We start from the raw sequence: 55555 nt of genomic DNA on the forward strand, positions 1-55555 counted from the left end.
AGCAGGGGGCGGATATAGTGACACCGCAAATCAGCAGCCCCGGGTGCCCGCCGAACACCGGAACCGGGGTTGCGCCAGGAGTCCGGCACCACGGCGAGGCCAGCGAGCGGGGTCCGTGATCACCGGCGAGAGCGCGCACGGTCCCGGACCGACCCGTGCCAGCGGGAAGCGACGGACCAACCGCAGAGGGAGGTTCGGTGTCGCGTCGGCCGGCGCGGGCGGACGACGCCCAGCCAACCGGGGGCACCGCCGCCCGGTCCGAGGGTGCGGGTAGCCGGGTCCTCACGATTCCGAACCTGATCAGCTTCGCCCGGCTGCTCGGCGTACCGCTGTTCCTCTATCTTCTGCTGGGGCCCAGGGCGGACGTCGCCGCCCTGGTCGTGCTCGCCGTCGGCGGCACCACCGACTGGGTCGACGGTTACGTCGCCCGCCGGCTCAAGCAGGTCAGCCGGCTCGGGGAACTGCTCGACCCGACCGCCGACCGGCTCTACATCCTGGCCACCCTGGCCGGCTTCACCGCCCGCGAGATCGTGCCGTGGGAATTCACCGCCGCGCTGCTGGCCCGCGAGCTGCTGCTGCTCGGTTCGCTGCTGGTGCTGCGCCGGTACGGGTACGGTCCACCGCCGGTGCACTATCTCGGCAAGACCGCCACGTTCATCCTGTTGGCCGCGTTCCCGACGTTGCTGCTCGCCGACGCGGTGTCGGGTGCGGCGACGGTTGCCGGTGCGATCGGGTGGTCGCTGGCGTGGTGGGGGCTGGTTCTCTACTGGGTTGCCGGGGCGTTCTACCTGGTTCAGGCCGCTCGTCTGGTCGGTTCGAGGCGCCGGGAGGCGCGATGAGTGCCGATCGTCGGCCGGAGCGGGTGTACGCGCCGGACTTTCTCACCGAGCTGTTCCGTAATCCGCTGGATCCGGGTTATTCGGATGCGGCGGCGAGCCGGCGTGCGGGGCGTGGGCCGACGGGGTGGCGCCGGAGGTCGATCCGGGTGGTGACGGTGGTCACACTGGCGGCGCTCGGGTTTCTGCTGGCGGTGGCGTACCGGCAGACGATCGAGGGGGAGCCGGGTCGTAGTCAGGCGCGGGCCGGGTTGGTGGCGCAGATCAAGCAGCGGGAGAGCGAGACCGACGAGCTGACCCGCCGGGTGGACGAGTTGCGGGCGGAGGTCAACCGGCAGCGTGATGCGGCGTTGTCGGGTAGCGACGCGGCCAGGTTGCGGGATCTGGAGGCGGGTACGGGTCTGGGGCGGGTCCGTGGCGACGGTGTGCTGGTTCGGGTGGCCGATGGGCCGTCGGAGGCGGATGCGGTGACCGGGGTGGGCGGTACTAACCTCGGCAAGGTGCTGGACCGTGATCTGCAGGACGTCGCGAACGCCTTGTGGAGTGCGGGCGCGGAGGCGATCTCGATCAATGGTCAGCGGTTGACGGCGACGTCGACGATTCGGGCCGCCGGTGGTGCGATCCTGGTCGATTTCCGGCCGGTGACCGGCCCGTACGAGGTTTCCGCGATCGGTCCGGGTCAGTTGGAGCGCCGGTTCCGAAGCAGTGCGGCGGCGGCTCTGTTGCGTCAGGTGTCGGTTGAGCACGGCATGTCGTTCGACGTACGGAAGGTCGATGACCTGACCTTGCCGGCGGCGGGTGAGCCGCAGTTGCGGTATGCCGTGCCGTCGGTGTCGCCGTCCGTGTCGCCTGTGCCGTCGGGTGCGGGGCGGTCCAGTAGTCCGGCGTCGCCAGGCGCCGGGAAATCCCTCAGTCCCTCCGGAGGCGGCCGATGATCCCTGTACTCGCGTTGCTCGTCGGTGTTGTGCTCGGCGTGGTGTTGGACCCGACGGTGCCGGCGGCGTTGCAGCCGTACCTGCCGATCGCCGTGGTCGCGGCCCTTGACGCGGTGTTCGGTGGGGTCCGGGCGAAGCTTGACCGGATTTTCGACGACAAGCAGTTCGTGATCTCGTTTATCTCGAACGTGCTGGTGGCGGGTGTGATCGTTTATCTCGGTGACCAGTTGGGGGTGGGTGGTCAGTTGTCGACCGGGGTCGTGGTGGTGCTCGGGGTCCGGATCTTCGGGAATGTGGCGGCGATCCGTCGGCACCTGTTCCGGGCGTAGGTTTCTGACGATGAGCGACGAGCAGCGACAGGCCGGGTCGGGGGCTGAGGTGCCGGCGGCGGGGTCGGTGGACGGCCCGCCGGGGGATGCCGGTGGTTCCGGTCTCGGGTCGGACGGGCCGACGGTGGATCTGGCCGGGGTGGCCCGGTCGGCGGGTGTCGGTGGGTCGGCCGGTGGTGAGGTGTCGCCGCAGGCGACTGGTTCCGGTCCTGGGGTGGTGTCGGAGCCGCAGGAGCCGGGTGGTCCGGACTCGGAGGTCGCCGAGGGCGCGGAGGCTGGTGCGGGGCGGCCGGTGTCCGGGGCGGCGCGGTGGAGCAGCGCCAGTGTGATCATCGCGGTGTTGTTGGCGTTGCTGGGGTTCACGTTGGTGGTGCAGTTGAAGAACAATTCGGCGGATCCTGAGTTGGCGGCGACGCGGCAGGAGGACCTGGTGCGGATCCTGTCGGATCTGGAGTCGCAGGAGGAGCGGCTGCGTCAGGACATCGCGGGGCTGGAGGAGAGCAAGCGGCAGTTGGCGTCGGGTGCGCAGGGGCGGCAGGCGGTGTTGGACGAGGCGACTCGGCGGGCTGACGAGTTGGGCATCCTGGCGGGTACGTTGCCGGCGCGGGGTCCGGGGTTGACGGTGACGTTCTCGGCTGGGGCGAAGCCGGTGGGGGCGGCGACGTTGTTGGACGCGGTGCAGGAGTTGCGGGGTGCGGGTGCGGAGGCGATGCAGATTTCTGGTGGTGGGGGTGCGGTGCGGGTGGTGGCGAGCACGTTCTTCCTGGATGACGGTGGTGGTGTGGCGGTGAGTGGGCGCCGGTTGACCGGCCCGTACACGGTGACGGTGATTGGTGATCCATCGACGATGCGGACCGCGTTGAACATTCCGGGCGGGGTGGTCGCGTCGGTCAGTGGGGACGGCGGTAACGTTTCGGTGCAGGAGCGTGAGGTGGTCGACGTGTCGACCCTGAGTGCTCCGTTGGATCTGAAGCACGCGCGCCCGGTCTCCTGACCGGGCGCGGCCGTACCTTCCTGGGTGCGGGTATCGATCGATGCGATGACGAAGGACGCGGCTGGTGATTCCTGAGGACCTGCGTTACACGGCCGAGCACGAGTGGGTGTCGGGCGACGGTAGCGGACCGGTGCGGGTGGGCATCACCCATTTTGCGCAGGATGCGCTGGGTGACATCGTCTATGTGCAGCTTCCGGACGAGGGTGCCTCGGTCGAGGCGGGCGAGTCGTTGGGTGAGATCGAGTCGACGAAGAGTGTTTCGGAGATCTACGCCCCGGTCAGTGGCACGGTGGTGGGTCGTAACGCGGAGCTCGGCGACACCCCTGAGTTGATCAACACGGATCCGTACGGTGCGGGTTGGCTGGTGGAGATCGTTCCGGGTGGGCCGGCGGCGGTCGAGGGGTTGCTCTCGGCGGCGGCGTACCGGGAATTGACCGAGAGCTGAGTGTGGTTTCGCGCGGGCGGAAACCGGCCCGCGCGTCTGGTTGCCCTGTATTTCGGCGCTGGCTAGGCTCGCTCAGTCGACCGAGAATCCAATAGTTGTGCGTTGCGGAAATTGCCTTCCCAGGCACGGGAGAGCCAGCCGCTGGGCTTGACAGCCTGGCGGCCAGACCCGCCACACCCGACGCCGACCGAACTGATCCGTGAGGTGGTCCCATGACGCGCCCAGACGACGAGTTCCCCCCACTCGACGTCACATCGACGCTCAACCTCGGTGCGCTCGACGAAGTGCTTGAGGGACCGGATGCCGATGTTGTGCCGAGTCGCATGTCGGGTTCGTTGCCTCCGGGCATGGCGTTGCTCGTCGTCCGGCGGGGTCCGAACGCTGGCGCCCGGTTCTTGTTGGACCACGATGTGACCACCAGTGGCCGGCATCCCGACAGTGACATTTTCCTCGATGACGTGACCGTGTCTCGGCGGCACGCCGAGTTTCACCGGGACGGTGGCACGTTCACCGTCCGGGACGTGGGGAGCCTGAACGGGACCTACGTGAATCGGGAGCGGGTTGAGGCGGCCACCTTGAGCAATGGCGACGAGGTGCAGATCGGTAAGTTCCGGTTGGTCTTCATCGCCGGTCCGCGCCCGGAGGAGGAGGCCGGCCGGGGGTGAACGAGCGTGCGGCAGCGGCTGCGCCCACGGCTTCGGCCGGTCGGGCCCAGCCGCTGATGAGCATCGGTGAGGTCCTGGCTCAGCTGCGGGTGGAGTTTCCGGACACGACGATCTCGAAGTTGCGGTTTCTCGAGGCGGAGGGCCTGGTTGAGCCGCAACGTACGCCCGCTGGTTATCGGAAGTACAGCTGGGAGGATGTGGCCCGGCTGCGGTATGTGCTGACCGCGCAGCGGGATCAGTATCTGCCGTTGCGGGTGATCCGTGAGCAGTTGGAGGGTCTGGAGCGGGAGCCTGAGGTTCCGGGGCGGCAGCGGCCGGCGTTGGTCGCGGTGGGTCCGGCGGGTGAGGTTCCTGGTCGGGACGGGGTTGCGGCTGTTCCGGTGGAGTCTGCGGATTCGCGGGTGACGCGGGCGGATCTGGTTGGCCGTACGGGGATCGATGATGTGACGTTGACCGAGTTGGAGCGGCTTGGTCTGATCGTGTCGCGTCCGCCGGGGTGGTACGACTCGGATGCGGTGGTGATCGCGCAGGCGGTGGCGGGGTTGGCGGCGTACGGGTTGGAGCCGCGTCATCTGCGGGCTTTCCGGACGGCCGCTGATCGTGAGGTGGGTTTGTTCGAGCAGTTGATCGCCCCGTTGGCGCGGCAGAACGATCCGGCTGCGCGGGCTCGGGCGGCGGAGGCCGCGCGGGAGTTGGTGGGTTTGTCGCAGCGGTTGCACGCGGCTCTGGTGCGGGTGGGGTTGCGGTCGGTGTTGGGCCGCTGAGGCGGTTGTGGTGCGGTGGGAAAGATCTGGGGTCGCGGGCGTGCCGTAGGCTTCGCGGGGTAACCCGGTGGTGGGTGGTTTGGTACGGGCGGCGCGCGTGGGACGACCTACTCGTGGCGCGTGTACCGTGCAGGGAAGGGGCCGGTGTGGCGGTGGCCGAGGGTTCTTGGTCGCCGTGTGCCGGTGCTGGGGACGTACACAACGACACGGAGGCGGCGGTGCGCGAGCTGAGCGTGGTCGGGGTTCGGGTGGAGCTGCCCAGCAACCAGCCGATCGTCCTGCTCAGGGAGGTCGAGGGTGACCGTTACCTGCCGATTTGGATCGGTGCGGTGGAGGCGACCGCGATCGCGTACGAGCAGCAGGGGGTCAAGCCGAGTCGGCCGTTGACCCATGATCTGTTGCGGGACATCTTGGCGGCGCTGGAGGCGCCGTTGCGCGCGGTGGAGATCACCGAGTTGAAGGAGAATGTCTTTTACGCCGATTTGTTGATCGGGGATGGGCTGCGGGTGTCCGCGCGGCCGAGTGACTCGATCGCGTTGGCGTTGCGGGTGGGTGCGCCGATCCGGTGTGCGGAGCAGGTGCTGACCGAGGCCGGCATCGTTATTCCTGATGAGCAGGAGGACGAGGTCGAGAAGTTCCGGGAGTTCCTGGAGCAGGTGCAGCCGGAGGATTTTGCTGGTTGACGGTGTGGTCGCGTGGGTGGGCGCGGTCGGAGGGTGACGTGCCCGGTGCGGCGCGTGTCGCCCTCCGTGCGGCGTGTCGCGCTGATTCCTGCGGCTGATCCCTCGTGGGGCGCTATAGGGTTGCCTTTGTCGAGGGGTGCACGTCCCGGAAACGACGTGTCACCGCACTGGCGGGGAGGTTGTCCGGATGCACGAGCCACAGGACCCTGATCCGGGGACATCAGATCATCGCCACACCGACGGCGGCGCGCCGATGGACTTCTCGTTCGAGGAGGACGGGGCGGTCGGGTATCGCGGGGTGACGGCGTGTCACGCGGTCGGGATCAGCTACCGGCAGTTGGACTATTGGGCGCGTACGACGTTGGTGGTGCCGAGTATCCGGGATGCTTCCGGGTCGGGGACGCAGCGGTTGTACTCGTTCCGGGATCTGGTGGTGCTGAAGGTGGTCAAGCGGTTGCTTGACGCCGGGGTGTCGCTGCAGAACATCCGTAAGGCGATCGAGGTGTTGCGGTCGCGTGGGGTGGCGGATCTCGCGGGGATCACGTTGATCTCGGACGGTACGACGGTGTACGAGTGCCGGTCGCCGGAGGAGGTCGTGGACCTGCTCCAGGGTGGGCAGGGTGTGTTCGGGATCGCCATCGGTGGTGCGTTCAAGGAGATCCAGGGGTCGTTGTCGCACCTGCCGGCGGAGCCGGCCGGGGGTGTGCATCCGCTCGACGGTGGGGTGCGGCCGGGTGAGTCGGAGGCCGCTGGGGACGAGTTGGCGGCTCGTCGGGCCCGGCGTCGGGCTGGTTGATCGTTTGCCGGGTGTGCCGGTCACAATGTGACTATGTCGGCTGTCCCGGGTTCGTCTCGTTCGGTTGGTCCGCTGGTGTCGGGTTCGGCGCGGCGGGTTCGTTGGCGCCGTTGGCTGCGGCGGTTGTCGCTGGCGGTGGCGGTGTTGGCGGTGCTGGGGCCGGTGGTGGTGGTCGGCAGCGTGGTGTGGGTCGAGCGGTCGGCGCGGGCGCATGTGTTCGACGTGGCGGAGGTGCCGGCGGCACCGGTGGTGTTGGTGCTGGGGGCGAAGGTGGAGCCGGATGGTCGTCCGGCGCCGTTCCTGGCGGCGCGGCTGGGGTTGGCCAAGCGGTTGTACGACGCGGGTAAGGCTCGGGTGGTGTTGGTGTCGGGCGATCACGGCCGGTGGGAGTACGACGAGCCGGGGGCGATGCGGCGGTGGCTGGTGGATCGGGGTGTGCCGGCGGAGAGGGTGGTGCAGGACCACGCGGGTTTCGACACGTACGACTCGTGTTCGCGGGCGGCGAGGGTGTTCGGGGTTCGTCGGGTGATCGTGGTGACGCAGTCGTTCCATGTGGAGCGGGCGGTGACGTTGTGTCGGCGGGTGGGGTTGGACGCGGTGGGTGTGGGTGACGATTCGGTGAGTCGGTTCGAGCGGGCGTGGCGGTGGGGGAGTTTCCGGGAGCGGTTGGCCGCGGTGAAGGCGGTGTATGACGTGGTCAGTGGGCGTGATCCGGTGTTTCTGGGGCCGCGTGAGTCGGGTGTGGACGACGCGTTGCGGTGGTGAGGGTGGTTGTCGCGGTGGGTTGACCCGCGCGATTCGCTGCGTTTGGTGAGTGTGGCGTGACAGTTCGTGTTCGGTGGGCTATGGTCCGACTGCGTCGTTCCGTGGTGGTCTCCGGTACCACCGATCCCGCCGGGGGTGGGGCGGACGGCCGCCGAGTTGCCCACGGTGCGCCTGGTGCGTGGTTCGCGGGCACCATCCGGGAGGACAGGGGTGTGACGGAGACGCGAGCCGAGGCATTTTCCAGCGGGGACACCGGGGCGCCGGATCGTGACGTGCCTGTCCCCGGGTCTGGTGGGGAGTCGGCGTACGAGCGGATCGGTGGTGCGGAGGCGGTTCAGGCCGCGGTGCGGTTGTTCTACGAGCGGGTGCTGGCCGATCCGGATCTCGGTGGTTACTTCGAGACGGTGGAGATGGCGGGTCAGCGCCGGCATCTGGCGTTGATGTTGACGATGTTGCTCGGCGGGCCGGACACGTACTCGGGTCGGGGGTTGGCCGATGCGCATCGGGGGTTGAACATTCCCCGGGTGCATTACGCGAAGGTTGGTGGGCACCTGCTCGGCACGTTGGTCGAGTTGGATGTGCCGCCGGACGTGGTGCACCAGGTGCGGGTGCTGTTGGACCAGGTGGAGCCGCAGGTGGTGGCGGGGCGCGTCGACCCGGTCTGAGCCGGGGGTGCCGGTTCGCCCGCCGCGCTGGAGGGCGCGGCGGGCGGGGCGGTCATTCGGTGGCGTACCGTTCGATCTCGGCGAGTTCGTCGTCGCCGAGGTGGGTGTTGTCGAGGGCGGCGACGTTGTTCTCGAGCTGGCTGACGCTGCTGGCGCCGATGATCAGGCTGGTCATGCGGGGGTCGCGCAGGGCCCAGACGAGGGCGAGCTGGGCCAGGCTCTGGCCTCGGCGGGCGGCGATATCGTGCAGTGCCCGGACCTTGGTCATGGTGTCGTCGCTGAGGTGTTCCTCGCCGAGGAAGACGCTGGTGCGGACCCGGGAGTCGGCGGGGACACCGTTGAGGTAGCGGTCGGTGAGCAGGCCCTGGGCCAGGGGGCTGTAGGCGATGCAGCCGGCGCCGACCTTTTCCAGGGTGTCGAGCAGGTGGTCCCGCTCGATCCACCGGTTCACCATCGAGTACGACGGTTGGTGCAGCACCAGTGGGGTGCCGAGGTCGCGCAGGATCGCGGCGGCCTTGGCGGTCTGTGCGGCGTTGTAGTTGGAGATGGCGACGTAATGGGCCTTGCCGGCGCGGACGACGGCGTCGAGGGCGCCCATGGTCTCCTCGAGCGGGGTGTCCGGGTCGGGCCGGTGGTGGTAGAAGATGTCGACGTAGTCGAGGCCCATGCGGCGCAGTGACTGGTCGAGTGAGCCGATGACGTGTTTGCGGGAGCCCCATTCGCCGTAGGGGCCGGGGCCCATGTCGTAGCCGGCCTTGGTGGAGATGACGATCTCGTCGCGGTACGGGGCGAGGTCGGCGGCGAAGATGCGCCCGAAGTTCTCCTCGGCGGATCCGGGCGGCGGGCCGTAGTTGTTGGCCAGGTCGAAATGGATGATGCCGAGGTCGAACGCGCGGCGGACGATGTCGCGTTGGCGCTGCCAGGGGCGTTCGTGGCCGAAGTTGTGCCAGAGGCCGAGTGAGATCGGGGGCAGGCGCAGCCCGCTGCGGCCGGCGCGGTTGTAGGTCATCGAGTCGTATCGGCCGGTGGCGGCGTGGTAGAGGTCGGTCACCGTCTCAGCCTATTGATCTGTCGCGGCCCTGTTCGGGTGGGGCGGGCGTGTCGCTGCTCGCACCGGTGGATCGGCGGGGGTCAGTCGCTGGGTGGTTGCGGGCCGGGTTGGTGCTGTTCCCGGTCGTAGCGTTGGCGGGCGGCGGAGATCGTCGGCCGGTGCCGTTCGGCCCAGTGGGTGAGGGCGATCAGGGTGTCGTGCAGTTCCCGGGCCATCTCGGTGGCGGTGTATTCGACCTTGGGTGGGGCGGTCGGGTGAACGGTCCGTACGAGCAGCCCGTCGCGTTCGAGGTTGCGCAGGGTGAGGGTGAGCATGCGGCGGCTGATGCCTTCGATGCGGCGTTCGAGTTCGGTGAACCGTACCGGGCCGGGGGTGGCGGCGACGATGATCGCGATGCTCCATTTTCCGCCGACCCGGTCGAGGACGTGACGGACGGTGCAGTCGTCGGTGGGTGCCGGTGACTCGGGGTGGGGTCCGGAGGTCATCCGTGTCCTGCCTCCCGGTCGTGGTGGTGGCCCCCGTGGGGGTGCCCGGGTGGGTCGGGGACCGGTCGGCGGGCGGGCGGCGCGGCGTACGTGGGCGTTGTCACAAACAGTATCGTTCCGGGCGGGTCGATGGGTCGCCGGGCCGGCGCCGGAGCCGGTCACGTAACTGGTTTGTCCGTCTTCGCGCCGGTACGGGGCGCCTGGGGGTTATCCGCCGTCGGGTGCCGTCGACGACCCGGTGTTCTGGCCGGTCAGGGCCGATACCCGCCGGAAACACACCCGCTGGTAGCGTTGACCATGCCGGTAACACCCACGTGGGAGAGACCGCCCGGTGTGTTTCGCGGGGCGGCGCCGAAGGGGCAAATCCTCCCCGGAACCTCTCAGGCAAAAGGACCTCGTGGGCAGGCGACTGTGGAGTGCTTCGCCGTGCGCGGGCGCGACAGAGGGGGAGGCCGCATCGTCGACCTCGCCCCCCGGGAGCCGCCATGACCACAGAGCAGTTCGCTGACCGTCACATCGGACCGGATGCCGACGGTGAACGCCGCATGTTGGACGCCGTCGGTTACGACTCGATCGACGAGCTGATGAACGCGGCGATCCCCGAGGTGATCCGGTGGCACGGCACCCTCGACCTGCCGGCCCCGGCCACCGAGGCCGAGGTGATCGCGGAGCTGCGGGCGCTCGCCGCCCGTAACACGGTCGCGGTGTCGATGATCGGGCTCGGTTACTACGGCACCCACACCCCGGCGGTGATCCGCCGCAACGTGCTGGAGAGCCCGGCCTGGTACACCGCCTACACCCCGTACCAGCCGGAGATCAGCCAGGGGCGGCTGGAGGCGCTGCTCAACTTCCAGACCATGGTCACGGACCTGACCGGGCTGGCGACGGCGAACGCGTCGATGCTCGACGAGGGGACCGCGGCGGCCGAGGCGATGACCCTGGCCCGTCGGGCGTCGAAGAGCAAGAGCCCGGTGTACGTGGTCGACGCCGACACCCTGCCGCAGACGATCTCGGTGATCGCGACCCGGGCCGAGCCGCTCGGTATCGAGGTGCGGGTCGTCGACCTCGACGCCGGCGACCTGCCGGCGGAGTTCTTCGGTCTGCACCTGCAGTACCCGGGCGCGTCCGGGCTGGTCCGTGACCACGCCGGGGTGGTCGAGGCGGCGCACGCCGTCGGGGCGCTGGTCACCGTCGCCGCCGACCTGCTCGGCCTGACCCTGCTGCGCCCGCCGGGGGAGATCGGGGCGGACATCGCCGCCGGCACCACCCAGCGTTTCGGTGTGCCGATGGGCTTCGGTGGCCCGCACGCCGGTTACCTGGCGGTCCGGGCCGGGCTGGAGCGGATGCTGCCCGGACGGCTGGTCGGGGTGTCCCGGGACGCGGACGGCAACCCGGCCTACCGGTTGGCGTTGCAGACCCGGGAGCAGCACATCCGGCGGGAGAAGGCGACCAGCAACATCTGCACCGCGCAGGTGCTGCTGGCGGTGATGGCCAGCATGTACGCCGTCTACCACGGGCCGGACGGGCTGCGGGCGATCGCCGCCCGTACCCATGCCCGGGCCGCCCGGCTCGCGGCCGGGTTGCGCGCCGGCGGCGTGTCGACGGTCGGGCCGGCGTTCTTCGACACGGTCACCGCGGTGGTCCCGGGACGGGCCGCGGCGGTGGTCGCCGACGCGGCCGGGCGCGGGGTGAACCTGCGCCTGGTCGACGCCGACCGGGTGTCGGTGGCGTGCGACGAGACGACGACGGACGCGCACCTGGGCGCGGTCTGGGCGGCGTTCGGGGTGGCCGAGTTCACCGGCGAGGTCGCGGAGGTGCTGCCGGCCGGGTTGGCCCGCACCAGCGGCTACCTGACCCACCCGGTGTTCCACCGGCACCACTCGGAGACGGCGATGCTGCGTTACCTGCGCCGGCTGTCGGACTCCGACTACGCCCTGGACCGGGGCATGATCCCGCTCGGGTCGTGCACGATGAAGCTCAACGCCACCACCGAGATGGAGGCGGTGACGTGGCCGGAGTTCGCGAACATCCACCCGTACGCGCCGGTGGAGCAGACCGCCGGGTACCGGGAACTGGTCGCCTCGTTGGAGGGGTGGCTGGCGGAGGTGACCGGCTACGACGCGGTCAGTGTGCAGCCGAACGCCGGGTCGCAGGGTGAACTCGCCGGTCTGCTCGCCATCCGGGGTTACCACCGTGAGCGTGGTGAGGCGCACCGCGACGTGTGTCTGATCCCGTCGTCGGCGCACGGTACGAACGCGGCCAGTGCGGTGATGGCCGGTATGCGGGTGGTGGTGGTCGCCTGTGACGACAACGGTGACGTGGACCTGGTCGACCTCGACCGGAAGATCGAGGTGCACCGGGACGCCCTCGCGGCGATCATGGTGACGTACCCGTCGACGCACGGGGTGTACGAGACCGGGATCGCGTCGTTGTGCGCGAAGGTCCACGACGCCGGTGGCCAGGTGTACGTCGACGGGGCGAACCTGAACGCGTTGGTCGGGTTCGCCCGGCCGGGCAAGTTCGGCGCGGACGTGTCACACCTGAACCTGCACAAGACGTTCTGCATCCCGCACGGTGGCGGTGGCCCGGGGGTTGGTCCGGTGGCGGTCCGGTCGCATCTGGCGCCGTTCCTGCCCGGTGACCCGCTGGGCGGGTCGGTCGACGGGCAGCCGGTGATCTCGGCGGCCCGGCACGGGTCGGCGGGGATCCTGCCGATCCCGTGGGCGTACCTGCGGATGATGGGCGCCGAGGGGCTGACCCGGGCGACCGGGACGGCGGTCCTGGCGGCGAACTACGTGGCGGCGCGGCTGCGGGCGCACTACCCGGTGCTGTACGCCGGCAACAAGGGCCTGGTCGCGCACGAGTGCATCCTCGACCTGCGGCCGTTGACGAAGGCGACCGGGGTGAGTGTCGACGACGTCGCGAAGCGGTTGATCGACTACGGGTTCCACGCGCCGACGATGTCGTTCCCGGTGGCCGGCACCCTGATGGTCGAGCCGACCGAGAGCGAGGACCTGGCCGAGCTCGACCGGTTCTGCGCGGCGATGATCGCGATCCGGGAGGAGATCGACCTGGTCGGGTCGGGGCAGTGGCCGGCGGGGAACAACCCGTTGGTGAACGCCCCGCACCCGGCGTCGATGGTGACAGGTGACGACTGGGCGCACCCGTACCCTCGGTCGGTGGCGGCGTTCCCGGCCGGGGTCGACCGGGCGGCGAAGTACTGGCCGCCGGTGCGTCGGATCGACGGGGCGTTCGGTGACCGGAACCTGGTCTGCTCGTGCCCGTCGCCGGAGGCGTTCGAGGACTGAACGCCTCCGGGGGGCGGATCGCCCGGAAGGTGGTCCGGGTCCGGGTGGGACGGACCCGGGTCGATCAAGGTAGTCCGCGTCGATCACCGCGACGGTTCCTCGCCCCGGTTCACGCCGGGGCGGGGAGGTCGTTGATCGGCGGGGACAGCCTTGAGCGGTTTCGGCGGGGCGGGCCCGGGTCGGTGGGGAGTCGTCGTGGTGTGACGGCCTGGTCGGCGGGCCGCACGGTGCCCGCCGTGGTTACCGGTAGTGATCGTTCAGGCGACGAGTACGTGTCGGGCGGGGCCCCGGTGCGGCGCGATCACGCTGCCGTCGGGGAGCAGTTCGCCGGTGTCCTCGAAGACGATCACACCGTTGCAGAGCAGGCTCCAGCCCTGCTCACGGAAGCAGGCGATGACGCGGGCGGCCTCCCGATCGGTTGCCTCGGCGGAGGGACAGGTGGGTTGGTGCTGGCACATCGGGTTCTCCGGACTGTGGGGGTGCTGTGTCATGGTTCACATGACCAGTGACGCACGGTACCAAGCCGAACGGTGCTACATCGAGCAGGGATCGGACCCAACCGGGGAGAATCCACCCAACGGATGATGGAGAATGGGCCACTCGTCGTGGAAACGCTCCCATACAGGCCGGGGCCAGCCCCCGCGATGCCATCGACACATATCGACTCGCTGGCGGAACTCGACCGGCTCGAATGGCACGTCGGCCAACCCGGTGACCCGGCCGACCTCGTCGAACGGTTCCTCACCGGGCACCGGCTCGGCGCCGGGGCCCTGCACCCCACCCACCGTCCGCCCACCCCAGCGGGTGGGGCGGCGGTCGGCGCCACGCTGTTCGTCTCCGCCGCCGCCGGCGCCACGATGATCGGCGCACCACCCGGCCCACCGTCACCGGCCGCCGCCGTACCCGACGTGGTGGTCGTCGTCTACCGGCACCGCCCCGCACCACCACCGGCCGCCGGCACCCGCCCGGCCGACTGGTGGCTCGGCCCGTGGCAACCGAGCTGGACCCCGCGAGCCCACGCCGCCGCCGTCACCGCCGCCCGTACGGCGATCGGGCGCGGCGACATCTACCAGGTCAACGTCGTCGGCCACACCAGCGCCCGGTACACCGGCGACCCGGTCCCCGCCCTGACCCGCCTCGGCCGGCTACCCGGCGCCCGCTACGGCGGTGTCCTCACCGGCGACGGCTGGGCGATCGGCTGCGCCTCCCCGGAGACCCTGCTCGAGGCACGCGGCGGACGGCTGCTCACCCGCCCGATCAAGGGCACCCGCCCGGCCACCGACACCGGCCGGGCGCAGCTTCTCGCCTCGGCCAAGGAACGCGCCGAACACATCATGATCGTCGACCTGGAACGCAACGACCTGGCCCGGGTGGCGGCCACCGGCTCGGTCCGGGTCGACGAGCTGTACCGGATCCGCCGGTGGTGCGACCTGTGGCAGGCCGAGTCGACCGTCTCGGCCCACGCCGCCGACGGGCTCGGGCTGGCCGACCTGCTGCGGGCGATCTGCCCACCCGGTTCGGTGACCGGCACACCGAAGCTCTCCGCACTGCACCAGATCGCCGCCCACGAACCGGTCGGACGCGGCGCCGGCATGGGCGCGCTCGGCTGGGTCGGCCCCGACCACATCGACCTCGGCGTCACCATCCGCACCGCCGCCACCGACGGCGAACGGGTGCACGTCTGGGCCGGTGGCGGCATCACCTGGGACAGCGACCCGGACGCCGAGGTCGCCGAGGCGGCGGCCAAGTCCGGCCCGGTACGCGCCGCACTCGCCCCCACCACCGGCTGACCCGACCCGACGCCGGTACCTACTGGCCCCCGCCGACGGGAGCCGTACCGGATCGCCGGTATCGCCGTCGGGCCACGCGGTGCCCTACCGGTGGTGGGCGAGTATCGCGTGCGGGTCGTCACCGTGCCGGTGGTCCGGGTCGGCGTGGACCGACGCGGCGGTGAGCCTCGGCACGGCGTGGATCAACCGGTGTTCGGCCGCGACCGTGATCCGGTGCCCCTGCGCCACCGTCAGCCCACCGTCGACGGTGATCGCACACTCGGCGTGCAACCGGTGCCCGATCCACCGCAACCGCACCGCACCGACCCGGGTGACGCCCGGCGTGGCCAGCAGCGCCGCCTCGGCGGTGTCGACCAGAGCCGGGTCGACGGCGTCCATCAGCCGCCGGTACACCGAACGGGCAGCGTCGCCGAGGACCACCAGGATCGCCACCGTGATCAGCAGCCCGACCGCCGGGTCCGCCCACCACCAGCCCAACGCGGCACCCCCGGCACCGAGCAGCACCGCCAGCGACGTGAACCCGTCGGTACGGGCGTGCAGCCCGTCGGCGACCAGCGCGGCCGAACCGATCCGGCGACCGACGCCGATCCGGTACCGGGCCACGATCTCGTTGCCGACGAACCCGATCAGGCCGGCGGCGGCCACGTACGGCAGGTGGTCGACGCCACGCGGGTCCAGCAGCCGGGTCACCGCCTGGTAGCCGGCGAACACCGCCGACCCGGCGATCGTCGCCACGATCGCGACCCCGGCCAGGTCCTCGGCCCGACCGTAGCCGTACGTGTAACGGCGGGTCGCCGCGCGGCGACCGAGCAGGAACGCCACCCCGAGCGGTACGGCGGTCAGCGCGTCGGCGACGTTGTGCAGGGTGTCGCCGAGCAGCGCCACCGAACCGGACCAGAACACCACCACCGCCTGCCCGGCGGCGGTCACCCCGAGCACCAGCAGGGAGATCCACAGAGCCCGGATCCCGGCCCGGGAGGCGGTCAGCGCGCCGTCGACCCGGTCGGAGGTGTCGTGTGAGTGGGGGGTGAGCAGGTGCCGGACCCGCCGCGCCCACCCCGGCCCGTCGGGCCGGTGCGGGTGCCCGCCGCCCGACCGCCCGGTCCCGTGGTCCCGCCCGTGGTCGTGGTGGTCGTGGTGGTGGTCCATCGTGTCCTCCCGGTCGGCGAGTCAGCCCGGCGGCCGCCGGCCGGCAGGATAAGCGCCGGTACGGGTGTGCGACAACGCGGTAACCGCGAGTACTGGGCAACAACCGGCGACCTCCGCGACATTCTCTGACCTGAGTCAGAGAAAATTGGTTATGGTCGCCGGATGGACTCCACCACCGAACAGGTCGGCCTGGTCCGCGACTTCAACCGCTACTACACCCGCCGCATCGGCCTCCTCACCGACCACTACCTCGGCCAGAACCGCCCCCTCGGCGAAGCCCGGCTCCTGTTCGAAATCGGCGACCAGGCCGACGTACGCGACCTACGCACCCGCCTCGGCCTCGACTCCGGCTACCTCAGCCGGCTACTGCGCTCCCTGACCGCACAGAACCTCGTCCGGGTCCGACCACACCCACACGACCGCCGGGTCAGAGTGGTCGAACTGACCGACGCCGGAACCCGGGAACGCGCCGAACTCGACCGCCGCTCCGACACCGGCGTCACCGACCTACTGGCCCGACTCACCCCGACCCAACGACAACGGCTGATCACCGCCCAGGCACAGATCCACCGCCTCCTACGACTCGCCACCGTCTCGATCACCCCCACGCAACCGCACGGCACCCCGGCCCGGGACTGCCTGCGCGCGTACGCCGACGAACTCGCCCGCCGGTTCCCCGAGGGATACGACCCCACCACCCTGGTCACACCGGACGACCTCGACGGCGACAACGGGGCCCTGCTGCTCGCCCGGGAAGAGAACCGCCCGGTCGGCTGCGGGGCATGGCGGGCACTAGGCGACGGAGCCGCCGAGATCCGACACCTGTGGGTCGACCAGGCCGCCCGGGGACTCGGCATCGGCCGACTGCTGCTACGACACCTGGAAACCCACGCCGCCGAGCACGGCACCACCGTCGTACGGCTCGGCACCCACACCGCCCTGACCGAGGCGATCGCCCTCTACCAGTCCAGCGGCTACCACCCGATCCCGCCGTACGACAACTCGCCCTACAACCACCTCGGGTTCGAGAAACCCCTCACCTGACCACCCACGAGCACAACCGGCCGGTTGCGCAGCCCCACACCCACGGCGATAACCTTCCCCCATGACCATGCGGCCCATCAGGATCATCGGCGACGCCGTACTACGCACCCCGTGCGAACCCGTGACCAGCTTCGACGCCGAACTACGCGCCCTGGTCACCGACCTGATGGACACCCTGCTCGGCGCACCCGGACGCGCCGGCGTCGCCGCACCCCAGATCGGCATCAGCGCCCGCGTCTTCGTCTACGACGCCGACGGACACCGCGGCCACCTGATCAACCCCACCCTGGAACTGTCCACCGAACTCCAGGACGACGACGAGGGCTGCCTGTCCATCCCCGGGCTCTACTTCCCGACCCCCCGCGCCCTGCACGCCACCGCCCACGGCTTCGACCAACACGGCGAACCCACCACCATCACCGGCACCGGATTCCTCGCCCGCGCCCTCCAACACGAAACCGACCACCTCAACGGGCGCCTCTACGTCGACACCCTGCGCGGCGACACCCGCCGCCGGGCACTACGCGAGATCCGCGCCGGCCGGTTCGCCGCCCCCGGCACCACCACCTGACCCGCCCGGTCAGCCCGCCCACTGGTCGTAACCGAGCTTCGTCACCAACGCCAGCACCACCACCAGCAACACCACCCGGACAAACCCCGCACCACGCCGCAACGCCATCCGCGCCCCCACCGCCGCACCCACGACGTTGCACACCGCCATCGCCGCACCCAACGTCCACCACACCTGCCCGGCGGCCCCGAACACCACCAACGCCCCCAGATTCGTCCCCGCGTTGACCACCTTCGCCATCGCCGACCCGTGCAAAAAATCCGCACCCACCAGCGCCGTGAACGTCAACACCAGAAACGTCCCCGTCCCCGGACCAATCAACCCGTCGTACAAGGCGATCACCCCACCCGCCGCCACCACCGCCAGCACCACCCGCCCCCGGGTACGCCGCGACGGCAACGCCACCACCCCCAACCTCGGCCGCAACGTCACAAACACCACCACCAACACCAACACCACCAACACCACCGGCCGATACGCACCCGCCGGCACCACCCCCGCCAACAACGCACCCACCCCAGCCGTCAACACCGCCAACCCCGCCGCCGGCCCCGCCAACCACCAGTCAACCTTCGTACGCCGGGCATACGTCACCGCCGCCGTCGCCGTACCCGCGATCGCCGCCACCTTGTTCGTCCCCAACGCCACCGGCAACGGCACCCCCGGCGCGGCGATCAACAACGCCGGCAACAGCAACAAACCACCACCACCGACAACCGCGTCGACCCAACCCGCCACCCCGGCGGCCACCAACAACCCACCCACCGCACCCAGATCCATGGGCCGGGATTATTCCGCCGCCACCAGACCCGACGACGGCCCCTGTGAACAGCCTCACCCACCGGCACCACACACCCCGGCAACGAACCCCGAACCCCTACGACAGCACCCCGGACATCACCGCCGACGCACCCGCCGCAACGCGATACCCGCCGCCCCCAACACCACAAAGACCAACGCCGAACAGAGCAACAGCTTGAAGATCACCCAGAAACTGTCCCACACCACACCGTAAGGTGCAGAGGTGCGCCTGGTCACCTTCAACCTGCTCCACGGCCGCTCCCTGCACGACGGCATGGTCGACCAGACCCGACTCGCCGACACCGTCACCGCCCTCGACGCCGACATCCTCGCCCTCCAGGAAGTCGACCGCGACCAGTCCCGCAGCGGCCACCTCGACCTCACCGCCATCGCCGCCCGAGCCCTCGACGCACCCACCCACCGATTCGCCGCCGCCGTCGTCGGCACCCCCGGCGAAAAATTCCGCCCCCTCACCCACGAAGACGACGGCCACGGCGAACCCCTCTACGGCGTCGGCCTGATCAGCCGCTACCCAGCCCACTCCTGGCAGGTCACCCGCCTCACCCCGGCACCCGTACGCGCACCCATCTACATCAACGGACCCGGCGGCGGCTTCACCCTCCTGCACGACGAACCCCGAGTACTGCTCGCCGCCGTACTCGACACCCCCCACGGCCCCCTCACCGCCGCCGCCACCCACCTGTCCTTCGTACCCGGATGGAACCTGCGCCAACTCCGCCAGGTCGTCCGCGCCCTACGCACCCTGCCCGCCCCCCGCATACTCCTCGGCGACCTCAACCTCCCCGCCCGGCTCGCCACCCTCGTCTCCCGCTGGCACACCCTCGGCTGCGAACCCACCTACCCCTCCGCCGCCCCCAAGGTCCAACTCGACCACATCCTCGCCGACCCACGAGGACGCCAACACCTACCCGCCGTCACCGCCGTCACCACCCCCGCCGCCACCATCTCCGACCACCGCCCCCTCGTCGTCGACCTCGGCTGACCCCCGACACCCCACCCCGGGCGACCTCACCGCCGACCGCGAGCCCGGAAGCCCACGCCGACAACACCCACCCACCAGCGGCACCCCCACACACCGAAACCCGACAGCCGAGACCGATCCCACCCACCCACGCCCACCCGTCGCACCCACGCAGTAACATCGCCCCCCGGCGGCGACCCCCGCGCCCGCCGGAAGGTAGACAACGGTGAACACGACGGCCCGACTCGCCATCGACCTCGGCACCACCCACACCGTCGCGGTCATCCACCGCCCCGGCCAACCACCCCGCCCCCTCCTCTTCGACGGCACACCACTACTGCCCAGCGGCGTCTACCTCGACCCCACCGGCACCACCCACACCGGCCGCGACGCCCACCGACTCGCCAACGGCCAACCCGACCGCTTCGAACCACACCCCAAACGCCGCATCGACGAAGGCACCGTCCTGCTCGGCGACAACGAGATCACCGTCGACCGACTCCTCGCCGCCGGCCTACGACGCGCCGCCGACGAAGCCCGCCTCGCCGGCGCCAACCCCGCCACCGGCACCGTCCTCACCTGCCCCGCCGACTGGGGCCAACCACGCCGCCAACTCCTACGCACCGCCGCCCACCACGCCGGCCTCGGCGACGTCACCCTCGTCGACGAACCCATCGCCGCCGCCCACTACTGCCTCGACCTGCTCGGCCCACAACTACCACCCGGCGCCACCATCGCCATCTTCGACTTCGGCGGCGGCACCCTCGACGTCACCGTCGTACGCCGCGAAACCACCGGACCACGCGTCCTCGCCACCGGCGGACTCGACGACCTCGGCGGCGTCGACATCGACGCCGCCCTCGTCGCCCACCTCGGCCAACTCATCGCCCTACGCGACCCCGACCTGTGGCAACGACTCCACCACCCCCACACACCCGTCGACCGCCGCGACCGACAAACCCTCTGGGCCGAAATCCGCGCCGCCAAAGAAATGCTCTCCCGCACCACCACCGCACCCGTCACCGTCCCCGGCCGCACCGAACCCCTACACCTCACCCGCGAAGAACTCGACCGCATCGCCGCCCCACTCGTCGCCCGCGCCGTCGACGAAACCCGCCGCGTACTGCAACGCGCCGGCACCGAACCCACCACCCTCACCGCGCTCCTGCTCGTCGGCGGATCCAGCCGCATGCCCCTGGTCGCCAGCCGCCTACACGCCCGCCTCGGCATCGCCCCCGCCGTACCCGAACAACCCGAACTACCCGTCGCCTACGGCGCCCTACGCCACCCCACCACCCCCCGCCCACCAACCATCCCGCCACCGTCACCGCCAGCCGCTCCACCGGTAGCCGCCCCGACCCCACCGCCGCCGACCACCACCGCCGAAGCCCCACCCACACCAGCCGGCAAACCCACCCGACGCCGGGTCCGCCGCACCCTCGTCACCACCACCGCCCTCGTCGTCACCGCAGCCTGCATCGGCACCAGCATCACCAGCGGAGACTGGCTCGCCGAACGACTCGGCGGCCTCACCGAAAAAATCAACGACCTCCCGGGCCTGCCCGGCGCCAACACCACCGGCACGCTCACCCCCGGACAAACCCACCAGGCCACCGCCCCCGGCGCCGCCGCCATCACCACCAGCGGCCAAAGCGTCATCACCGCCGCCGTCGGCAAGGGCACCACCACCGTCACCGCCCTACCCGGCAGCGGGGGAGCGGCCCAATGGAACACCACCATCCCCATCGAACCCGCCGAACTCACCCTCACCACCATCAACCCACCCGCCGCCGGCAGCCCCGGGCTGATCATCGTCGACGGCGACGACTCCGCCACCGACGCCGGCAAACCCGTACGCGCCGTCCTCGACGCCAGCACCGGCAAACTCCTCTGGAAGAACACCTGGGTCAACCGGTACGACGTCGCCTACTACGGCACCAACGCCATCGTCGAAAGCCGAGGCTCGATCGACGGCAACGCCGTACTCAACGTCGACCTGCGTACCGGAAAACAACGCTGGCACCGCGCCGGCAACTCCGACCTGCTCATCATCGACCGCCACCGGATCGAAGCCATGCGCCAATGGCCCACCGGACCCGACCCCACCGCCGGCACCCTGCCCACCCCACAAGGCGCCCTCCGCGACGCCGTCACCACCACACCCACCGTCGTCGAACTCGACACCAGCACCGGCAAGGGCTACACCCTCGACGCCACCACCGGCAAGGTCAAGAGCAGCGGCAAACTACCCCTCGACGAAGAACGCTGGGTCGCCTACGACAACCTCGTCATCGGCAAACTCGCCAACGACGAGTCCGCCGGCCGAGACGTCCTCGCCGCCTACAACGCCACCGACCTCAAACAGAAATGGAAACAGGAACTCCCCGCCGGGGCCGACATCGAACACGTCAAACCCTGCGGACCCCACCTCGTCTGCGCCGCCATCGAAGAAGCCCGCAACAACCGCACCACCGCCATCGACACCCGCACCGGCAAGGAAGCCTGGTCCACCGCCACCGAAACACCCGCCGACGAGAACTGGTACGCCAACACCACCACCCTCATCTGCGGCGACGGCGACTTCAACCGCGTCTCCGACGCCCGCGTCCTCGGCCACGACGGCACCCAACAACGCCAACTCGACCAATTCACCACCATCAGCGCCACCGACGGCAACCGCATGCTCCTTCAGGAATACGACGGCATCACCTCCCAGTGGGAGATCTCCGCCCAGGACATCCCCACCGGCCGCACCACCCGCGGCGCCAGAATCGGCCCGGAACAACCCGAACAGGTCAGCATCGCCGGCGACCTCGTCGCCGTACTCACCGCCGACCGACGCACCCTCACCTTCACCGTCACCGACCTGGACCCACCCACCGCCAAATGAGCACGCCCCGCGCCGACGACACCCCAACCATCCTCACGAACCGCCACCGGCCAACCCACCCAACACCCGGTTCGTACGGTTGGCCCGCACCGCCGCCCGCTGCTGACCCGCGGTGACGTCGATGTAGTTCTGACTCGTCGTCAAACTCGCGTGCCCCAACAACCACATGATCTCCGAGGCGGTGGCACCGTCCTCGGCCAACCGGGTCGCGAACGTGTGCCGCAACGCGTGCAACCGCGCACCCCGAGGCACCCGGTCACCGATGCCCGCCCGCCGGTAACACGACTCGACCAGATACTGCAGCCCACCCCGACGCAACGGCTCACCATGCCGGTCCACCAGCAACACCGACCCCCCGCGTACGGTCCGGGCCCCGAACCGCCGCCGACGGCTGTCCAGGTAACGCGACACCACCGCGTCAAGCTCCGGCTCGACCGGAATCACCCTCGGCCGACCACCCTTACCGTCAACCTCAACTCGACGTTCACCCACCCGACCCGCCAGCGAACCAACCCGCAACGCCAGCAACTCCGACAGCCGCAGACCCGCGCAGAGCGCCAGGGCGAGCACCGCCAGGTCCCGCTCCGGCCACGGGTGACGCTGCCGCTTGTCCTCCCGGGCGACCGCCTCCAGCAACCGCTCCGGGGTATCCTCGCCCCGCAGCGGCTTGGGCAGGGGGATCGGGGCCGCCGGCTTGTCGACCGCCGGCATCGGGTTGCCGGCCACCACCCCGTCGGTGACCAGGAAGGTGAAGAAGCTGTTCCACGTCGACCAGGCCCGGTAGATCGAGGCGGCGGCTCGGGTGGCGGCGAAGGCCGCGAACGCCGAGCGCAGCGTACGGGCCGACATCGCGGACAGCGGCAGCTCGTCGAGGGGGAGGGGAGGGTCGTTCTCGTCGGCCACCAGCCGTCCGATCGCGACCAGGTCCCGGCGGTACGCCTGCAAGGTGTGCGGTGAGGGCTTACGGGTGGCCCGTGCGGTCAGAAAATCCTCCACCAGTAGCAGTAACGATATGTCACTTTTGTCGTGCATAAGGAATATTATGCATGTTTTACCGTTGGATCGGGAGGGGGAGCGACCCACCGATCCGTACGGCACCCGCCGGCCCGGCGTACCGCACACGCGGGGAGGGCGCATCCGACATCGGTCCCGGGCCGGCCGCCGGTGGGCTTGGATGGGCGTCATGGACGTCACCAAGGACGGACGCAACTGGCGGGTCGGCACGGCCGGCGACGTCGCCTGGCTCGCCAACCAGACCACGTACGGCTTGTCGGTCACCACGGCGATCCCGCCGGTGTTCGAGGCGTACGCCACCTGCCATCCACCCGACGGCGTCGACATCGCCATCCACGAACGGGCGGTGGTCGACGAACTCACCCGGCACACACCCGCGCAGCCCTGGTGGCTGGGTTACCTGGAGACCGGAGCGCACAACGTCGTCTTTCCCGCCGCGCCGAGGGTGTTCCTCTACGCCGGTTGGCCGTACGTGCTGGTCGAAGCCGGGCCCCTGGAGGCCCTCACCTGGCGGACGGGTCACATGCGCGGCGACGGGCCCCTGCCCGACCTGCTCTTTCCCGCTGATCATTCCTGGCTCGTCTCGGCCCTGTGGGACGACGCCTGGACCGATCTGGGCGGCACCGCCGAGCTGGTCACCGCGCTGCGGCGCAACCCGTTGGTCAACGCGCGCCCGGTCGGACCCGACGAGGACGCCCTGCCGCCGGGGCTGACGCGGGAGTGACCGTTTCGGCCTCCAGGGGAGGCGGAAACGCCTCCCCGCCCGCGCTAGTTGACATAATGTACATTATCGAACTTGCGCGCACGGTGCGGACGGACCTCTCACGTCAGAGCCGTTGACGAGTTCGGACCGCCCAGACCGGCTGCTGGGGCTCGTCGTTGTGCACGACGACGTCGGCGCGGTCGGTCGGGCCGACCGCCGCGAGGTAGAGCTGCTGGGCAGGGATGTAACGCTCGCGCCAGCGTCGTACGACGTCGGCCTGAGATGACACCTGGCGTTCTCGGATCACGGCGCGATCCACGGTTTTTTCGAGCGCGATCGACACGAAGATGCGCAGGTCCCACCGGTCGATGAGGTCTGGGCGCAGGAGGAAGACGCCGTCGAAGAGGAGGACGGCGTCGGCGGGCGCGGTGGCGACCGGCGGAGACAGCACAGTGTCCGCGGCGTGGTCGTAGACCGCGTGTTGGAAACGTCGGTCTCCGTCCGGGCCGAGCGGATCGAGCAGGACCCGGTTCAGCGCGTCGTAGTCGTGGGTGTCGAAGTAGCAGCCCTCGGCCGAGTATTCGCCGCGCGGATAGCGCTGTGCTCGGGGGAAGAGGAAGTCGTCGATCGTCGCGCGGATGACGTGACGGCCCTGGGCGCGCAGGATGGCGGCCAGTTCGTCGGCGAGGGTGGTCTTGCCGGCGGCGGGAGGTCCGTCGATGGCAACCCGCGTCGGGTGGGTGGCGGTGGCGGCCCCGACTGCCGCAGTCAGATGGCCGAGTAGCTGGTCGCGTGTGCCCTGGTCCATGTCCTGTCCTGGTCTCGCGAAGGTCGCCGGGTGGAGCCCGACTTCATGTCCGCCGGCTGTGGCCACGTCGTCCCTCGGACCGCCGGTCCCGTTCACGGTCTTGGCTCAACGTCTTCGAGTGCGGACAGCCGTACGGTGCGGGCGACCCGGAAGCCGACGTCGTCGATCCGCAGGGTCGGGTGGCTGCGGCGGCGTACCGACGCGCGGCAGCTCCAGTGCTCGTCGAACCACCCGCCGCCGCGCAGCACCCGGTAGGTGCCGTAGACCTCGGCGTCGTAGATGTCCCAGCACCACTCGAAGACGTTGCCGAGCATGTCGTGCAGGCCCCAGGTGTTGGGTCGCTTGCCGCCGACGTCGTGGATCCGTTCGTCGGAGTTGTCGCGGTACCAGGCGATCTCGTCGAGTGGTCCGTAGCGGGGGCCGGTGGTGCCGGCGCGGCAGGCGTGTTCCCATTCGGCCTCGGTCGGTAGCCGGTAGCCGTCGGCGGTGGTGTCCCACTCGACGTGCTCGGCGTCGACGCCGATCCGGTACGTCGGGGTCAGCCGCTCCCGTTCGGAGAGTGCGTTGCAGAACCGGACGGCGTCCCACCAGGAGACGCTCTCGACGGGCAGCCGGTCGCCGTGGGCGGCGCTGGGTCGTACGCCGGTGACGTGTGCGTACTGGGCTTGGGTGACCGGGTGGGTGGCGAGTTCGTACGGGGCGAGTTCGACCGGCCAGCGGCGTTGGGTGCGGCGGTCGGAGAGCGTGACCCGTCCCGCCTGGATCTTGATCATCTGGCTGTCGGTGCTGGTGTTCATCGACGGCCGATCGTAGCGGGCGTCGGTTGGTGACACCGGTGTGATTCGGTGTGGGTCTCCCCCGGGCCGATGCGTGGCCCGGGTGCGGGGTTCAGAGGCCGCCGGCGACCCGGAGGGTGGCGCCGGTGGTGTAGGAGGCGGCGTCGCTGAGCAGCCAGACGATGGCGGCGGCGATTTCGTCGGCTTCGCCGGCCCGGCCGAGGGGAACCTTTTCGGCGATTCGGGCGGGTCGGTCGGGTACGCCGGAGATGGTGTGGATGTCGGTCCAGATGGTGCCGGGCGAGACGGTGTTGACCCGGATCTGGCGGGGGCCGAGTTCTTTGGCGAGTCCGATGGTGAGGGTGTCGGTGGCGGCCTTGACGGCGGCGTAGTGGATGTATTCGCCGGGGCTGCCGAGGGTGGCGGCGGCGGAGGAGACGTTGACGATGGCGCCGCCGGTGGTCATGCGGCGGGCGGCCTGTTGAGCGCAGAGGATATAGCCGACGAGGTTGACGTCGATGACCCGGCGCAGGTCGGTGATGGTGAGGTTGACGAGGGGGCCGACCGGGCTGGTGGTTCCGGCGTTGTTGACCAGGCCGGTGATGTCGCCGAGTTGGGTGGTGGCGGCGGTGAAGAGGGCGTCGACCTGTTCGGGGTCGGTGGTGTCGGCCTGGACGGCGATCGCGCGTACTCCGGTGGGGTGGATGTCGCGCAGGACGGTGTCGGCGGCGGTGGTGTCGGTGCGGTAGCAGAAGGCGATGTGGTGGCCGGCGTGGGCGAGTTGGCGTACGGTCGCCGCGCCGATGCCTCGGCTGCCGCCGGTGACGACTGTTACCGGGCTCATCGTGTGCCTCCCCTGGGTTGGCGGTGACGTTACCGCTTGGGTACGGGGTGGTCGGTGTGGTGTGGGGCACGGCGTACGCTTCGGCGCGTTGTCGGCGGGGTGTTTTGCCGGTGGTGGGGTCGGTTCGACGTTGTCGGAGCGGGCTGGTAGGAAAGCAGGAAATCAAACAGGTGTACGGAAGAGGGATTTGAGCTGATGGCTGCCACCGATGTCCGAGGGTTGTCCACCGAGGAGTTGCAGAGCATTCGGGACACGTTGGCCGGTGGCCGGAAGCCGAAGGTGATGTTCACCGAGTCGGCGGGGCAGATCGCCGGGCAGATTGGTCAGGTGGTGGAGTTGACCGATCCGGCGACGTCGGACGAGTGGGTGGTGGTGCGGTTCGGGCGGGATGAGTTGCCCTTCTCCCCCACCGATCTGAGTATCCCGCCGCGCGGGGCGACGGGTCGGCGGGCCGAGCCGAAGGTGGAGCCGGAGCCGGTGGAGGTCGCGCCGGAGCCGGAGTTCATGGTTGTCAGGTCGCCGGTGCCGGCGCCGCGTGAGGAGGTTGTGGTGAGCACGGTGGACGCTGCTGAGGTTGCCTCGGTGGAGACGGATGCGAAGCCGGCGAAGCGGGCGGTGGCGAAGCCGGCCCGGCCGAAGGGTCCGGCGGGTTTGACGGTGACGTTGTCGTACGCCGATGGTGAGTGGACGTTGGGGGCGACGCAGGGCAGTAAGGCGTTGGCGAAGCCGTATGTGATCAAGCCGGTCGAGGCGTTGAAGATGGTGTCGTTGATCGACGTGCCGGGTGTGCACGAGGCGGTGGAGCAGATCATGTCGGTGGAGCGGAGTGAGGCGGAGCAGCAGGCGGAGAAGTTGCGGGCGGAGTTGGCCGAGATCGAGGCGCGGTTGGCGGAGTTGCGCGACGCGGGTTGAGTGGTGTTGGTGGTGGTGGTGCCCCCGGGATCGTGGATCCCGGGGGCACGTTGTTTTGTGGGGTCTCCCCCGGGTCTGGGTCAGTGGGGGATGTTGGCGACGCCGATGCGGCGGCGGAAGACCCAGTAGGTCCAGCTTTGGTAGGCGAGGACGACTGGGGTGAAGACGAGGGCGACCCAGCTCATGATTTTGAGGGTGTAGGGGCTGGATGCGGCGTTGAGGATGGTGAGGGTGCCGGTGGGGTCGGTGGTGGAGGGCAGGACGTTCGGGTAGAGGGTGGCGAAGAGGGTGGCGATGGTGAGGCCGATGGTGGCGGCGGTGCCGGTGAAGGCCCAGCCTTCGCGGCGTACCCGGGTCGCGGCGAGGGCGCCGGTGAGGGTGAGGGTCGCGGTGGCGGCGAGGGCGATGGCGGTGGTGTTGTGGTGGAGGGTGAGGGTCCAGGTGAGCCAGGCGGTGGTGAGGGCGAGGGTGGCGGGGGTGGTGCGGGCGGCGAGTTGGCCGGCGCGGGTGCGGATGTCGCCGTTGGTTTTGAGGGCGAGGAAGACGGCGCCGTGGGTGAGGAAGAGGGCGGCGGTGGTGGCTCCGCCGAGGAGGGCGTAGGGGTTGAGCAGGTCGGTGAGGCCGCCGGTGTAGTCGTGGTTGTTGTCGAGGGGTACGCCTCGGACGATGTTGGCGAAGACGATGCCCCAGCCGACGGCGGGGATGAGGGAGCCGATGGTGATGGCGGTGTCCCAGCGTTTTTTCCAGGTGGCGTCGGGGCGTTTGTGGCGGTATTCGAAGGCGACGCCTCGGGCGATGAGGGCGATGAGGATGAGGAGTAGGGGTAGGTAGAAGCCGGAGAAGAGGGTGGCGTACCACTCGGGGAAGGCGGCGAAGAGTGCTCCGGCGGCGGTGATGAGCCAGACTTCGTTGCCGTCCCAGACGGGGCCGATGGTGTTGATGAGGACGCGGCGTTCGCGGTCGTCGCGGCCGAGTACGGGTAGTAGTGCGCCGACGCCGAAGTCGAAGCCTTCGAGGATGAAGTAGCCGGTGAACAGGACGGCTATGAGCAGAAACCAGACGGTGGTGAGGTCCACTGTGGGCTCCGGGGTCAGTAGGCGAAGGCGAGGGGCCGGTCTTCGTCGGCGGTGTCGTCGTCGGGTTCGGGTGGTGGGGTGGTGTCGGGTAGTCCGGCGCGGGCGTAGCGGAGCAGGAGTCGGACTTCGATGACGGCGAGGGTGGCGTAGATGAGGGTGAAGGCGGTGAAGGAGGTGAGGACTTCGGTGAGGGAGACGCTGCGGGAGACGCCGTCGCGGGTGAGCATTTCGCCGAAGACGACCCAGGGTTGGCGGCCCATTTCGGTGAAGATCCAGCCGAAGCAGTTGGCGGCCAGGGGCAGGATGGGCATGACGATGGCGGCGCGTAGGAGCCAGCGTGAGGTGGGGGTGCGTTCTCGGCGGGTGGCCCAGAGGGCCCAGAGGGCGATGGCGGCGGCGGTCATCCCGAAGGCGATCATGAAGCGGAAGCTCCAGTAGGTGACCGGGATGATCGGGGTGTAGCTGCCGGGGCCGTATTCGGAGACGTACTGGGCTTGGAGGTCGTTGATGCCTTTGACTTCGCCGTGTGGGTCGCCGGTGCCGAGGAAGGAGAGCAGGTAGGGGATTTTGAGGGCGTAGAGTTCGCGGGTTCCGTCGAGGCTGCCGATGGTGAGTACGGAGAACGACGCGGGTTGTTCGGTGTGGTAGAGCCCTTCGGCGGCGGCCATTTTCATGGGCTGCACGTCGGTCATGATTTTGCCTTGGATGTCGCCGGTGATGAGGACGCCGACGGCTGCGACGAGGGTGACGACGGCGCCGAATTTGGCGGCGAACCGGAAGGCGCGGGTGTCGGTGTGGGTGCGTCCGGTGGTTGAGGTCGTGTCGGGCGTGGTGGGTTGGTCGGTGTCCGGTCGGTCTGCGGTCTGTTCGGCCGGCTGGTGGCGGTGGCGGATCAGGTGCCAGAGGGCGACCGAGACCATCAGGGAGCCGGCGACGAGGAAGCAGCCGGCGAGGGTGTGCGGGAAGGTGGCCAGGGTGACCTTGTTGGTGAGGACGGCGAAGATGTCGGTGAGTTCGGCGCGTCCGGTGTCGGGGTTGATTCGGTAGCCGACGGGGTGCTGCATCCAGGAGTTGGCGGCGAGGATGAAGTAGGCGCTGAGGGTGGAGCCGATCGCGGCGGCCCAGATGGTGGCGAGGTGGATGCGTCGGGGTAGTCGGTCCCAGCCGAAGATCCACAGGCCGAGGAAGGTGGATTCGAGGAAGAAGGCGAGCAGTGCCTCGATGGCCAGGGGGGCGCCGAAGACGTCGCCGACGAAGCGGGAGTAGTCGCTCCAGTTCATGCCGAACTGGAATTCCTGGACGATGCCGGTGACGACGCCCATGGCGAAGTTGATCAGGAAGAGTTTGCCGTAGAACTTGGTGAGTTTGAGGTAGCGCTCGTCGCCGGTGCGGTGCCAGAGGGTTTGCAGGATGGCGACGAGTAGTGAGAGTCCGATGGTGAGTGGTACGAAGAGGAAGTGGTAGACGGTGGTGACACCGAACTGCCAGCGGGCGACGTCCAAGGCGTCCACGGAAAACCCCCAGGTTCTACGACGGCCTGTAGTAAATACTACTGCTCGTCGTAGATGGGGGTCGGGTGGTGCCGGCGTGCGCTCGACCACACTCCCCCACCGCCTACCTGCGGCGGTACGGCACCGGCCGGACCCGTACGGCGCGGCGGCCCGGCCGGTCGACTGTGCAAAGATCGGCGGCTGATGGAAGAGACCGCTACCGACGCCCGCTGGCGGGTGCCCCGGCTCTGGCGCCTGCTGCAACTCGTCGGCCGTGGCCTGGTCGGGCCGCTCGCCCGACTGCGGGTCACCGGTGACGTGCCCGACGACCTGCGCCACGGGCCGCTGATCCTGGCCGCCAACCACATCAGCCCGTTCGACCCGGTCGTGCTGGTCGCCGCCTGCCAGGTACGCGGCATCGCGCCACGGATCATGGCCACCGGTGGCCTGTTCCGTGCCCCGCTCGTCGGTACGGTGATGCGGGCCAGCGGCCACATCCGGGTCGACCGGCGCGCCTCCGACGTCGCCCGGTCCCTGCGTACCGCCGTCGACGCGGTGGCGGACGGGTCGGTGGTGCTGCTCTACCCGGAGGGTCGGATCGGGCTCGACCCGGGCATGTGGCCCGAACGGGGCAAGACCGGGGCGGCCCGGCTCGCCCTGGCCAGCGGTGCCGTGGTGGTGCCGGTGGCGCAGTGGGGCGCGCACGAGGTCCTGCCGTACGCGGCGCCGAGGGGGCTCGGGCGGGCCGTGGGGCGGGCACTGGTCCGCCGGCCGGTGATCCGGGTGCATTTCGGCGCACCGGTCGACCTGTCCGGGCTCGACCCGGACGTACCCGGGGGTGCCCGGCGGGCCACCGCCCGGATCATCGACGCGCTCACCGCCAACCTGGCGCCGTTGCGGCCGGACGAACCGGACCTGCCGCGTTTCCGTGACCCGACCCGGCCGAGCGACCCGAGCCGGTCACACCGCCGTACCGACCCGGCCTGAGGGGTCCGCCGGCGCCTACTGCGGGCGGCGTTGGCGCAGGTAGGCCAGGACCGCCTCGCGGGTGGTCCGTACGCCGAGTGCCTCCCGGGCCTGGGCGATCCGCCGGTTCGCGGTCCGCAGCGACAGGAACTCGGCCGCCGCGGCGGCGGCGATCGTCTCGCCGTTGGCCAGCCGTTCCAGTAACGCCCGCTGCTCGGGGACGAGTTGCGGGGCCGCCGTGGCGCCGGACGGGTCCGGCCCGGTGCCCGGGTCGCGGTGGACCGGTCCCAGCCGGCCGAGGTCGGCCACGAGCGCCCGGCCGACGTGACCGGCCGGGTCGACGATCGCCACCACGCCGGCACCCCGGGCGGCGGCGAGCAGCACCAGCCGGACCGTTTCCAGGTCCGGCACCCGGCCGAAGAGCAGCAGCCGGGTCGAGGTGACGTCCCACCCGCCGTCGGGCAGCGCGAACCCGTCGCGGGTCGACCACCCCTGCCGGGCCAGCCGGCGCAGGATGACGGTGGCGTCGGTGCCGGTGGCGACCACGTACCGGGGTGGGTCGGGCGGGGTCACCGGCCGGGCTCCCGGGTGGCCACGGCCGGGGTGGCCCCGGTGGGCGCGGCGGCGCGCGGCGCCGGCACCCCGGCGAGGACCAGCGCCGCCGCCTCGGTACGGGTCCGGGCGCCGAGCTTGCGCATCCCGGACCGGATGTGCGTCTCCACGGTCTCGCCGGACACACCGAGTTGGCCGGCGATGCGCCGGGACGGCTCACCGGCGGCGACCAGCCGCAGCACGTCGTGTTCCCGGTCGCTGAGGGCGGTGCCGGCGCGGGGGCCGCGCTGGTCGCGGCGGACCGCGTGCCGGCGCAGTGCCCGCCGGGTCCGACCGAGCAGGACCACCAGGCCGGCGTCGGCGGCCAACCGTTCGGCGGTCAGCAGCGCCGGCACCGCCCGGGGCGAGTCGTGCTCGTGCAGCCCGTGCGCGAGCAGGCAGCGGACCTCCTCACGGACGACCGTCAGGTCGTGCCAGGCGGTGGCGGCGACGGTGAAACCGGTCGGGTCGTGGGTGGCGTTGTCCCAGGCGGCGAGGGAGAGCCGCACCGCGGCCGGTGCGGTGGCCGGGATCGTCGCGGTCGGGGCCCTCGGGGCGGGAGCGGCGGTAGCCGTGGTCGGCGCGGCGAGGTCGTGTCCTGCCCACCGGGCGGTGATCCGGGACAGTCCGTCGAGCAGCGAACCGGCCGGCACCGGACCGCTGGGGGTGGTCGCGCGTTCCGGTTGCCCGTCGAGCCAGGCCGCCTCCCGGGTCACCCAGTCGAGCACCCCGCCCGGTGGTGCGGGCACAGCCGCCAGCCGCGCCCGGGCCGGGGCGAGCAGCCCGCCGTCGGCCTCGACCAGGCTCGTCGCCGCCACCGCGTACGCGCGGGCGGGTGGTGGCAGGGTCCGGTCGGTCAGGTCGCCGGCCCGGCGCAGCACCTCGTCGGTGACCTGACCGGTGGCGCCGGACAGGGCGGCGCACCACAGCGAGGCGCCCACGAAGCGGGTCTGCCAACTGTAGGCGAGGTCATCGGCGCAGACCTGGGCGAACTCGGTCGCGGCCCGGGTCGCCTCGGCCAGGCGGGCGTCGGCGATCAGGGTCTCGACCAGCAGCCAGGCGCTCCACCGGGCGGTCAGCGGGTCGCCGGGGTCGGCGGCGGCGGTCCGCAGCGACGGTTCCCAGCCGGGCTGGCGGGTGGCGGCGCGCACGGCCGCGTACGCCGCCCGCAGCCCGGTGTGCTCGGGTGTGCTGCCGTGCCGGGCGACGACGCCGACCAGTGCGGCGGACGCGGGTCCGGGGCCGTCGGCGAGCGCGGCCAGTAGCAGCACCCGGTCGCGGGCGGCGACCAGGTGGGCGGCGGCGGAGTCGGGCACCGGGGCGACCGCCGTCCGGGCCCCGGGCAGGTCGCCGAGTTGGACCAGGGCCTCGGCGCGCAGCACCGAGGCGGCCACCCCGAGCGGGGCGGTGGTGGTCAGGACCCGCACCGCCGCCCGGGGGCGGCCGGCGGCGATCGCGGCGCGGGCGGCGGCGACCCGGGTCGCCGGTGCCGGGTCCGTGCCGGGCAGGTCGCAGGCGTACAGCAGCAGGTCGGCCCGGGTGCCGACGGTGTCGGCGTTGTCGGCGGCGGTGACCGCGACCGCGTACGCGGTGTCGGGGTGCCCGGCGGCGGCCAGGTGCCGGGCCGCCTCGGCGGGCGGGACCAGCGCGGCCAGCCGTTCGTGCAGTGCCCGCCGCCCGTCCGGGTCGAGCATCCCGGCGGCGACCTCGGCCAGGTACGGCGACGTCGGGGCGAGGGTGCCGGCGCCGGTGTCGTGGACCAGCCCGGCGGTGCTGAGTTCGTCGGCGCCCGCCCCGAGCAGTGCGACGGTCGCCGGGCGGCCGAGCAGGCCCAGGGCGGCCAGGGCGGTGCGCGCCGGGCGGGTCAGGTCGGCCAGGGCGGTCGCGACGACGTACCCGATCTGGTCGGCGTCGGTGGTGCCGGTGGGGTGGTCGGTGGCGTGCCGGGCCAGGACGGTGACCGCCAGCGGTGTCCCGCCGGAGCGGCGGACCACGTCGGTGACGGTGGCCGGGTCGAGCCCGGGTGCGGTGGCGCGGGCCACCGCGGCCGCCGTGTCCGGGTCCAGCGGCGGTACGGCCAACCAGCCGGCCGCCACGGCGCGCAGCTCCGCGACCGCCGTGGCCGGCAGCCGGTGCGGGGTACGCAACGCCACCGCCACCCGGCAGTGCCGGGCCAGCGGGACCAGGGCGGCGAGGGTGGCCGGGTCCGCCCACTGCAGATCGTCGAGGAGCAGCAGTCCGGTGCGGACCCGGGACCGGACCGCCTCGGCGAGCAACGCCGGGTCGTCGGTCGGCAACCGGATCCGCAGTGCGTGACTGAGCGCGAACCCCGGCACCGTGACCAGGGTGGCCAGCCCGTTGCCGGTGAAGACGGGGCCGTGGAAGGTGTCGCCGAGCCGGCGCAGGACGGTGCTGCGGCCGATGCCCGGGCCGCCGTGGACGACGACGAGGCCGGGTGTGGTCAGCAGCGTGCCCGCGTGGGCGACGAGGGCGCGCGTGGACGCGTCGACCGGGACGTGTCCGTCGAGGTCACCGCCGGGTGCGTGCCGCACTGGTCCTCCCGGGAGGGCTTCGCGGCCACCACCGGGCGGGGCGGTGGCACGAACATGGGATCCTGCGCCGGCAGGATATTCGTAGTGTGAGGCCCGGCAGGAGCGCCCCGCCCCGCCGCCTCGAGTCGGAGGGACGTCCAACGATATGAGCGAGCAAGACCGCCGTGACCATGCCATTGTCGCCGACCGTACCGCCGGCTGACGAGTCGTGGGGTCAGGTCCGCTCGGTGCCCGGGTCGCCGCGCTTTGCGACGAGGTGGGGCCCAGGCTCGGTGTTTCGTTGCAGGGACAGGTGTTCGGCGTACGTCGCCGGCTCGACGAGCCGCTGCGGGTGGCGATCGCCGGGCGACTCAAAGCCGGAAAGTCGACACTTGTCAACGCTCTGATCGGCCGGCGGGTGGCGCCGACCGAGGTCGGTGAGTGCACCCGGGTGGTGACCCAGTTCCGGTACGGCACCACCGACCGGGTCGACGTGGTTCGCCGCGACGGCAGCCGGCTCAGTCTGCCGCTGGACGAGACCGGGATGATCCCGTCCCGGCTCGGGGTGCCCCGGGCCGGGATCGCGTTTGTCGACGTGACCCTGACCAGTGACCATCTGCGGGATCTGACCGTGGTGGACACCCCGGGGTTGGGTTCGACGAACACGTCGGTCAGTGCCGGCGCCACCCGGTTCCTGCACGGTGCCCCGGCGGCGCCGTTCGACGACGACATCGACGACGACTCGGTCGGCGCGGTCTCCGGTGCCGAGGCGATCGTGTACGTGTTCACCCAGGCGGTCCGGGACGACGACGTGGAGGCGCTGGGCGCGTTCCGGTCGGTGTCGGCGCGGCTGGCCAGCAACCCGATCAACTCTCTGGGCCTGTTCAACAAGGTCGACAAGCTGGTGCACGGCACCTCGGACCCGTGGCCGGTCGCCGGGCCGCTCGCCACCGAGCAGGCGGGTGTGCTGCGCCGGGTGGTGTCGGACGTGGTGCCGGTGGTCGGGCTGCTGGCCGAGACGACCGAGGCCGGGCGGCTCACCGCCGCCGACTGCGAGGCGCTGCGTACGCTGTCGCGGCTGCCCGCCGCCGAACGGCTGATCCTGCTCGCCTCGGTCGACCTGTTCGTCGGCCGCGACTGTGCGGTGCCGAGGGCGCAGCGGGAACGGCTGCTGCGGCTGTTGGACCTGTACGGGATCGGGTTCGCCCTGGCGCAGTTCGCCGCCGCCCCGCAACTGGCCAGCGGTGACCTGGTCCGGACCCTGTTCCAGGCGTCCGGGTTCCCCCGGCTGCGGCACACCCTGGACCAGGCGTTCCGGTGGCGTACCGACGCGATCAAGGCCGGGTGGGCGTTGTCGGCGTTGGAGAAGATCGCCGGTCACGCCACCGCCCCCGCCGACCGGGAGCTGTTGCGCGACGCGATCGAACGGGTCCTGCAACAACCGGAGTACCACCGGCTGCGGCTGCTGGAGGTGGCCCAGCTCGTCGGGACCGGCACGGTCGAGCTGCCCGAACCGATGGAGCAGGAGTTGTCCCGGCTGGCGCTGGCCACCGATCCGCAGTGGATCCTCGGCCGCCCCGGCGCCGGGGCGGCGGAGTTGGTCGAGGCGGCGTTGTCGGCGGCGAACCGGTGGCGGGTGTACGCCGTCGCCGGTGCCGGCCCGGCCCAGTCGCGGGTGGCACTGGTGGCACACCGTGGCTTCTATCTACTCTCACAGCAGATCCGCGCCGGCATCCGACCCGAGTCGGTGCCGCCGACGGCCGGACCCGGGTACGGAGGGCAGGTGCGGTGACCGCGACCGCGGACGTACGACCGGAGGCGCTGGGCAAGCTGCTGACCGGGGCGGTGCAGACGTCACTGGCGTACCTGCGCAAGGTCGACCCGGACGCGGCCGCCGAGGTCGACGAGCTGCGGCGGCGGGAGCTGACCCGGCCGGCGATCGTGGTTGTCGGTGAGACGAAGCGGGGCAAGAGTTCCCTGGTGAACGCCCTGGTCGGGGTCCCCGGGCTGTCGCCGGTCGACGTGGCGGTCGCGACCAGCACCTTCCTGGAACTGGTCCCGGGGGCCGAGCCCGGGGCCCGGGCGTTCGTCCCCGGGCGTGCCGACCCGGTCGAGATCGGCCTGGCCGACCTGCGGGACTGGGCCACCACCCTCGGGGTGTTGCCGGAGGGGACCCGCCCGCCCCGGCGGGTCGAGGTACGGCACCCGGCGCCGCTGCTGGAGTACCTCAGCCTGGTCGACACCCCGGGCACCGGTGGGCTGGACCCGCTGCACGCCGAGATCGCCCTCGACGCGGTCCGGCGCGCCGAGTCACTGCTGTTCGTGGTCGACGCCTCGGCCCCGTTCGGGAAGCCGGAACTCGACTTCCTGGTCGAGGCGAGCAAGCGGGTCAACCTGGTGGTGTTCGCGTTGACGAAGACCGACGCGTACCCGGGGTGGCGGACGATCTGGTCGGACAACCAGGCGCAGTTGCGGGCGCACGCGCCCCGGTTCGCCGCCGCCGCCTGGTTCCCGGTGTCGGCCCGGCTGGCGGAGCTGGCCCTGACCGTGCCGGCGCCGGCCCGTGCCGAACTGCTGCGCGAGTCCCGGATCGGGGAGTTGCAGCACGCGCTGGTCGACCTGGCCGGCAAGGGGCACCTGCTGGCCCAGGCGAACGTGTTGCGTACGGTCCGCAGTGAGCTGATCCGGCTGGACCTGGGCATCGGCGCCCGGTTGGCGGCAACCGACCCGGATCCGGCGGAGGTGGCCCGGGCCAAGGAGGAACGGGCGGCGGTGGCGGCCCGTAAACGTACCGAGTCACGGCAGTGGTCGTTGGCGTTGAGCACCGAGACGCAGCGGGCCCGGGTCGAGGTGACCGGGCTGTTGCGTGGCTACCTGGGTGGGTTGCAGGAGGAGTTGCTCAACCGGATAGACAAGGGTCGGGGTGAGGAGATCAAGGGGCTGCCGGGGCTGGTCGACGAGTCGCTGCACGCGGTGTCGGTGCGGCTGTCCCGGGACCTGGAGGCACGGTTCGGCCGGGTTGCCGAACAGGCCCTGGCGCAGGTCTTCGCCCCGCACGAACTCCAACTCGTGCTCGGCCGGGTCAACGCGACCCTGCGGCACGCCCTGGCGAGCAAACCGCGACGCGAGGGCGGCGCGGACAACATGATGATCGCGATGTCGGCCGGTGGGATGGCGTTCATGGCCGGTCGGGGGGCGATGGCGGGTGCGTCCGCGCTCGGCGCGGGTGCGCTCGTCGGCGGCGGGCTGCTGGTCCCGTTCGCCGGCCTGGGGCTCGGGCTGGCCGCCGGTGCGTTCATCCTGTACCGGCGGCGGGTGCAGTCCGACCGCCAGCAGGCCCGGGTCTGGCTGCGGGAGGTCCTCGGTGACGCCCGGGCGGCGCTCGCCGACGAGGTCACCCACCGGTTCACCGATTTGCAGTACGCGCTGACCCTCGCCCTCGACGACGCGATCGAACGGCGGCTGCGGGAGCTCGACGCGCACATCGCCGAGATCGACAAGGCGTTGGCCGAGGACACGTCGAGCCGGGCCAGGCGCCGGGTGGCGTTGCAGACGGAACGGGAGACGCTCCGGGCCCGGATCAAGCAGGTCGACGAGGTACTGCTGCGGGCCAGGGTGCTCTCCCCGGCCCCGGCCACGGACGAGCGGGGATAGGTCGATGACCGACCACTGGGACGGCTGGGCCGACGACGGGTCCGGGTTCGACGACGGGTCCGACCCGGACGCGCCCGCCGACGACGGTTACCCGGTCGACGGTTTCGGTGCCGACGACGACACCGGCGGGGTCGGCGCGGGCGAGCAGGATCCCGGCGGGTCCGGGGCCGGGAGCTGGCCGATCGGGTACGGCGACGCCCCGTTCACCGACGACGGCGAGGTTGGGTTCGGGTACGCCGACGCCTCCCCCACCGACGGCGACGCGCACACCGGGTTCGGCGGTGCGGGCGACGGGGTCAGCGGATTCGGCCCCGCCGACGACGCCACCGGGACACCGGACGCGCAGGTCGGGTTCGGTCCCGCCGGTCCCCCGGTCGGCGCCGACCCCGACCTCGGGCTGTACGGCGACGCCGAGTCGTGGCCGCCCCCGGCGTTTCCCGAGGCGATCGAGGGCGGTGTCGTACCGGAACCGGTCGACGGTTTCCCCTGGGCCGACCCGACCACCCTCGGCGACCCCGACACCCCGTCGGCGCAACCGGCCCTCGGCTACGCCGACGCGCCCGACCCCACCGAACTGGCCGGGTACGACGCCCGGGAACTGCCGCCCGGCGTCGACCCGTGGGCGGCGCTCGCCGACTCCGACGACCCGGCGACGTCCGCCCTGGCCCGCTTCTGGGGGCCGCGCGGCACCTGAGCGTTCACCAGCGGCCACGGCAGGGCGTCGATCGCGTCGTGACGGGCCTGGTCGCAGTCGTCGGGCGGCAGCGCCGGTTTCCGGTCCCCCGACGCGTCGCCCGGGGAGCCGGCGGGGTGGTCCGGTCAGCGTACGGCGGCGACGGCGGCGTCCCGGCCGCCGCGCCAGACCAGCCCGGCCTGGGTGTAGCCGGCGCCGCGCAGCGTGTCGAGGTGCCACGACACCGGCGGCGTCCAGTCGGTGCCGTGGTGCTCGGCGAAGACCTTGCGGCGCTGCTCAACGAGTGGCCCGAGCAGCGGGTCGGTGGCGACATGGTCCCACCACGCCTGCCAGGACAGCACCGCCCCGGCGGTGTAGCGGGCCTCGCGACGGGCCCGGTTGACGTCACCGAGCCGGGTGGTGAGCTCCGGCAGACCGTCGTCGGCCATCTCGTCGGCGTTGACGAAGACGCCGCCGGGGCGCAGCACCTGCCGGATCTCGGCGTAGAGCGCGGTGAGGCGGTCCGGGGCGATCCAGTGCAGCGCGGTCGCGGTCAGCACCGCGTCGTAGTCGCGCCGGGGCAGGCCGGCCGCCCAGTTCGGGTCACGCAGGTCGGCGGTGACGACGGTGGAACGCTCGTCCAGGGACTCCCGGGCGATGGTCAGCAGCACCGGGTCCAGGTCGAGCAGGGTCGTCGTGGCGTGCGGGAACCGGCGCAGCACCCGTAACGAGATGCTGCCGGTGCCGCCGGCCAGGTCGAGCACGGCCGGTGCCGGCCCGTCGGCGGTCGCGGCGACCGTGTTCAGCAGCGCGGTGAAGCGCTCCTCCCGGTCGGGCAGGTACGCCTCCTGCTGGCGGTCCCAGCTCTCCTGCCACGCCCCAGCATCGAACCCGTAAGGAGTCATGGACACGAGGGTAGTTACCGCTGCGGGGTGTGTCGAGGCGCGCCCGTACCCCGGATCGGCGACAAGCCGGCCGGAGCAGGTCGAACGCCGGACACCCGGCGGCCACCTGAAACCGGCATACTGCGCTGCGTGACCGAGCACTTCGCCTACCTCGACGCGCCGACACCACTGGCCTTCGCCCACCGGGGCGGCGCGGCGCAGGGCGACGAGAACACCGCCGAGGCGTTCAGCCGCGCCATCGACCTCGGCTACCGGTACGTCGAGACCGACGTGCACGGCACCGCCGACGGGGTGGCGGTGGTCTTCCACGACCCGACACTGGCCCGCCTGACCGGCGAGCGGGGACGGATCTCCGACCTCACCTGGGCCGACCTGACCAGCGTACGGGTCGGCGGGTCGGCCGCCGTGCCACGCCTGGACGACGTGCTCGGCAGTTGGCCACAGGTGCGGTTCAACATCGACGTGAAGGCCGACGGCGGCATCGCCCCGACGATCCACTCGATGGAACGCACCGGCGCCGCCGACCGGGTGCTGCTCGCCTCGTTCAGCGACGCCCGGCTGGCCCGGCTGCGCGCCCTGGCCGGGCCGAAGGTCGCCACCTCGCTCGGCATGCGCGGGGTGGCCCGGCTGCGGCTCGCCTCGCTGACCGGTCGCCGGCTGGTGCTGCCGCCGTCGGTGGTCGCCGCCCAGGTCCCGGTCAACTACGGCCGGATCCCGGTGGTCGACCGGCGGTTCGTCGCGTACGCCCACCGCCTGGGACTTCAGGTGCACGTCTGGACGATCGACGAGACTGCCGAGATGCACGAGTTACTCGACCTCGGTGTGGATGGCATCATGACCGATCGCGTGGACGTGCTACGCGAGGTGTACCTCAGCCGCGGTCACTGGCCCGCCGACCGAACCCCCTAGGTCGGGCGGGACCCGGTAGCCCCCCAACCCCCGTCGAAGGACCACCGATGGCCGAAACCGTCTCCGTTCCCGTCACCGGCACCCCGCCGCCCAGCACCCGCCGGGAACGGACCGGCTGGTACTTCTACGACTGGGCCATGTCGGCCTTCTCCACCACGGTCATCACCGTCTTCCTCGGCCCGTTCCTGACCACGGTCACCGAACTCGCCGCCGGCTGCGAACTCGGCGCCGACACCTGCTCCGGGTCGGTGCACCCGTTCGGCATCACGGTCGCCGCCGGGTCCTACTTCCCGTACCTGGTGTCGCTGTCGGTCTTCCTGACCGTGTTCGTACTGCCGGTCATGGGCGCCATCGCCGACCGGTCGGCACACAAGAAGCGACTGCTGGCCGGCTCGGCGTTTGTCGGCGCCGCCGCCACCATCGCCATCGTCTTCGTCACCGGTGACCGGTACCTGCTCGGCGGTGCCCTGTTCCTGGTCGCCAACATCGCCTTCGGGGCCAGCGTGGTGGTCTACAACTCGTTCCTGCCGCAGCTCGGCGGCCCCGACGACCGGGACGGGATCTCCAGCCGGGGCTGGGCACTGGGCTACCTCGGCGGCGGGCTGCTGCTCGCGCTGAACCTGGTCGTGGTGACCGTGTTCAGCGTCGAGGGAGACCACCAGCGGACCCTGGACCTGGCCCGCTGGTCGATCGTCTCGGCCGGGGTGTGGTGGGCGGCGTTCACCCTGGTGCCACTGCTCTGGCTACGCGAACGCCCGGCCGCCGAGGCGCACACCGGCGGCAACCTGCTCACCGACGGGTTCCGCCAGCTCGGCCGGACCGTACGCGGACTCAAGGCGTACCCGTTGACGTTGTTCTTCCTGCTCGCGTTCCTGGTGTTCAACGACGGCATCCAGACCGTCATCGCCCTGGCCAGCCAGTACGGCACCGAGGAGCTGCGGCTGGAGCAGACCACCCTGATCGTGACCATCCTGCTGGTGCAGTTCCTCGCCTTCGGCGGGGCGCTGCTGCTCGGCGCGGTGGCCAAGCGGATCGGCGCCTGGAAGACGGTGCTGCTGAGCCTGGTGCTGTGGACCGTGGTGATCCTGGCGGCGTTCCGGCTGCCGGCCGAGGCGCCGGTGCCGTTCATGATCCTCGGCGCCGGCATCGGGCTGGTGCTCGGCGGCAGCCAGGCGCTGAGCCGGTCGCTGTTCAGCCAGCTCATCCCGGCCGGCAAGGAGGGTGAGTACTACGGGTTCTACGAGATCAGCGACAAGGGCACGAGCTGGCTCGGGCCGCTCGCCTTCGGTCTGGTGTTCCAACTCACCAACAGCTACCGGGTGGGCTTGGTCTCGTTGCTGATCTTCTTCGTGGTCGGGTTCGTGCTCCTGCTCGCGGTGCCGATCCGCCGCGCCATCGTGGCCTCGGGAAACACGCCCCCACGGGTGCTGTGAGGCGGCGTCACGGGCTGCTGTGAGGCAGATCGGACACGCCCCGGACGAGCCGAGCCTGGTGTTCACCATGCGTTAGGCTGCCCGACCGTGACCGACGACGTTGCTGCCACCCACGCCTGCTTGGCGCACCCGCCACACCGCGGGTCCGAGGCCGACCAGACCTACGCGGCCCGGTCGGCCGGCGACGGTCGGCCGCTGCACGCCGCGGCGTTGAAGTTCTTCTGGGGACCGATGGACTGTGGCAAGTCGACCATGGCCCTGCAGATGAACTACAACCACGCCCGGCAGGGCCGGGGCGGGTTGGTCACCACCCGGATCGACCGTTCGCTCGGCCCCCAGGTGACCACCCGCATCGGCCTGGCGCACGAGGCGATCGAGGTCGTCGACGACCTGGACCTGCGGGCCCTGGTACGTGGACGCCGCGCCGAGGGGCTGCGGGTCGACTACCTGATCTGCGACGAGGCGTGTTTCTACACCGTCGAGCACGTCGAGCAGATGGCCGAACTCGTCGACGACTACGACGTTGACGTGTTCGCGTTCGGGCTCGCCACCGACTTCCGGTCGGAGCTGTTCCCGGCGGCGCGGCGGCTGTTCGAACTCGCCGACGAGGTCACCCGGATCCAGGTCGAGGTGCTCTGCTGGTGCGGCCGGGAAGGACTGCTCAACGCCCGGGTGGTCGACGGTGTGGTCGCCCGGGAGGGCCAACAGGTGGTCATCGGCGACACCGTGGTCAGCGCCGACGTGCGCTACCAGGTGCTCTGCCGGCGGCACTACCGCAGCGGCAACCTCGGCCCGCGAAGCTGACCGCCGGCGGCCCCCGGACCGGGCGGTTCAGAACGGGTCGCCGCAGACCCGCCACCCGTCGTCGCCCCGGACCACCGGCACCTTGTGCTCGTCGACCGCGCCCGCCTGCCGGGCCAGCGCCACCGTCACCTCGGCCGACTGCCGCCCCCGCTTGCTGGAGATCTTCACGTCCCCGACCGTGTAGCCGGTGACGCTCGACGGGGTCTGCGCCCGTAACGCGAACCGGGGCAGGGTCCACCTCTCCCGGGTGGCCGGGCAGAGCCGCCCGTACGCGCCCGCGTGGTCACCGGCGCTGACCCGGTCGAGGAAGGTCTCGGTCGCCTTGCGCGCCGGGCCGGTGGCGAGCCGGATCGACTGGTAGTTCCAGGCGCCGAGCCCGGCCGCGCCGACACAGCAGACGAAGAGGGTCACCGCGACCACGAACAGCGTCCGACGCAGGGCCCGTCCCGGCCGGGCCCGCGACCTCGCGACCTCGTACGCCATGCCTACCGACGGTAGAGACCTCCCCCGCCCGGCGCAGGCACTCCCGTTGCTACCCTCGGTGAATCGCCTTCATCGAACTGGACCCGCACTCGCCGGTCCCACCGTACGAGCAGGTCCGGGCGGGGATCGCCGCCCGCGCCGGGACGGGTGAGCTGACCGCCGGCACCCGGCTGCCGACCGTGCGCCACCTGGCCGAGGAACTGGGGCTGGCGGTCAACACCGTCGCCCGCGCCTACCGCGAGCTGGAACAGGCCGGGCTGGTCGAGACCCGGGGGCGGCACGGCACCGTCGTGACCGCCCGGGCGGCCCGGGTGCCGGCCGAGGCGCAACGGCTCGCCCAGCGCTACGCACGGGACGCCCACCGGTTGGGCATCCCGCCGGACCAGGCGTTGGCGCTGGTCGCGGCCGCGCTACAGGCACCGGTCGAGAGTCACCCGTAGCGGTAGCGCAACCGTCCGGTAATAGATTGTCGACAATCCGTGGCCTGTCGCCACCGTCGACGCGTGGTCTACGGTCAGCGCATCCCGCCCCCACCCCCGAACGGCGCAGGAGCAGACGATGGCCCGCTACGTGCAGCCGGTGACCGCACCCGCAGACCCCTACACCGACGACCGGCTACTGCGTTCCTGGCTGGACCGGCAACTCGGCCCGGCCGGACACGCCGCCGCGAAGGACCGACTCGCCGCGCTCGCCGCCGATGTCACCGGGCCGCTGCGCGCCGCCCACGACGACGCCGAGACACACCCGCCGACCCTGGTCCGGTACAGCCCGTGGGGAGCCCGGATCGACCGGATCGACACCTGCGCCGGTTGGCAGACCCAACGTGCCGCCGCCGCCCGGCACGCCGTGGTGGCCCTGCCGTACCAGGAACGGGCCCGGGCCGAGTGGGGTGCGGCGGCCCGGGTGGTCCAGCACGCGCTGCTGCACCTGTACGGCCCCGAGTCGGCGACCTTCTCCTGCCCGGTGGCGATGAGCGACGGCGCGGCGGCGCTGCTCACCCGGCCCGAGGTCGACCCGACCGTACGGGACACCTGGCTGCCCCGGCTCGTCTCGACCGACCCGGACACGGCGGTCACCAGCGGCCAGTGGATGACCGAGTCGCAGGGCGGCTCCGACCTGTCCCGCTCGTCGACGACCGCCCGCCCCGCCGGGGACGGCTCCTGGCGGCTCTCCGGCGAGAAGTGGTTCTGCTCGGCCGCCGACTCGGCGGTGGCGATCGCCCTGGCCCGTCCGCAGGGGTCGGCGCAACGCGGCAGCCGGGTGCTCGCCCCGTTCCTGGTGCCGCGTTACGCCGCCGACTCGCCGCTGGCCGCCCCCGGGGTCGACCCGACCACCGCCGCGCCGGGGGTGCGGGTGCACCGGCTCAAGGACAAGCTCGGCACCCGGGCGCTGCCGACCGCCGAGGTCGGGCTGACCGAGGCGTACGCGCTGCCGCTGGGCGACCCGAACCGACCCGGCCTGACCCGGGCGATGACCCTGGTGGTGGTGACCCGGCTGCACAACGCCGCCGCCGCGGCGGCCGGCATGCGACGGGGCCTGGCCTACGCCCGCGCGTACGCCGACACCCGCCAGGTCGCCGGTGGACTGCTCGCCACCTCACCACTGCACCGGGCCACGCTCGGCACCCTGGCGGTCGACGCGGCCGGCGCGTTCGCCCTGGCCGGGCACGCGTTCTTCCTGCTCGGCCGGGTCGAGGTCGGTGCCGACCCGGCCGCCGCCGCGGAGCTTCGGATCGTGGCGCCGCTGGCCAAACTCGCCACCGGCCGGCTCGCCGTCGCCGCCGCCAGCGAGTACGTCGAGAGCTTCGGCGGCGCCGGTTACGTCGAGGACACCGGTGTGCCCCGGCTGCTGCGTGACGCGCAGGTGCTGCCGATCTGGGAGGGCACCACGAACGTGCTCGCCCTCGACGTGCTGCGCGCCATCGTCCGGGACGACGCCGCCGCGCCGCTGCTGCGCCGGCTCGACCTGGCCGTCGACACCGCCCGGCGGCTGAACCCGGCGTTGGCCGACACCCTGGCCACCACCGCCCGTCGGCTGCGTACCTCGGTCGACGAGATCAGCGGCGACCCGGACGCGGTGGCCGTGGTCGCCGGTGCCCGGGAGTTCGCCCTGCGCCTGGCGTACGCGCTGGCCGCCGCCGTGCTGGTCGAGCAGGCCGCCGCCGGCGACGAACTCGCCGAGGTGGCGGCCCGGTTGTGGGTACGGCGCCGGCTGCGCGGCGAGGAGATCGCCGCCGACGCCCACCACCACCTGGACGTGCTCTGCTGAACGTCGTGTTCCGTAACGGACACGGGCGCGGGGTCGATCCGACACGCGGACCGATCGGGTGGGTCGGGGTGCGATCACACCGGTCCGACCGCTCGTGCGGCCCACCGGTGGCTACGCTCGACCGCAACGGCGGGATCCACCGGGCAGCGGCGGCGAGCGGGAGACACGATGGAGAGCCAGCCGGTGGCGGTGATCGAGCTCGGCACCGAACGTGGGGCGCCGGAACAGGACCGGCCGAGGTCCGTACGGGCCCGACGGGTGGCGGTGCGGTGGCCGGTGCTCTGCCTGACCGCGTTGCTGGTGCTGGTGGCGGTCACCGGGGCGCAGCCGCTCGGCGGTGACCTGCGCCGGCTCGGTGAGCTGGACGTACCCGCCCGCGCCACCTTCTTCCTCGCCGGTGACCTGCTGCTGGTCGCGGACCCGTCGGCCACACCGATGACCCTGACCGGGTACGACCTGCCCGGCGCCCGCCGGCTGTGGGAGGTCCCGGTCGCCGCCGCGGCGTCGTTCGCCGCCGAACGCGTCGGTGACCTGCTGCTGGTGGCGGACGTGGACTCGTTGGGCCGGCGGGTCGCGACCACCGCCCGTTCGGTGCGGACCGGGCAGGTGCGGTGGCAACGGCCTGGTCTGCTGCTCGTCGACGGCGCCACCGCCTCCGGGGTGGCGATCTCCGAGGTGCGCAGCGTGTCCGGCGCCGGTCGCCGGATCGAGGGCACCATCGAGACGGTCGACCTGTCCACCGGCCGGACCCGGTGGACGCTGGAGGTGCCGTCGACGGCCGTCGGTGAACTGGTCCCCGGTGCCCCGGGCCGGCTGCTGGTGGTGCACGACAGCAGCGTGGTCGACCTGCACGACCTGCGTACCGGCGCGGTTGTCGGCACCGGTCGGCTGCCGGCGGCGGACTACGCGCCGGACAACCCGCTGGTGGTCGACGGGACGTTGGTCCTGCGGCATCCCGGTGGCGCCGGGGAGTCGATCATCAGCGGGTACGACCTGCCCGGGTTGACCCGGCGGTGGAGCCGGTCGGGGCAGCGGATCACCGGTGGGTTGCGCGACTGCGGTGGGCTGATCTGCCTGGAGGACCGGCAGCGGACCGCGGTGCTCGACCCGGCCGACGGCGCCCAGGTGTGGACCGGGGTGCCGCGCCGTGGCTGGGGCTGGCTGCCCCGGGGCACTACCAGCGGCGCCCGGGTGTTGCTGCGTCCGACCCCGCAGCGGCCGCTGATCGCGGTGGAGCAGGGCGCGGGCGTACGCATTCTCGGTGCCCTGCCGCCCGGGGTGATGGACTGCCGGGTCGGCACCGCCGACCTGGTGTGCCGTACCGGCGAGTCCCGGTTGGGGATCTGGCGGATGAGCACGGCGGCGCGCTGACCACCCCGGGTCAGACCGGGTCCGCGGGGCGGCGCCGGGCGCGGGCCGCCCAGATCGCGTACGCCGGGTCGCGGTCGAGGTTGTGCCGGTCCCGGTCGTAGCGGCGGGTGGTACGCGGGTCGGCGTGCCCCATTGCGTCCTGGACGTCCTCGAGCGGCACACCCTCGGACCGCGCGGTGGTGGCGAAGGCGTGCCGCAGCGAGTGCGGGGAGAGTTTCGCCCAGGCCGGGATGCCGGCGAGTCGGGCGAGTCGCCGGACCAGCCGGAACACCGCGTGCCGGTCGAGGCGACCACCGGTCCCGGTGACCAGGAGCGGACCGGTGAGCTGTTCGACCGGCACCCGCTCGGCCGCCGCCCGGGACCGCAGGTACGCGTCGACCGCGTACGCGGTCCCCGGGGTCAACGCCCGGCGGCGGGCCCGCCCGCCCTTGCCGACGAAGCGGATGCTGCGGTGTCCGCGCTCGTATCCGAGGTCGCTCAGATCCAGTGAGACCAGCTCCCCCACCCGCAGACCGAGATCGGCGAGGAACGCCAGCGCGACCCGGTTACGGGCGGCGGTCGGACCGGTGTCGGCCTCGGCGGCACCCAGCAACGCGTCCACCTCGTCCGGTGTCATGCCGACGGTGGCGGAGTGGTCCCGGCTGACCCGGGGCCGGTCGGCGCCGGAGACCGGGTTCGCCTCGACCGCGCGCAACCGGGCGAGGAAGTCGTACCAGCTCGACAGCGCCGAGAGCTTACGGGCCACGGTGGCCGGGGTGAGTGCGCGGCCACTGCGCGGGTCGACGGTCGACTCCAGGTCGCGGCCGTAGGAGTTGACGTCGAGGAACGTCACCCGCAACGGGTCGAGGTCGTGACCGGTGCACCAGGACAGCCAGCCGGAGATGTCCCGCCGGTACGCCGCCCGGGTGTGTTCGGACAGTCGGCGGTTGCGCAGCCACGCCTCGGTGAAGTCGACCGGTCCGGTGGGCAGGGCGGCGTGGGTCGAGGGGCGTGGTACCGGGGCGGAACGGGGCATGTGAAAAAGTTTCTCAGCCGGTTCGCGGTAACCGTCCGAGGCGCGCCCGCCGTAATCCAGATCGGACTGACGGCGGGTCCGGCGGCCCGGGGTCAGCCGGCGACCGGGGCCGGGTCCTGACAGGTCGAGACGACCGGGGCCGGGTCTCGGCAGCTCGACCCGAGGTCGTCCGGCTGGCACGCTTCCCGCGGCTGGCAGCCCTGGTCCGGCTGGCCCGGCGCCGGCTGGCACGACCGCGCCGGGCCAGCCGGGGCGGGTGTGTGGCCGACCGGGGCCGTCGATCGCGTCCCGAGCAGCCGGCGCGGTCCGGGACCCTCGGCGCCGAGCTGGTCGTTCGGGTTGATCAGCGGGCAGCGGTCGATCGACAGGCAGCCGCAGCCGACGCAGTCGGTGAACTCGTCGCGCAACTGCTGGAGATGGCGCATCCGCTGGTCGAGCTCGTCCTGCCAGCACTGGGCCAGCCGGTGCCAGTCCTCCCTGGTGGGCGTACGGTTGCCGGGCAGCACCGCCAGCACCTCGGCGACCTTCGCCAACGGGATGCCGACCCGTTGGGCGATCCGGATCAGCGCGACCCGGCGCAGCGTGTCCCGCCGGTAACGGCGCTGGTTCCCGGCGGTACGGCGGGAGCTGATCAGGTTCTGCCGCTCGAAGAAGTGCAGGGCCGAGACGGCCACGCCGCTGCGTGCCGCCAGTTCGCCGACGGTGAGTTCGTCCACGGTCGCCCTCTCCTCTGCCGCACCGCTCTCGACACGCTTGACCTTAACAAATGTTGAGGTCCTACCGTCCATGGTGTTGTCGACCGACGACGAACAGTCACTCGCCCGGAGGAGTGCACGCCCATGGACGCCGACCCACAGACCACGACTTTCCCATCGCCCCTGCGGGTGGCGGTCATCATCGGCAGCAACCGGGAGGGGCGATTCGGACCGACCGCCGCCCGGTGGTTCGTCGCCCACGCGCAACGTCGCGGCGACCTGGCCGTGGACCTCGTCGACCTGGCCGAGACACCGCTGCCCACCGCACTCACCAGCAAGCCGCCGGCCGAGGTGGCGCGGGCGCTCGGCGGCCTGACCGGGCGACTCGACCTGGCCGACGCGTTTGTCGTGGTCACGCCGGAGTACAACCACAGCTATCCGGCGTCGCTCAAGGCCGCGATCGACTGGCACTTCACCCAGTGGCAGGCCAAGCCGGTCGGCTTTGTCTCCTACGGTGGACTCTCCGGCGGGTTGCGCGCGGTGGAGCACCTGCGGCAGGTCTTCGCCGAGTTGCACGCGGTCACGGTGCGCGAGACGGTCAGCTTCCACGGCGCGTGGGCCCGGTTCGACCAGCAGGGACAACCGAAGGACCCCGACGGCTGCGAAACCGCGGCGACCGCACTGCTGGACCAACTCGCCTGGTGGGCGGAGGCGCTGCGCGAGGCGCGCGCCCGGTCGCCGTACGGCGGCTGACCCACCACCGGTACGGGGGGTGGGCGGCAACCGGGGTCGGAGGAGCAGAACGGGGGCCGACCCCGGTTGCACGCCAGTACGTAATTACGTAACCTTAAAACCATGGATGTCGAAGAACGTCTCACGGAACTGGAACGACGCCTGGGCGCCCTCGAACGGCAGGAACCGGCACCGGACGAGCAGGCCAAGGCCACCCCCAGCGGTTTCTGGGCCCTGGAAGGGATACGTGCCCTCTTCGCCGAGCACGGCGCGGCACACGGCGGTGTCCTGTTCACCGGCACCGTCCGGCTGCCGACCGAGGAACACTACGAGTGGCAGTACGCCCGACCGACCGGCGCCCTGCTCGAGGAGGACTGGTCGGAGGCGGCCGAGTCGTTCGCCGCACTCGGCCACCCCGTACGGATGCGTCTGCTCCACGAGATCCTCACCGGCCGGCGTACGGCCGCCGAACTGGCAGCGCTGGAAGATCTCGGCACCACCGGACAGGTCTACCACCACCTGCGTCAACTGACCGCCGCCGGCTGGCTGCACACCACCGGCAAGGCCCGCTACGAGGTCCCGCCGGGCCGGGTGGTCCCACTGCTGGTGGCGCTCGCCGCGGCCCGACCGTGAACACCCCGCCCGTACCCGGGCGGAAAGCGACCGCACGCAAGCTCGGCGCGGCGGGGCGCACGAGCGCTCACGAACGCGTACGGGTGCTCAGGCGGTCGGCGCGGCCGTCCCGTCGGTTGTCGGAGCCTCGGCCTCCGGGTCGCCGAACACCTCCTCGACCAGCCGCTGCTTGACCCGTTCGAACGTCCCGGCCATGGCGGCCAGGTCGAGTTCGGCGTCGCCGGAGGTCAGTGAGCCGGTCAGGGTCCTGCTGCCGTCGGGCGTGCTGTACATCAGCGCCGCCCAGCCCCAGAGGCCGCCGTTGTGGTGAAGGACGGTGCCGCCGAACTCCGTCTCCTGCACGAACAACCCCAGGCCGTAGCGGTAGTCGCCGCTTTTCGGGTGTGGCGTACACATCTCGGCCAGCAACGGCGCCGGCAGAAGGCTGCCGCCCAGCAGCGCGGAGACGAACGTGTGGAGGTCCTCGGTGGTCGAGACCATGTCACCGGCCGCGGAGACCCAGGAGGGGTTGAAACGGGTGGTGTCGACCACCTTCCACTGTCCACCATCCCGGTACCGGTAGTAGCCGTGGGCGTGTGGTTCGGGGAGTTCCGGCGAGACACCCGGCACCACCGTGCCCGACAGGCCGAGCGGCCGCAGGATCAGCCGCCGCATCTCCTCGGCGTAGGGACGGCCGGTGATCCTCTCGACCAGCAGCTTGGCCAGCACGTAGTTGGTGTTGGAGTAACTCCAGTCGGCGCCCGGCTCGAACCGCGCCGGCTTGGACAACGCCAGCCGGACCAGTTCCTCGTCCCGGTAGGTGTGGAACCGGTTGTCCACCCACTCCTTGTCGATCGAGGGAATCCCCGGCGCGAACGTACCGTCGTCGTAGATCTCGCCGGTGAAGTTGAACAGCCCGCTGGTGTGCTGGAGCAGCATCCGTACCGTGATCCGCGGGTCCAGCCGGAATCCGGGCAGGTGGTCGTTTGCCGGATCGTCCAGGCCGATCTTTCCCTCGGCCACCAGCCGCAGCACCAGGGTCGCGGTGAAGGTCTTGGTGGTGCTGCCGATCCGGAACCGTCCGTCCGTCGGCGGCTTCGCGGGCTTTCCCAGCTCACGGACCCCGGCGCTGCCGACCCACTCGCCCCGCTGGTCGTGCACACGTAGCTGCACCCCGGCGAATCCGGCATCGACGATCTCCTCGATGGCCTTGCGCAGTCGCGGGCGGTCGTGCCCGGCAGCGGTGTTCCCCGAGGTGTGGACGGATTCAGGCACGGTCGTTCCTCATTTCGTGACGGAGGCGTTGGCACGGTTCGAAGGCGCGTTGGCGGCCCTGACGACCGTCGGCCCCTTCGCGGCGGCCGTGCGATGAGCGTGCACCTTGACCTAAGGTCAAGGTCAACATTCGTTCCGACCACAGGAAGGTGCGCTGAGCCGATGTCACCCGGACTGACGATCGGTCAGGCGGCCGCGTTTGTCGGCATCACCATCAAGACCGTGCGGCACTACCACCGCCTCGGCCTGGTCGAGGAGCCGGACCGTGACGGTTCCGGCTACCGGCGTTACGGGTCGGCCGACCTGCTCCGCCTGGTCCAGGCCCGAACCCTGGCCGGGGCTGGCGTGCCGCTGGCCGAGATCGGTGACCTGCTCGACGCCGATGCCGTACGTTTCGCCACCGCCCTGGACGACGTCGACCAGCGGCTCACGAAACAGATCGAGGACCTGGTCGCGCGCCGGGACACGCTGCACCGGCTCGCCCATGGTGATCGGGTTCTCCTGCCCGACCGGGCCTGCGCGCTGTTGGACCGACTCACCGATCTCGAATTCAGTCCCGACTACGTGGCCATCCAACGGGAGGCCCTGGTGCTGACCCGGGCGTTGGTCCCGGAGATGTTCGACAGCTTCCTGACCCGGCTCGAACGTACGCTCGACGATCCCGAGCTGGTCGAGCTGACCAAACGCGGTTGCGACGCGATGTCCTGGGAGCCCGACGACCCACGGATCGAGGAACTGGCGACCGCGCTCGCCGGCAAGCTGCTCGCCGACCGCGCGCTGCTGACGATGCCGACCGGTTTTGCGCGCCACTCCGACGCCGCTTCCCGGTACGGACTGGTCAACCACCACCGGGAGGATCAGGGGCCCTCCGTCGCCCGGTTGAACGCGCTGGTCGAGGCGCACCTGCGTGCGGCCGGCATCGACGTCCCGTACCAGTGAGGACAACCGGCGGACCCGGTGCCGCAAAATGGTTTACCCAGGCATCATGGTCACCATGAACGGTGATTGGGTCACCATCGCGGCCTACGAGAACCTTCCCGGCTGTCGGCAGCCGCTGGCTACCGTCCGCGCTTGACTGCGTGACCGGGGCATCGATTGGATGCCCTTCGAGCCGAGCGAGGTCTACTCAGGTCTGGCATGCGGCATCGCCCCCGACGGTCACTGGCACGGCTGGTTCGACGTCCGGATCCGGGCTGCCGCTCTGCGCCGCCTCGGGCTGCACCCCGACCAGCCGACCGCGACGGTCACCGGGCCGACCCCGCCGGGCTGGTGGCACGCCGCCGCCGAACGCAACGCTCGGTGGAAACGCGACACTCGGTGAAACAGCGGCGATCACTATTGTTGATCCGGTGCACGGAGCCCGACCGGCCGAAAGGACACCATGCCCGCCTACGTCATAGCAAGTCTGCGAGAGGCCGCCCCGCACCCGGAGATCGCCGAGTACGTCGAGCGCATCGCCGGCACCTTCGAGCCGTACGGTGGCCGCTTCCTCGTGCACATCACGCAGCACGAGGTGAAGGAGGGCACCTGGCCCGGGAACGTCGTGATGATCGGCTTTCCCGGGATCGCCGAGGCGCGGAGCTGGTGGGACTCTCCCGCGTACCAGGAGATCGCACCGCTGCGCTCGCGGCACATCGAGGGCGACATCATCATGATCGAAGGCGTCCCCGAGGGCTACGACCCGACTGCCACCGCGAGGGCGATGCGGGAGGCTCTGCCCGCCGAGTAGGCGCAGACTCGGTTCCCCACACCCCCGACTTCTCAAAACGCGCGCTGGTCGGGTAGGTCGAGGTGCCGCAGCGCCGCCCGTACGGTCTCGGGCCCGGCCGGCAACAGCGGCGAGCGCACCCCGGCGGTCGGGATGCGACCCCGCGCGTGCAGGACCGCCTTGACGACGGTGGGGTTCGGCTCGGCGAACAACGCGCCCGACAGGGCGGCGAGGCGGTGACCGAGCGACCGGCCCCGAACGGCGTCGCCGGCCCGCCACGCTCGGACCAGTTCGACGAAGGACGCCGGGGCGACGTGCGCGGAGGCGAGGATGCCGCCGTGCGCGCCGAGCGCCAGCAGCGGCGAGACAAACGCGTCGTCGCCACCGAGCACCGCGAACCCGGCCGGTGGGTCCGCCATCAGCGCGATCGTGTCGGCGTCGACGCCACCGACGGCGTACTTGATCCCCACCACGGAGTCGACGGCGGCCAGCCGTCGGACCGTGTCGGTCGAGAGCCGCTGCCCGGTCCGGTACGGCACGTGGTAGACCACCAGCGGAACCGGACTCTTCCTCGCCAGGGCCGCGAAGTACGCCACCACCGCGGCCTCGCCCGGCCGCAGGAACGGCGGCACCAGGGTCAACGCCGCCGTCACCTCCGGCCGTCCGGCCAGTGCCGCCAGCGCCGACTCGGTGTTGGCGCCGACCAGGAGCGCGGCCGAGCGCTCCCGGCACACCCGGGCGAGCAGGTCGAGCACGGCGCGCCGCTCCCCGGGCTCCAACGACGCCGGCTCCGCCGTGGTCCCCAGCGCCACCACCCCCGACGCACCGGCCTCCAACACCTCGTACGCGACCGCCTCCAACGCGTCGAGGGCGACGGCACCGGTGGCGTCGAACGGGGTGATCAGCGGTACGTACACACCGTCAAGAGTCATGACCTCAGCCTCGGACAGCCAGACAGGTAAGGTCCAGTTCACGTTACTGAAGCAAACCGTAAGCTCCCCTTATGCTCGACGTGCGCCGCCTCCGCCTGCTCCGCGACCTGTCCCGCCTGGGCACCATCGCCGCCGTCGCCCAGGCGCACACCTACACGCCGTCGGCGGTCTCCCAACAACTCTCGGCCCTGGAACGGGAAGCGGGCGTACCACTGCTGGAACGGACCGGCCGGCGGGTCACCCTCACCGGCGCCGGCCAGGTCCTCGTGGCACACGCCGAGAAGGTCCTCACCGCCCTGGAACAGACGACCGCCGCGCTCGCCACGATCGCCACCGGCCTGTCCGGCCCGCTGCGCATCGGCGCGTTCCCGACCGCCGTCCGTACCCTCCTGCCGGCGGCGCTGGTCGAACTGGGTCGGCTCCACCCCGGGCTGGAACTGATGGTGACCGAACTGGACCCGGTCGAGGTACCGCCCGCGCTACGCGAACGACGACTCGACGTCGGGCTGCTGCACGACTACGACGTGGTGCCCGTACCACCGGACCCCGCCCTGGACACCGTGCCACTACTGGACGAGACGGTGTTCCTCGCCGTGCCCGACACCACGCCCGTCGACCGGCAGACCGACCCACTGCCGGCCGTACGCGACGCCCCCTGGATCGTGGCCAGCCCCGGCACCCTCTGCCACACCGTCACGCTGCACCTCTGCCGTAGCGCCGGCTTCAAACCCCGGACCCGGCACCAGGCCGACGACTTCACCACCGTGCTCGCCCTGGTCGCCGCCGGTCAGGGAGTCTCGCTGGTGCCCCAGCTCGCGGCCACGCGGCCACCCGACGGGGTACGACTCGTGCCCCTGCCCAGCCACCGGCGGACCCGGGTCGCGTACCGGAGGGGCGCCGGCACCCACCCCGCCGTGGCCGCGTTCGTGGCCGCGACCCACGCCTGCGCCGAGGAGTTCGCCCCGACCGGCCAACTGTCCACCGTGGCGCGTCCCGCCCCGTCGACGGTGTGACCGCCGCCGCTGCCCGGCAATTGTCCAGGGTGGATACTCCAGGCGGGTACGCGACCGGCGGGGCCGCGCGTACGCACCGACCGGGAACGGGGACGACACGATGAAGATCGTCATTCCGGGTGGCACCGGACAACTGGGGCTGCTACTCACCGACAGACTCAGCCGCGCCGGGCACGACGTGGTCATCGTCAGCCGCCGTACGGACCTGAACGTCCCCGGCGCGCGTACGGTCGCCTGGGACGGCCGCCACGCCGGGCCGTGGATGGCCGAGATCGACGGCGCCGACGCCGTGATCAACCTGGCCGGACGGAGCGTGAACTGCCGATACACCGAGGTCAACCTGAACGAGATGATGGCCTCCCGGGTCGACTCCGCCACCATCGTCGGCACGGCGATCGCCCAGGCGGCCACACCACCGAAGGTGTGGTTGCAGATGAGCACCGCCACCATCTACGCGCACAGCCACGACCGGGCCAACGACGAGACGACCGGGGTCATCGGCGGCGCCGAGCAGGAGGTGCCGGCGTACTGGGGCTTCAGCGTCGACATCGCCCGCCGGTGGGAACGGGCACAGCTCGACGCGCCGACCCCGAACACCCGGCGGGTGGCGCTGCGCACCAGCATCGTGATGGCCCCCGGCGCGGGCGGGGCGTTCGACCTGCTGTGGCGGATGACCCGCTACGGTCTCGGCGGCCCGGTCGCCGGCGGCCGGCAGTACATGTCGTGGATCCACGACGCCGACTTCGTCCGCGCTGTCGAGTTCCTGCTCACCCACGACGAACTCACCGGGCCGTTCAACCTGGCCTCACCCCGACCGCTGCCGTACCAGGAGTTCATGGCCGGGCTGCGGGCGGCGGCGGGCGTACGGGTCGGCCTGCCGGCCACCGCCTGGATGGCCGAGATCGGCGCGTGGCTGCTGCGCAGCGACACCGAACTGCTGCTCAAGAGCCGACGGGTGGTCCCGGGACGGCTGCTCGACGCGGGCTTCACGTTCGACCGTCCCGACTGGCCGCAGGCGGCCCGCGACCTGGTCGCCCGCAGCCGCACATCCCGGCCGACCTGAGCCGCCCCGCCGGGTACGCCCTACCGCGCGACCCGGCGGCAGTGCAGGCAGAGCCAGTCCCGGTGGCCGGCGACCCGACAGAGCCGACCCACCTCGAAACCGGCGTCGTCCAGCAGCGTGACCAGGTCCGGGAGCCGGTGGTAGGTGTACCAGCGTCGGTGGGTGGAGCCGTACCGATCCGCCGTCTCCCACTGCTCGCCGTCGCCCTCGGCCACACTCAGGAAGAGCGCCCCGCCCACGCGTACGACACGGGCGAACTCGGCGAGCACCACCGGGACCTCGCGGCGGGCAATGTGCAGCAACGCCGCCTGGCACCAGACGGCGTCGAGCACACCCACGCGTAGTGGTAGG

56 protein-coding genes and 1 riboswitch (1 of these 57 cut by a window edge) are annotated in these 55555 nt (G+C 71.5%); of the genes, 36 read left to right on the forward strand and 20 right to left on the reverse strand.

Annotated features, from left to right (window positions below; all coding sequences use genetic code 11):
• Positions 1-197 precede the first annotated feature (197 nt).
• The 11 genes from ACI2K4_RS05745 to ACI2K4_RS05795 all read left to right on the forward strand — a co-directional run bounded on the left by ACI2K4_RS05745 (position 198) and on the right by ACI2K4_RS05795 (position 7877).
• A complete protein-coding gene (locus ACI2K4_RS05745) occupies positions 198-839 on the forward strand; it encodes a CDP-alcohol phosphatidyltransferase family protein (protein ID WP_404509055.1) in 642 nt (213 codons plus the stop codon).
• Positions 836-1771, forward strand: coding sequence for a DUF881 domain-containing protein (locus ACI2K4_RS05750; RefSeq protein ID WP_404509056.1), 936 nt, complete (start codon positions 836-838; stop codon positions 1769-1771). The genes ACI2K4_RS05745 and ACI2K4_RS05750 overlap by 4 nt, the downstream gene beginning before the upstream one ends.
• Entirely contained in the window at positions 1768-2100 is a 333-nt protein-coding gene (locus ACI2K4_RS05755) for a small basic family protein (RefSeq protein ID WP_404509057.1), read from the forward strand. The genes ACI2K4_RS05750 and ACI2K4_RS05755 overlap by 4 nt, the downstream gene beginning before the upstream one ends.
• A 10-nt stretch (positions 2101-2110) precedes the next feature.
• On the forward strand, positions 2111-3094 hold the full coding sequence (locus ACI2K4_RS05760; RefSeq protein ID WP_404509058.1) for a DUF881 domain-containing protein: 984 nt from the start codon (positions 2111-2113) through the stop codon (positions 3092-3094).
• Between the two features lie 64 nt (positions 3095-3158).
• Complete coding sequence (gene gcvH, locus ACI2K4_RS05765; RefSeq protein WP_404509059.1) at positions 3159-3539, forward strand: glycine cleavage system protein GcvH; 381 nt, start codon at positions 3159-3161, stop codon at positions 3537-3539.
• A gap of 212 nt (positions 3540-3751) precedes the next feature.
• Complete coding sequence (locus tag ACI2K4_RS05770) at positions 3752-4204, forward strand: FHA domain-containing protein (RefSeq protein WP_121161321.1); 453 nt, start codon at positions 3752-3754, stop codon at positions 4202-4204.
• A gap of 56 nt (positions 4205-4260) precedes the next feature.
• Complete coding sequence (locus ACI2K4_RS05775; RefSeq protein WP_404509210.1) at positions 4261-4968, forward strand: MerR family transcriptional regulator; 708 nt, start codon at positions 4261-4263, stop codon at positions 4966-4968.
• 218 nt (positions 4969-5186) lie between these two features.
• Positions 5187-5651 (forward strand): bifunctional nuclease family protein, encoded by a 465-nt coding sequence (locus ACI2K4_RS05780; protein ID WP_121161317.1) that lies wholly within the window; start codon positions 5187-5189, stop codon positions 5649-5651.
• Positions 5652-5838: 187 nt separating this feature from the next.
• A complete protein-coding gene (locus tag ACI2K4_RS05785) occupies positions 5839-6447 on the forward strand; it encodes a MerR family transcriptional regulator (RefSeq protein WP_404509061.1) in 609 nt (202 codons plus the stop codon).
• Positions 6448-6480: 33 nt separating this feature from the next.
• Positions 6481-7212, forward strand: a complete 732-nt coding sequence (locus ACI2K4_RS05790) for a vancomycin high temperature exclusion protein (RefSeq protein WP_404509062.1) — start codon at positions 6481-6483, stop codon at positions 7210-7212.
• Between the two features lie 212 nt (positions 7213-7424).
• Entirely contained in the window at positions 7425-7877 is a 453-nt protein-coding gene (locus ACI2K4_RS05795) for a group 1 truncated hemoglobin (protein ID WP_404509064.1), read from the forward strand.
• A 52-nt stretch (positions 7878-7929) separates the two neighbouring features.
• Here ACI2K4_RS05795 and mgrA read toward each other — a convergent pair whose 3' ends face one another.
• Both mgrA and ACI2K4_RS05805 read right to left on the reverse strand, forming a co-directional pair.
• Entirely contained in the window at positions 7930-8928 is a 999-nt protein-coding gene (gene mgrA, locus ACI2K4_RS05800; protein ID WP_404509065.1) for an L-glyceraldehyde 3-phosphate reductase, read from the reverse strand.
• An 80-nt stretch (positions 8929-9008) separates the two neighbouring features.
• Positions 9009-9413 carry a winged helix-turn-helix transcriptional regulator gene (locus ACI2K4_RS05805; protein WP_404509067.1) on the reverse strand — a complete coding sequence of 135 codons (405 nt, stop codon included), beginning with the start codon at positions 9411-9413 and terminating at the stop codon, positions 9009-9011.
• Positions 9414-9718: 305 nt separating this feature from the next.
• A riboswitch (glycine riboswitch) is annotated at positions 9719-9819 on the forward strand.
• A gap of 79 nt (positions 9820-9898) precedes the next feature.
• Between ACI2K4_RS05805 and gcvP the strand changes: the two genes are divergently transcribed.
• Positions 9899-12721: an aminomethyl-transferring glycine dehydrogenase gene (gene gcvP / locus ACI2K4_RS05810; protein WP_404509068.1), complete on the forward strand. Its 2823-nt coding sequence runs from the start codon at positions 9899-9901 to the stop codon at positions 12719-12721.
• Positions 12722-12978: 257 nt separating this feature from the next.
• On the opposite strand, the gene ACI2K4_RS05815 is transcribed toward gcvP, so the two are convergent.
• Positions 12979-13179, reverse strand: a complete 201-nt coding sequence (locus ACI2K4_RS05815; protein ID WP_404509211.1) for a DUF5999 family protein — start codon at positions 13177-13179, stop codon at positions 12979-12981.
• 123 nt (positions 13180-13302) lie between these two features.
• Here ACI2K4_RS05815 and ACI2K4_RS05820 point away from each other — a divergent pair, with 123 nt between their 5' ends.
• The gene (locus ACI2K4_RS05820; RefSeq protein ID WP_404509069.1) at positions 13303-14511 is read left to right on the forward strand and encodes a chorismate-binding protein; all 1209 of its coding nucleotides are present in this window, start codon (positions 13303-13305) and stop codon (positions 14509-14511) included.
• Positions 14512-14595: 84 nt separating this feature from the next.
• Here ACI2K4_RS05820 and ACI2K4_RS05825 read toward each other — a convergent pair whose 3' ends face one another.
• Positions 14596-15660: a cation diffusion facilitator family transporter gene (locus ACI2K4_RS05825; protein ID WP_404509070.1), complete on the reverse strand. Its 1065-nt coding sequence runs from the start codon at positions 15658-15660 to the stop codon at positions 14596-14598.
• Between the two features lie 162 nt (positions 15661-15822).
• On the opposite strand from ACI2K4_RS05825, the gene ACI2K4_RS05830 reads away from it, so the two are divergent.
• Complete coding sequence (locus ACI2K4_RS05830; protein ID WP_404509071.1) at positions 15823-16704, forward strand: GNAT family N-acetyltransferase; 882 nt, start codon at positions 15823-15825, stop codon at positions 16702-16704.
• Between the two features lie 61 nt (positions 16705-16765).
• The gene (def, locus tag ACI2K4_RS05835; RefSeq protein WP_404509072.1) at positions 16766-17275 is read left to right on the forward strand and encodes a peptide deformylase; all 510 of its coding nucleotides are present in this window, start codon (positions 16766-16768) and stop codon (positions 17273-17275) included.
• 9 nt (positions 17276-17284) lie between these two features.
• Here the strand turns inward: def and ACI2K4_RS05840 are convergent, their stop codons facing one another.
• Positions 17285-18055 (reverse strand): sulfite exporter TauE/SafE family protein, encoded by a 771-nt coding sequence (locus ACI2K4_RS05840; RefSeq protein ID WP_404509073.1) that lies wholly within the window; start codon positions 18053-18055, stop codon positions 17285-17287.
• Between the two features lie 244 nt (positions 18056-18299).
• Between ACI2K4_RS05840 and ACI2K4_RS05845 the strand changes: the two genes are divergently transcribed.
• Positions 18300-19079: an endonuclease/exonuclease/phosphatase family protein gene (locus ACI2K4_RS05845; RefSeq protein WP_404509074.1), complete on the forward strand. Its 780-nt coding sequence runs from the start codon at positions 18300-18302 to the stop codon at positions 19077-19079.
• A gap of 205 nt (positions 19080-19284) precedes the next feature.
• Positions 19285-21948, forward strand: coding sequence for an Hsp70 family protein (locus tag ACI2K4_RS05850; RefSeq protein WP_404509075.1), 2664 nt, complete (start codon positions 19285-19287; stop codon positions 21946-21948).
• 33 nt (positions 21949-21981) lie between these two features.
• Here the strand turns inward: ACI2K4_RS05850 and ACI2K4_RS05855 are convergent, their stop codons facing one another.
• A complete protein-coding gene (locus ACI2K4_RS05855; RefSeq protein ID WP_404509076.1) occupies positions 21982-22980 on the reverse strand; it encodes a tyrosine-type recombinase/integrase in 999 nt (332 codons plus the stop codon).
• A 151-nt stretch (positions 22981-23131) separates the two neighbouring features.
• On the opposite strand from ACI2K4_RS05855, the gene ACI2K4_RS05860 reads away from it, so the two are divergent.
• A complete protein-coding gene (locus tag ACI2K4_RS05860; protein WP_404509077.1) occupies positions 23132-23686 on the forward strand; it encodes a hypothetical protein in 555 nt (184 codons plus the stop codon).
• A gap of 103 nt (positions 23687-23789) precedes the next feature.
• On the opposite strand, the gene ACI2K4_RS05865 is transcribed toward ACI2K4_RS05860, so the two are convergent.
• The 3 genes from ACI2K4_RS05865 to ACI2K4_RS05875 form a co-directional block, all read right to left on the reverse strand.
• Complete coding sequence (locus tag ACI2K4_RS05865; protein WP_404509078.1) at positions 23790-24473, reverse strand: cytidylate kinase family protein; 684 nt, start codon at positions 24471-24473, stop codon at positions 23790-23792.
• A gap of 92 nt (positions 24474-24565) precedes the next feature.
• A complete protein-coding gene (locus tag ACI2K4_RS05870) occupies positions 24566-25270 on the reverse strand; it encodes a formylglycine-generating enzyme family protein (protein WP_404509079.1) in 705 nt (234 codons plus the stop codon).
• Between the two features lie 91 nt (positions 25271-25361).
• Positions 25362-26093 (reverse strand): SDR family oxidoreductase, encoded by a 732-nt coding sequence (locus ACI2K4_RS05875; RefSeq protein WP_404509080.1) that lies wholly within the window; start codon positions 26091-26093, stop codon positions 25362-25364.
• Positions 26094-26288: 195 nt separating this feature from the next.
• Between ACI2K4_RS05875 and ACI2K4_RS05880 the strand changes: the two genes are divergently transcribed.
• Positions 26289-27005 carry a hypothetical protein gene (locus ACI2K4_RS05880; protein ID WP_404509081.1) on the forward strand — a complete coding sequence of 239 codons (717 nt, stop codon included), beginning with the start codon at positions 26289-26291 and terminating at the stop codon, positions 27003-27005.
• Between the two features lie 80 nt (positions 27006-27085).
• Here ACI2K4_RS05880 and cydB read toward each other — a convergent pair whose 3' ends face one another.
• Positions 27086-28081, reverse strand: a complete 996-nt coding sequence (gene cydB / locus ACI2K4_RS05885; RefSeq protein WP_404509082.1) for a cytochrome d ubiquinol oxidase subunit II — start codon at positions 28079-28081, stop codon at positions 27086-27088.
• A 14-nt stretch (positions 28082-28095) separates the two neighbouring features.
• The gene (locus tag ACI2K4_RS05890) at positions 28096-29592 is read right to left on the reverse strand and encodes a cytochrome ubiquinol oxidase subunit I (protein ID WP_404509083.1); all 1497 of its coding nucleotides are present in this window, start codon (positions 29590-29592) and stop codon (positions 28096-28098) included.
• Positions 29593-29775: 183 nt separating this feature from the next.
• Between ACI2K4_RS05890 and ACI2K4_RS05895 the strand changes: the two genes are divergently transcribed.
• Positions 29776-30558: a lysophospholipid acyltransferase family protein gene (locus ACI2K4_RS05895; protein WP_404509084.1), complete on the forward strand. Its 783-nt coding sequence runs from the start codon at positions 29776-29778 to the stop codon at positions 30556-30558.
• Between the two features lie 15 nt (positions 30559-30573).
• Here the strand turns inward: ACI2K4_RS05895 and ACI2K4_RS05900 are convergent, their stop codons facing one another.
• Positions 30574-31110, reverse strand: a complete 537-nt coding sequence (locus ACI2K4_RS05900) for a LuxR family transcriptional regulator (protein WP_404509085.1) — start codon at positions 31108-31110, stop codon at positions 30574-30576.
• The gene (locus ACI2K4_RS05905) at positions 31107-33680 is read right to left on the reverse strand and encodes a LuxR C-terminal-related transcriptional regulator (protein ID WP_404509086.1); all 2574 of its coding nucleotides are present in this window, start codon (positions 33678-33680) and stop codon (positions 31107-31109) included. The genes ACI2K4_RS05900 and ACI2K4_RS05905 overlap by 4 nt, the downstream gene beginning before the upstream one ends.
• A gap of 280 nt (positions 33681-33960) precedes the next feature.
• On the opposite strand from ACI2K4_RS05905, the gene ACI2K4_RS05910 reads away from it, so the two are divergent.
• The 3 genes from ACI2K4_RS05910 to ACI2K4_RS05920 are packed head-to-tail and all read left to right on the forward strand — an operon-like array spanning position 33961 to position 38007.
• Positions 33961-35451 (forward strand): dynamin family protein, encoded by a 1491-nt coding sequence (locus tag ACI2K4_RS05910; protein WP_404509087.1) that lies wholly within the window; start codon positions 33961-33963, stop codon positions 35449-35451.
• On the forward strand, positions 35448-37313 hold the full coding sequence (locus ACI2K4_RS05915; protein WP_404509088.1) for a dynamin family protein: 1866 nt from the start codon (positions 35448-35450) through the stop codon (positions 37311-37313). Before ACI2K4_RS05910 ends, ACI2K4_RS05915 begins: the two co-directional genes overlap by 4 nt.
• A 4-nt stretch (positions 37314-37317) precedes the next feature.
• Positions 37318-38007 carry a hypothetical protein gene (locus ACI2K4_RS05920; protein ID WP_404509089.1) on the forward strand — a complete coding sequence of 230 codons (690 nt, stop codon included), beginning with the start codon at positions 37318-37320 and terminating at the stop codon, positions 38005-38007.
• A 125-nt stretch (positions 38008-38132) separates the two neighbouring features.
• On the opposite strand, the gene ACI2K4_RS05925 is transcribed toward ACI2K4_RS05920, so the two are convergent.
• Positions 38133-38891 (reverse strand): class I SAM-dependent methyltransferase, encoded by a 759-nt coding sequence (locus tag ACI2K4_RS05925; protein WP_404509091.1) that lies wholly within the window; start codon positions 38889-38891, stop codon positions 38133-38135.
• Between the two features lie 129 nt (positions 38892-39020).
• Here ACI2K4_RS05925 and ACI2K4_RS05930 point away from each other — a divergent pair, with 129 nt between their 5' ends.
• From ACI2K4_RS05930 to ACI2K4_RS05940, 3 genes are all read left to right on the forward strand, one after another.
• Positions 39021-39800, forward strand: coding sequence for a glycerophosphodiester phosphodiesterase (locus tag ACI2K4_RS05930; protein WP_404509092.1), 780 nt, complete (start codon positions 39021-39023; stop codon positions 39798-39800).
• 47 nt (positions 39801-39847) lie between these two features.
• Complete coding sequence (locus tag ACI2K4_RS05935; RefSeq protein WP_404509093.1) at positions 39848-41233, forward strand: MFS transporter; 1386 nt, start codon at positions 39848-39850, stop codon at positions 41231-41233.
• Positions 41234-41353: 120 nt separating this feature from the next.
• The gene (locus ACI2K4_RS05940) at positions 41354-42037 is read left to right on the forward strand and encodes a thymidine kinase (RefSeq protein ID WP_404509212.1); all 684 of its coding nucleotides are present in this window, start codon (positions 41354-41356) and stop codon (positions 42035-42037) included.
• 27 nt (positions 42038-42064) lie between these two features.
• Here ACI2K4_RS05940 and ACI2K4_RS05945 read toward each other — a convergent pair whose 3' ends face one another.
• Positions 42065-42520 carry a hypothetical protein gene (locus ACI2K4_RS05945; RefSeq protein WP_404509094.1) on the reverse strand — a complete coding sequence of 152 codons (456 nt, stop codon included), beginning with the start codon at positions 42518-42520 and terminating at the stop codon, positions 42065-42067.
• Between the two features lie 62 nt (positions 42521-42582).
• Between ACI2K4_RS05945 and ACI2K4_RS05950 the strand changes: the two genes are divergently transcribed.
• The 3 genes from ACI2K4_RS05950 (at position 42583) to ACI2K4_RS05960 (ending at position 46159) form a co-directional block, all read left to right on the forward strand.
• Positions 42583-42960 (forward strand): GntR family transcriptional regulator, encoded by a 378-nt coding sequence (locus tag ACI2K4_RS05950; RefSeq protein WP_404509213.1) that lies wholly within the window; start codon positions 42583-42585, stop codon positions 42958-42960.
• 118 nt (positions 42961-43078) lie between these two features.
• Positions 43079-44788: an acyl-CoA dehydrogenase family protein gene (locus ACI2K4_RS05955; protein ID WP_404509096.1), complete on the forward strand. Its 1710-nt coding sequence runs from the start codon at positions 43079-43081 to the stop codon at positions 44786-44788.
• Between the two features lie 168 nt (positions 44789-44956).
• Complete coding sequence (locus tag ACI2K4_RS05960) at positions 44957-46159, forward strand: PQQ-binding-like beta-propeller repeat protein (protein ID WP_404509097.1); 1203 nt, start codon at positions 44957-44959, stop codon at positions 46157-46159.
• Between the two features lie 10 nt (positions 46160-46169).
• Here ACI2K4_RS05960 and ACI2K4_RS05965 read toward each other — a convergent pair whose 3' ends face one another.
• Both ACI2K4_RS05965 and soxR read right to left on the reverse strand, forming a co-directional pair.
• Entirely contained in the window at positions 46170-47174 is a 1005-nt protein-coding gene (locus ACI2K4_RS05965; protein WP_404509098.1) for a tyrosine-type recombinase/integrase, read from the reverse strand.
• Positions 47175-47266: 92 nt separating this feature from the next.
• Positions 47267-47890, reverse strand: a complete 624-nt coding sequence (soxR, locus tag ACI2K4_RS05970; protein WP_404509099.1) for a redox-sensitive transcriptional activator SoxR — start codon at positions 47888-47890, stop codon at positions 47267-47269.
• Positions 47891-48013: 123 nt separating this feature from the next.
• Here soxR and ACI2K4_RS05975 point away from each other — a divergent pair, with 123 nt between their 5' ends.
• Together ACI2K4_RS05975 and ACI2K4_RS05980 are read left to right on the forward strand one after the other, a co-directional pair.
• A complete protein-coding gene (locus ACI2K4_RS05975; protein WP_404509100.1) occupies positions 48014-48622 on the forward strand; it encodes an NADPH-dependent FMN reductase in 609 nt (202 codons plus the stop codon).
• 102 nt (positions 48623-48724) lie between these two features.
• Positions 48725-49234 carry an ArsR/SmtB family transcription factor gene (locus tag ACI2K4_RS05980; protein WP_404509101.1) on the forward strand — a complete coding sequence of 170 codons (510 nt, stop codon included), beginning with the start codon at positions 48725-48727 and terminating at the stop codon, positions 49232-49234.
• 87 nt (positions 49235-49321) lie between these two features.
• Here the strand turns inward: ACI2K4_RS05980 and ACI2K4_RS05985 are convergent, their stop codons facing one another.
• A complete protein-coding gene (locus ACI2K4_RS05985) occupies positions 49322-50488 on the reverse strand; it encodes a serine hydrolase domain-containing protein (protein WP_404509103.1) in 1167 nt (388 codons plus the stop codon).
• Between the two features lie 162 nt (positions 50489-50650).
• On the opposite strand from ACI2K4_RS05985, the gene ACI2K4_RS05990 reads away from it, so the two are divergent.
• From ACI2K4_RS05990 to ACI2K4_RS06000, 3 genes are all read left to right on the forward strand, one after another.
• Positions 50651-51427 carry a MerR family transcriptional regulator gene (locus ACI2K4_RS05990; protein ID WP_404509105.1) on the forward strand — a complete coding sequence of 259 codons (777 nt, stop codon included), beginning with the start codon at positions 50651-50653 and terminating at the stop codon, positions 51425-51427.
• Positions 51428-51587: 160 nt separating this feature from the next.
• A complete protein-coding gene (locus ACI2K4_RS05995; protein WP_404509106.1) occupies positions 51588-51809 on the forward strand; it encodes a hypothetical protein in 222 nt (73 codons plus the stop codon).
• Between the two features lie 60 nt (positions 51810-51869).
• Positions 51870-52217, forward strand: coding sequence for a DUF1330 domain-containing protein (locus ACI2K4_RS06000; protein ID WP_404509107.1), 348 nt, complete (start codon positions 51870-51872; stop codon positions 52215-52217).
• Between the two features lie 32 nt (positions 52218-52249).
• Here ACI2K4_RS06000 and ACI2K4_RS06005 read toward each other — a convergent pair whose 3' ends face one another.
• Positions 52250-53128, reverse strand: a complete 879-nt coding sequence (locus ACI2K4_RS06005; RefSeq protein WP_404509109.1) for a dihydrodipicolinate synthase family protein — start codon at positions 53126-53128, stop codon at positions 52250-52252.
• A gap of 71 nt (positions 53129-53199) precedes the next feature.
• On the opposite strand from ACI2K4_RS06005, the gene ACI2K4_RS06010 reads away from it, so the two are divergent.
• Both ACI2K4_RS06010 and ACI2K4_RS06015 read left to right on the forward strand, forming a co-directional pair.
• Complete coding sequence (locus ACI2K4_RS06010) at positions 53200-54141, forward strand: LysR family transcriptional regulator (RefSeq protein WP_404509110.1); 942 nt, start codon at positions 53200-53202, stop codon at positions 54139-54141.
• A gap of 100 nt (positions 54142-54241) precedes the next feature.
• Entirely contained in the window at positions 54242-55204 is a 963-nt protein-coding gene (locus ACI2K4_RS06015) for a TIGR01777 family oxidoreductase (RefSeq protein ID WP_404509111.1), read from the forward strand.
• Between the two features lie 20 nt (positions 55205-55224).
• On the opposite strand, the gene ACI2K4_RS06020 is transcribed toward ACI2K4_RS06015, so the two are convergent.
• Positions 55225-55555, reverse strand: partial view of a class I SAM-dependent methyltransferase gene (locus ACI2K4_RS06020; RefSeq protein WP_404509112.1) — the 3' portion only. 278 nt of this gene lie beyond the right edge of the window; only the last 331 of its 609 coding nucleotides appear in the window; its start codon lies off the right edge, out of view; the stop codon is at positions 55225-55227.

Origin of the sequence: Micromonospora sp. NPDC050397, from assembly GCF_044901685.1 — a bacterium.
GTDB lineage: Bacteria > Actinomycetota > Actinomycetes > Mycobacteriales > Micromonosporaceae > Micromonospora_G.

Bases quoted from the DNA above. Each gene is read 5' to 3' on its own strand.
- ACI2K4_RS05750 (WP_404509056.1), top strand. From the start codon at position 836: ATGAGTGCCGATCGTCGGCCGGAGCGGGTGTACGCGCCGGACTTTCTC.
- ACI2K4_RS05755 (WP_404509057.1), top strand. From the start codon at position 1,768: ATGATCCCTGTACTCGCGTTGCTCGTCGGTGTTGTGCTCGGCGTGGTG.
- ACI2K4_RS05760 (WP_404509058.1), top strand. From the start codon at position 2,111: ATGAGCGACGAGCAGCGACAGGCCGGGTCGGGGGCTGAGGTGCCGGCG.
- ACI2K4_RS05770 (WP_121161321.1), top strand. From the start codon at position 3,752: ATGACGCGCCCAGACGACGAGTTCCCCCCACTCGACGTCACATCGACG.
- ACI2K4_RS05775 (WP_404509210.1), top strand. From the start codon at position 4,261: ATGAGCATCGGTGAGGTCCTGGCTCAGCTGCGGGTGGAGTTTCCGGAC.
- ACI2K4_RS05785 (WP_404509061.1), top strand. From the start codon at position 5,839: ATGCACGAGCCACAGGACCCTGATCCGGGGACATCAGATCATCGCCAC.
- ACI2K4_RS05790 (WP_404509062.1), top strand. From the start codon at position 6,481: ATGTCGGCTGTCCCGGGTTCGTCTCGTTCGGTTGGTCCGCTGGTGTCG.
- ACI2K4_RS05805 (WP_404509067.1), bottom strand. From the start codon at position 9,413: ATGACCTCCGGACCCCACCCCGAGTCACCGGCACCCACCGACGACTGC.
- gcvP (WP_404509068.1), top strand. From the start codon at position 9,899: ATGACCACAGAGCAGTTCGCTGACCGTCACATCGGACCGGATGCCGAC.
- ACI2K4_RS05815 (WP_404509211.1), bottom strand. From the start codon at position 13,179: ATGTGCCAGCACCAACCCACCTGTCCCTCCGCCGAGGCAACCGATCGG.
- ACI2K4_RS05820 (WP_404509069.1), top strand. From the start codon at position 13,303: ATGATGGAGAATGGGCCACTCGTCGTGGAAACGCTCCCATACAGGCCG.
- ACI2K4_RS05825 (WP_404509070.1), bottom strand. From the start codon at position 15,660: ATGGACCACCACCACGACCACCACGACCACGGGCGGGACCACGGGACC.
- ACI2K4_RS05830 (WP_404509071.1), top strand. From the start codon at position 15,823: ATGGACTCCACCACCGAACAGGTCGGCCTGGTCCGCGACTTCAACCGC.
- def (WP_404509072.1), top strand. From the start codon at position 16,766: ATGACCATGCGGCCCATCAGGATCATCGGCGACGCCGTACTACGCACC.
- ACI2K4_RS05840 (WP_404509073.1), bottom strand. From the start codon at position 18,055: ATGGATCTGGGTGCGGTGGGTGGGTTGTTGGTGGCCGCCGGGGTGGCG.
- ACI2K4_RS05855 (WP_404509076.1), bottom strand. From the start codon at position 22,980: ATGCACGACAAAAGTGACATATCGTTACTGCTACTGGTGGAGGATTTT.
- ACI2K4_RS05860 (WP_404509077.1), top strand. From the start codon at position 23,132: ATGGACGTCACCAAGGACGGACGCAACTGGCGGGTCGGCACGGCCGGC.
- ACI2K4_RS05865 (WP_404509078.1), bottom strand. From the start codon at position 24,473: ATGGACCAGGGCACACGCGACCAGCTACTCGGCCATCTGACTGCGGCA.
- ACI2K4_RS05870 (WP_404509079.1), bottom strand. From the start codon at position 25,270: ATGAACACCAGCACCGACAGCCAGATGATCAAGATCCAGGCGGGACGG.
- ACI2K4_RS05875 (WP_404509080.1), bottom strand. From the start codon at position 26,093: ATGAGCCCGGTAACAGTCGTCACCGGCGGCAGCCGAGGCATCGGCGCG.
- ACI2K4_RS05880 (WP_404509081.1), top strand. From the start codon at position 26,289: ATGGCTGCCACCGATGTCCGAGGGTTGTCCACCGAGGAGTTGCAGAGC.
- ACI2K4_RS05895 (WP_404509084.1), top strand. From the start codon at position 29,776: ATGGAAGAGACCGCTACCGACGCCCGCTGGCGGGTGCCCCGGCTCTGG.
- ACI2K4_RS05920 (WP_404509089.1), top strand. From the start codon at position 37,318: ATGACCGACCACTGGGACGGCTGGGCCGACGACGGGTCCGGGTTCGAC.
- ACI2K4_RS05925 (WP_404509091.1), bottom strand. From the start codon at position 38,891: ATGACTCCTTACGGGTTCGATGCTGGGGCGTGGCAGGAGAGCTGGGAC.
- ACI2K4_RS05935 (WP_404509093.1), top strand. From the start codon at position 39,848: ATGGCCGAAACCGTCTCCGTTCCCGTCACCGGCACCCCGCCGCCCAGC.
- ACI2K4_RS05945 (WP_404509094.1), bottom strand. From the start codon at position 42,520: ATGGCGTACGAGGTCGCGAGGTCGCGGGCCCGGCCGGGACGGGCCCTG.
- ACI2K4_RS05955 (WP_404509096.1), top strand. From the start codon at position 43,079: ATGGCCCGCTACGTGCAGCCGGTGACCGCACCCGCAGACCCCTACACC.
- ACI2K4_RS05960 (WP_404509097.1), top strand. From the start codon at position 44,957: ATGGAGAGCCAGCCGGTGGCGGTGATCGAGCTCGGCACCGAACGTGGG.
- ACI2K4_RS05965 (WP_404509098.1), bottom strand. From the start codon at position 47,174: ATGCCCCGTTCCGCCCCGGTACCACGCCCCTCGACCCACGCCGCCCTG.
- ACI2K4_RS05975 (WP_404509100.1), top strand. From the start codon at position 48,014: ATGGACGCCGACCCACAGACCACGACTTTCCCATCGCCCCTGCGGGTG.
- ACI2K4_RS05980 (WP_404509101.1), top strand. From the start codon at position 48,725: ATGGATGTCGAAGAACGTCTCACGGAACTGGAACGACGCCTGGGCGCC.
- ACI2K4_RS05990 (WP_404509105.1), top strand. From the start codon at position 50,651: ATGTCACCCGGACTGACGATCGGTCAGGCGGCCGCGTTTGTCGGCATC.
- ACI2K4_RS05995 (WP_404509106.1), top strand. From the start codon at position 51,588: ATGCCCTTCGAGCCGAGCGAGGTCTACTCAGGTCTGGCATGCGGCATC.
- ACI2K4_RS06000 (WP_404509107.1), top strand. From the start codon at position 51,870: ATGCCCGCCTACGTCATAGCAAGTCTGCGAGAGGCCGCCCCGCACCCG.
- ACI2K4_RS06005 (WP_404509109.1), bottom strand. From the start codon at position 53,128: ATGACTCTTGACGGTGTGTACGTACCGCTGATCACCCCGTTCGACGCC.
- ACI2K4_RS06010 (WP_404509110.1), top strand. From the start codon at position 53,200: ATGCTCGACGTGCGCCGCCTCCGCCTGCTCCGCGACCTGTCCCGCCTG.
- ACI2K4_RS06015 (WP_404509111.1), top strand. From the start codon at position 54,242: ATGAAGATCGTCATTCCGGGTGGCACCGGACAACTGGGGCTGCTACTC.